This is a genomic window from Embleya sp. NPDC001921 (assembly GCF_053594475.1).
In genome coordinates this window covers 1-57,671 of record NZ_JBSFEO010000031.1, presented here as the reverse complement: position 1 = coordinate 57,671, position 57,671 = coordinate 1, and the positions used below count along the sequence as shown (strand labels likewise).

The window sequence follows — 57,671 nt, the reverse complement described above, 5'->3', positions numbered from 1 at the left end:
GCGTGGTCGGCCCGCACCGCGAGCGGCTGGTCGGCAGCACCGACCGCCAGGCCGAGGCCGACGGCGTGCGTCCCGGTCGCCGGGCGACCGTGCCCAGTTGGGACGAGATCGTGTTCGGCAGCAGGCGCAAACGCCGGGAGTGATCGACGGATACGACCGGAGCCGAGGGTCCGCACGGGGCCCTCGGCTCTTCTCGTGCGCTCGACGCCGTGCGCCGCGGTCCGGGCCCGCTACTCGCCGGTGGCCACCGGGCGTTCCGGGTCGGTGATCCAGTCGCTCCAGGAACCGGCGTACAGCGCGGCCGGCACGCCGGCCAGCGACAGCGCGAGCACCTCGTGCGCGGCGGTCGCGCCGGAGCCGCAGTACGCGGCGACCCGGGCACCGTGCACCGCGCCGCGGGCCGCGAAGTACTCCTTGAGCTCGGCGGGTTCGTGGAAGCGGCCGTCGGCGTGCGTGTACTCGGTCGCGGGCGCGCTGACCGCGCCGGGGATGTGGCCGGCCTTCGCGTCGATCGGCTCGGTCTCGCCCCGGAAGCGCTCGGCGGCGCGCGCGTCCAGCAGCACCCCGCCCGCGGCCACCAGAGCCGCGGTCTCGTCCGCGTCCAGGCGCGTCATCCCGCCCGGGCGCGGGACGAACGCGCCGGGTGCGGCGGGTTCCGGCACCACGTCGGTGACCAGGTGCCGCTCCGCCGTCCAGGCCGCGAAGCCGCCGTCGAGCACGCGCACCCGGTCGTGGCCGAAGTAGCGCAGCAGCCACCACGCCCGCGCCGCGGCGACGCTGGGCCCACCGTCGTAGACGACCACGTCGGTGGTCGGGCCGATCCCCAGCCGGCGCATGCTCGCGCCGAACGCGGCCGGCTCGGGCATCGGATGCCGGCCGCCGGCCCCGCCGGGGGTGTGCGGCCCGGACAACTCCGCGGCGAGGTCGACGAAGCGGGCGCCGGGGATGTGGGCGACCCGGTACGCCTCGATGCCGGGCGGGCCGCCGAGTTGCCACGTGACGTCGAGCACCAGCGGCGGCGACGAACTGTCCAGGGCGGCGGCCAGGTCGGCCGCCTTGATCAGGGAACTCATACCGGCATCCTGCCGCGTGCGGCGGCCATCGACGAGCACATGTCCGATCCGGGTGGCAGCATCGATGGCGGATCGTCCCGAATTGTCGGCATCTGTCGAGGAGGCATCGATGAGCGAGTGGACCTCGCGATATCCCACCGGCGTGCCCTGCTGGGTGGACCTGGGCGTCCCCGACGTCGAGGCCGGACTGGCCTTCTACCGCGGCCTGTTCGGCTGGGAGGGGGAGGTCGGGCCGGCCGGGATGGGCCGATACACCACCTGCACGCTCGGCGGTCGCCCGGTCGCCGGCCTGATGGGCCGCGTGCCCGGACAGGAGGGCCCGGTCGCGTGGACCACCCATCTGGCGGCGGACGACGCGGACGCGGTGATGCGACGGGTCGGCGCGGCCGGCGGCACGGTGGTCGCGCCGCCGACGGACGTGTCGACGTCGGGCCGTACGGCGGTCGCCGCCGACCCCACCGGCGCCGTGTTCGGCGTGTGGCAGGCGGGCGACCACAACGGCGCGGGCGTGGTCAACGAGCCCGGCGCGGTGGTGTGGAACGAGTTGTACACACCGGACAGCGCGCGGGCCAAGAAGTTCTACACGGCGGTCTTCGACTTCACCTACGAGGACATGTCCGACGCCGACTTCGACTACGCGACGTTCCACGTCGGCGGTGTCCTGCGCGGCGGCATGGCGGGCGCGCGGAACGGCCCGCCGGCGCACTGGGCCGCGTACTTCGCGGTGCGCGACGCGGACGAGACCGTCGACCGGGTGGACAGCCTGGGCGGCAAGGTGCTGCGCGGCCCGGAGGAGTCGCCGTACGGCCGACTGGCCGCGGTGCGGGATCCGCAGGGCGCGGTGTTCAACGTGATCGCGGTGGCCTCGAATCCGAATGATCCGCAATAGTCCGTCCGGCCCGAATCCGCCTGCGGGAGTGCCGGGTTCGACCCGCCACTCCGACCGAAACCACTCCACCCTTGAATCAAACGGGTGACGTAGAGTCGAGCGTGACGGGCTCCCGTCCGGAAACGGGGTCCGGGATCGGCGGGACCCGTGCGCCTACGTACACACGGATCACGTCGCCCGCGGCCTTCCTCGGCCGGGAGACGCATCTTCTTCGTCCCGACCATCGAGGGGGTCCATTTCCATGGGCAAGCTGTTCAAGATCGTCCTGTTGCTCGCCGCCGCCGCGGGCGTCGCCACGCTCGTCGCGTCGAAGCGGCGCAACCAGGCCTGAACCGGCCCGGGTTCATCGAAGGGACGGCCTCCATCCGGAGGCCGTCCCTTCGGCGTGAGCGGGAAGCCCGACGGGGGATGGAAGACACGCCCTAGGCGCGCGCCTCCAGCAGCGGCACCAGTTGCTCCGCCGACGTCATCGAGCCGTGCACGCCGGTGAGGCGGGATTCGCCCGGTTCACGGCGGGAGGCGACCACCGCGATGTCGCCGAAGGCCGCCGCGACGATGTCGCCGACGCGGGCACGGACCCGGTCCTCGACGACCGGGCCGAACCAGCCGGACTCGATCGCCTCCTCGCCGGTGACCACCCACATCTGGTCGCCGAGCATGTCGTCCCAGATCGCGTGCACGTCCCGGGCCGCACCGGGGCGCGTATAGACGTGCCGCGCGCGGGACTCGCCGCCCAGGAGGGCGACGCCGGCGGACAGGGCGGGATCGGTGTCCACGTCGATCCGCTGCTCGGGCGCCACGTCGACCATGCCGTGATCGGCGGTCACGTACAGGACCGAGTCGGCGGGCAGCCCCTCGGCCATCGCCCGCGCGACGTCGTCGATCCGGCGCAGCTCGGCGCGCCACTCGGGTGAGTCGACGCCCATGCCGTGGCCGCAGCGGTCGAGTTCGCTCGCGTAGGTGTACACCAGCACGGGTCCCGGTTGGGCGAGTTGTTTGTGCACGCCCTTGACCCTGGGCGCGCCGAACTCGGCGCCGATGTAGCGACCGCCGCCCAGCACCGCCCTGGTCAGCGGCGTGTGTTCGAACATGCCGTCGTTGACCTGCGCGACGGTGATCCCGGCGGCGGCGGCCCGCTCGAGCAGGCTCGGGTACGGCTGCCAGTCCCGCGGGCGGATGTCGCCCACCCAACGCAGTTGGTTCATCAGCCGGTTCTCGCCGGGCACCGCCACCGAGTAGCCGACCAGGCCGTGCACGCCCGGGGTGAGCCCGGTGCCGAACGACGCGAGGCTGGTCGCGGTGGTCGCCGGGAAGCCGGCCGTCAGCGGCCGGCCGCTGCCCGCGAACGACGTCTCCAGGAGCGAGTACAGGTACGGCGCCTCGACCGGATGCCCGCGCAGCAGGTCCCAGCCCAGGCCGTCGATCAGGAACACACACGCGGCGCGCGCGGGCGCGAGGCCGAGCGTGTTCTCCTCTCCGGGCATGCCGAGGGAGGCGGCTATCGAGGGCATCAGGTCGGACAACGCCCCGGTCCCGTAGCGAGGCAACGGGACCGGGGGTTGTTCGTCGAGCCAGACGGAGGCACTCACTGGTTGATGCCGGCCACTGCCTCGGACAGCGCGCGGGCGAAGGTGAGGGTGCGCTCCACCGCTTCGGGGCCGTCGGCGGCCTCGCTGACCCGCAGCGAGAGGTCGTCGGCGGTCAACGAGCCGGTGTAGCCGTGGTCGACCTCACAGTTCGGGTCGGCACACCCGGCCGGTTCGAGGTCGATCCGGCCGACCGCGCCCCACCCGATGGTGAGCACGGCCTCGCGGGGTGGAGCTCCCGGGACGTATTCGGCGGGGTTGCCCACGACGCGACTGACCACGACCGACTCGAGGCGGTCGATCCGCACGGTCTCGGTGGACGTCGTCGCGTAGGGAGTGGGCGACGTGTCGTCGGGTGCGTGTTCGTCGGTGTGGCTGACCAGGAAGCGGCCTGGCGTGAGCACCAGAACGGTGATGTGGCGGCGGACCTCATTGGAATCGAACGTGGTCTCCTGGTGCACCAGGAAAGCGTCGACCGGCTCGGTGCCGATCGTGGACTCGACCGCGTCGGCAACGAGGCTCGGGTAGTAACCGCTGCGCTCGATGGCCGTGCGCAGCCCCTGGGTCGAGGTGGTGGTCTTAGCCATACCCCCATCCTGGCACCTCCAAGGGCACACGTGCGCCATCCGCCCCGTCCGAAGGTGGGGTTGCGCACCTGCCGTTGCCAAATGGTGACGGTTTGTCGATGTAATGACAGGACCGAACGGGTGAGGTGGATGCGCACTGTTGGTGCGGTATCCACGGATCGCCACCGTGCGCCTTCCGTGCGCCCTCCCGGTGGACGCCTCGGCGGGGTTGACTCGTCTCCTGAGAGGACCGCCGGGGCAACAGGGACGCGCCGTCGACACGGTGGCACCGACGGAACTCTCGCGACACTCGCGCCCTCGAGGGAGGGAACGAGTGACACCGCCTCACCGCCGGGGACACTCGGGGAAACGACCGGCGCGGGGCGGCCTGGTCCGGACAGCGTCGAACGGCATGAATTGCGCGGCCATGTGGAGGGCAGGCGCGGAGGGGCATGCCGCGGGGCGGATCCGGCCTGGAGCCGCCGCCGTACGTAGGTGCCACAGCTCGGGGTGGCATGTGGGTACGGCGGCGGTTCCGCGTGTCCGGACGACTTCCGCCGGGATCCGCCGGGATCGGTGCGCCGCTGACCGCGCCGCGGGGCCGGCTACGGGCGGGACAACGACCTGGGGCCGAGGTCGGTGCGGGCCGGTGGGCGGGACAGTCGGATCTGCGCGCCGAGCACGTGCGCGCCCTCCGCCGCCACGATCACCGGGTTCAGTTCGATGGACGTGACCTGGGGCAGGTCGTCGGCCAGCCGGGACAACCGGGACAGCACGTCCTCCAGGGCCGGCACGTCCACCGGGCGCGCGCCCCGGTAGCCGAACAACATCGGCGCCGCCCGCACCTCGCGGACCAGATCCGCCACGTCCTGATCGGTGGCGGGCACCAGTCGGTGGGCGACGTCGCCCAGCAGTTCGGTGGCCGGGCCGGCCAGGCCGAAGGACAACACCGCGCCGAACGACTCGTCGTAGGTGAGCCCGAGCACGGTGGCGATGCCGTGCGGCGCCATCGGCTGCACCACCAGCCGGGCCTGGTCCGGGCCGCCCAGGCGGGTGGTCATCTCCCGGAACACCCGGCGCAGCCCCGCCTCCGCGCCGATGTCCAGGCGTACCCCGTCCACGTCCACGCGGTGCCGCAGATGTTCGGCGATGGTCTTGAGCGCGACCGGATAGCCCAGTTCGGTCGCCGCGCGGACCGCCGCGTCCTCGCTGTCCACCCGCACCGCGGGCAGCAGTTCGACGCCGTAGCAGGCCAGCAGGTCGGCGGCGTCCGCCGGGGACAGGCCCACCGCGTCCGCGGCCCCGAGGCGGGCGCGGACCAGCGCCCGGGCCTGATCGGTGCGTACCTCGGGGTGTTCGGGCACCGATCCGGTGGGCCGCCGGCGCCACGCGGCGTAGCGCACCACCTCGGCGAGCGCGCGGACCGCGTTCTCCGGGGCCGGATAGGAGGGCACCGAGCCGAGCGCGGGCACGCCGTCCGCGTCCAGCCGGCGCAGTTGTGTGGGCAGCCCCTCGTGCGCGAGGTAGGTGGTCAGCAGCGGCTTGCCGATCTGTGCCGCGTGCCCGGCCATCTCCGCGATCGCGCTCGCCACCTCGTCGCCGGAGGTGGTCAGCGGCGGGATGAACACGGTGATCACCGCGTCCGTCTCGGCGCAGGCCAGCGCGTCGGCGAGCGCGTCGCGGAAGTCGTCGGCGGTCGCGGAGGTGGTCAGGTCGACCGGGCGCCGGGGCCGCAGGCCCGCGCTCGCGCACGCGTCCTGGGTGAGCAGGCCCAGCGAGTCGGAGTTGCCGATGATCGCGATCCGGTCGCCGGCGGGCAGCGGTTGGTAGGCGAGCAGTTGGCCCACGTCGAAGAGTTCGGCGACGGTGGGCACCCGGATCACGCCCGCCTGGCGAAACAGCGCGTCGACCGCCGAGTCGGGCAGTGTCAGCGCGCGGGTGACGTGCCCGAGTGGGACGCCCTGGCTGTGCCGCCCGGACTTGACCGCGACCACCGGCTTGGCCCGGGAGACCCGGCGGGCGAGCCGGGTGAACTTGCGCGGGTTGCCGATCGATTCCAGGTGCAGGAGCACCACGTCGGTGGCCGGGTCGTCCTCCCAGTACTGCAACAGGTCGTTGCCGGAGACGTCGGCGCGGTTGCCCGCCGACACGAACGTGGAGAGCCCGATCCCGCGGCTCACCGTGGACTCCAGGATCGCGATGCCCAGCGCGCCCGACTGGGCGAACATGCCCACCCGGCCGCGGCGCGGCATCCGCGGCGACAGGCTCGCGTTGACCCGCAGGTCCGGGTCGGTGTTCAGCACGCCGAGGCAGTTGGGTCCGATCACCCGCATCCCGCGCCGGCGCGCGGCGCGGACCAGGCGCCGCTGCCGCTCGCGGCCCTCGGGACCGGTCTCGGCGAAACCGGAGGACACCACGACCAGACCGTGCACCCCCTTGCGTCCGCACTGTTCGACCACCTGCTGCACCGCGTCCGCCGGGACCGCCACCAGCGCCAGGTCCACTCCCCCGGGAATGTCCAGCACCGAGGCGTAGGTCGGCACGCCGTCGATCGGCTCGCTGCCCGCCTTCGGGTTGACCGCGTACACCTCGCCGGTGAACTCGCCCGAGCACAGGTTGGCCAGGAGCGTGTTGCCGACCGTGCCCTCGTGCCGGCTGGCGCCGATCACCGCGACCGAGCGCGGGGTGAGCAGCCGGGCGATCGAGCGCGCCTCGGCGCGGTGTTCGCGCCCGAGCATGACCCCGAGCGAGGTCTCGGTGGGCGCGAGTTCCAGGGTGAGCCGGACCACGCCGTCCTCGAACGCGGACTGCTGGGTGTAGCCGGCCTCGGTGAACACCGTGACCATGCGACGGTTGGAGGGCAGCACGTCGGCCACGAAGCGCCGGATGCCGCGCTCGCGGGCCACCGCGGCGATGTGTTCGAGCAGGACCGACGCGACGCCCCGGCCCTGCTGGTCGTCCTGGACCAGGAAGGCCACCTCGGCGGTGGAGGAGCGGCCCTGCGGGCCGGTGCGCACCGCGCGTCCGTCCGGGCCGATCCGGTCGTAGCGCACGATCGCGACCATCTCGTCGCCGACGAACAGGCCCAGGCCGACCCGGTCGACCCAGTCGTGCGTGGTGAAGTGCCGCACGTCGCGGTCGGACAGCCGGGGGTAGGGCGTGAAGAAGCGCAGGTACTTCGACTCGGCGGAGACGCGCGCGTAGAAGTCGACGAGGCGACCGGCGTCGTCCGGGCCGACGGGACGCACGTGGGCGGTGGCGCCGTCGCGCAGGACGACGTCGGCCTCCCAATGCTCGGGCGGCTTCGGCGGCGGACCTGCGGTGTCGGTGGGCTCCACGTTTGCGAGGCTAGCCCCTGCGACGCGTCGCCGGCGGATTCGGGGCGCCCCGACTCGGTGGGTGTCCGTCGCGCCTGATAGACCATCAGATACCGTGCCCGGTCTCGCCGCAGGAGGTAACCCATGTCCGCCAAGGGCCTGTCCGCCGCTTTCCCCGTCGCCGACATGGCCGCGGCGGTGCGCTTCATGACCGCGGTGCTCGGTACGGAACCGACCTTCGTCGACGGCGAGCGCTGGGCGCAGTTCGACGTGAACGGCGGCCGGCTGGCGCTGGCCGGCACCGACCGCGAGGGCGAGTCGGCCTCGGTGATGGTCAAGGTGGCCGACCTCGAGGCGGCCCTGGCGCCGCTGCGCGAGGGCGGTTTCACCGTGGGCGAGTCGGTCGAGGGACCGCACGAGGTGCGGGTACAGGTGACCGGGCCCGACGGCTGGGCCGCCGTGTTGTACCAGCCCCGACGCTGACCACCGGTCGCGACGGGACGGCGGATTGCCATGATCATCGGAGTGTCCGAGCGCCGGGGCGAGGCCGAACCGGCGCGGCCCGGCGCGTATGCCCTGCCGCTGCCGCTCGCGCCCGGTAGCGTCCTACCGGTGAACGGCTTGCGGATCCTGCCGGAGGTCGCGGACGCGCTCGCCGCGGGCCGACCCGTGGTCGCCCTGGAGAGCACGATCATCGCGCACGGGCTGCCGCGCCCGGACAATCTGCGGATCGCCCGCGAGATCGAGGGGCGGGTCCGGGCCGCGGGCGCGGTCCCGGCGACGATCGCGCTCGTGCACGGCCGACCGTCGATCGGGTTGGACGCCGAGACGCTCGAGTTCGTCGCCACGTCCCCGGACGTGCTCAAGGCCGGGATGCGCGATCTGGCCCTGGTCGCCGCCCGGGGCGGGCACGCCGCGACCACCGTGGGCGCGACCGCGCACCTGGCGCATCAGGCGGGCATCCGGGTGTTCGCCACCGGCGGCCTGGGCGGGGTGCACCGCGAGGCGCGGGAGAGTTGGGACGAGTCGGCGGATCTGATCGCGCTGACCCGCTGCGGGCTCACCGTGGTGTGCTCGGGGGTCAAGTCGATCCTGGACGTGGGCGCGACGCTGGAGCGGCTGGAGTCGCTGAACGTGCCGGTGATGGGGTTCGGCACGCACGCGTTCCCGGGGTTCTACCTGGCCGACTCCGGCCACCGGCTGGAGTGGCGGGTGGACACCGCGGACGAGGTCGCCGACGTCGTGCGCGCGCACGAGGCGCTCGGGCTGGGACGCAACGCCCTCGTGGTGGCGAATCCGGTGCCGCGCTCCGACCAGGTCGACCCGGACCTGCACGATCGGGTGTTGCGTCGGGCGCTGGCCGCGCTGGCCGACAGCGGCGTCCGCGGCAAGGCGGTCACCCCGTTCCTCCTGGACGTCTTCCACCGCGAGACCGGCGGCGCGAGCCTGAACGCGAACATCGCCCTCATCCTCAACAACGCCGACTTGGCCGCCCGCATCGCCCAGGCCCTGACCATCGCCTGAGCGGCCGACCGGGCGCCGGCGCCGCGGCCTCCGGGCCGATGCCGGCCGGGCGGGGCGGCCGTCGCGGAGTGCGTGTCCTACCACCGTCCCGCGTCGATCTGGGACGTCGTGACCGCCGCCGGCGAGGCCGTCCGGACGGTGGAGCTCATCCGCAGGTGCAACACGCAGGCCACCGCCGCGTGCGGGTCTCCCACCGAGCCGCCCTTCGCGGCGAACGGCAGCCCGTCGTACGGCCCGCCGACCAGTCGTCCGGCCGGCACCAGCGGTTGCACCTCGGTCTCCACCGCGAGCCCGTCCGCGCCGAGCGCGATGCACACCGCGCCCGCGATGTCCCCGCCCGTCGCGTACACCCCCGCGAACGGCGCGGCGGCCAACGCGCGCCCGACCGCCTCACCGAGCAGCACCGGAAGCCGGGCGGCGACCACCGGATCCGCCCGGTCCGGGACGAGCGTGCGGATCCCGGCCAGGGGTGTGCCGGTGCGGGCCAGCGCCACCAGGTCGGCGGCGACCCGGACCGGATCGGGCGCGTCGCCCACCTCCAGCCACCGCGCGCCCAGTCGGCGCCGGGTCCAGGCGATCTGCTCGCGGCCGAGCGGGCTCAGGCTGCCCGCGACGCCGAGCACGGGTCGACCGGTGGGCACCGTGCCCAGCGCGCTCGCCAGCGCCGCGCCGAACGGCCCGGGATCCACCGGCAGCCAGCGCGACTCGCCCGCGAGCGCGCCGGCCGCCGCGGCCAGCGCGAGCGCCTGCACATCGGCGTCGGTGATCGCGTCGCAGACCAGCACCCGGGCGTTCGGATCGCACAGGGCCCGGACCAGGCCGGGCGGGTCGCCGCGCACGACGTCGAGCGGGACGTGCGCGATCGACCGATCGATCGTGTCGAACGCCTCGATCACGGCCGCGGACGTCACCGGGCCGAACGCGTCGCGGGCGACCTCGCCGTCCGCGACCGGGACGCCGTGCGTGTGCTCGACGCCGGCCGCGACGGGCGGGCCGGCATCGGGACGGGCCGGCACCACCAGCGCGCGCACCGGCGGCCCGGGACGGGCGTCGAGCACGTGCAGCAGCGCGCCGGTCTCCGCACCGGGATTGCCGCGCAGCGTGCCGTCCACGCGCTTGCCCACCAGCGGCGCGTCCGGGAACACCGACGCCCCCGCGACCACCCGCCGCGCGGCCTGCACACCGGGCAGGTGCCGGGTGGCCAGATCGAGCACGAGTACATCCGGCGCGCCGGCGCACGCCCGAGGCGGACCGCCGGTGACCAGCGTGCGCATCCCCCGCCGGGCGAAGCGCACCGCGGTGGCGTTGGCGCCCGTGAGGTCGTCGGCGAGGACGAGCACGCGCGGGCCGGATCGCCCCGTACTGTCTGTCAATTACCGTCCCGAATGTCGGATCAAGATCATCTTTGTGCGCTTGTTTCCGTAGCCTCCCGGAGTCTTGCGGGCCGGCGCCGCGACGGTCAACGTGAGGGGCCCGGAGCCGGTCGTTGACCGCTCGAACGGGTGATGCGAGGGTGCGTTCCTGCACCGATGCAGCGGTGCTGCGGTAAGGCGACACCGCACGACAGACGGAGGAATTCGGCGATGACGGGTGCGACCGAGGCGTTTCGCGCAGCGCGCGACTTCCTGCTCGAACACCGTGAGGACCAGCCCACCGCGTGCCGGGACTTCCCGCGTCCCGAACCGGCCGAATTCAACTGGGCGCTCGACTGGTTCGATCCGAACGCGCGCGGCAACGACGCCACCGCGCTGTGGATCGTGGCCGAGGACGACACCGACGCCAAGGTCTCCTTCGACGAACTGGCCCGGCGCTCCGACCGGGTCGCGTCGTGGTTGCGGGCGCGCGGGGTGCGGCGCGGCGACCGGGTGTTGCTGGTCCTGGGCAACCGGGTCGAGTTGTGGGAGGCGATGCTGGCCGCGATGAAGCTCGGCGCGGTGATCATTCCGGCCACCACGATGCTCGCGCCCGCCGATCTGACCGACCGGGTCACCCGCGGCGACGTCGCGCACGTGATCGCCGAGTCGGCGGTGACCCCGGGCTTCGCCGAGGTGCCCGGCGACTGGACCCGGATCGCGGTGGGCGAACCGACGCCCGGCTGGCTCGCGTTCGCCGACGCGCACGACGCGCACGAGGCGGCGGAGGAGGCGTTCGTGCCGGACGGGCCGACCGCCGCGACCGACCCGCTGCTGCTGTACTTCACCTCCGGCACCACCGCGCAGCCCAAGCTGGTGGGCCACACCCAGGCGAGCTATCCGATCGGGCACCTGTCCACGATGTACTGGCTGGGCCTGCGGCCGGGCGACGTGCACCTGAACATCTCCTCGCCCGGCTGGGCCAAGCACGCCTGGAGCAATTTCTTCGCTCCCTGGAATGCCGGCGCCACGATCCTGATCGTGCGTCAGGAGCGGTTCGCCGCACGCCCGTTGCTGGACACCATGGTGCGCTGTGGGGCGACCTCGTTCTGCGCGCCGCCGACCGTGTGGCGGATGCTGGTCCAAGAAGACCTCGGCGCGTGGCACACCGCGCTGCGCGAGGTGATCGGCGCGGGCGAGCCGCTCAACCCGGAGGTCATCGAACAGGTACGGACCGCCTGGGGGTTGACCATCCGGGACGGCTTCGGCCAGACCGAGACCACCGCGCAGATCGGCAACGCGCCCGGACAGCAGGTCCGGCCGGGCTCGATGGGTCGGCCGCTGCCCGGGTACACCGTGGCCCTGGTCGACCCGATCTCCGGCGAGGTGGTCGCCGGCGAGGGCGCGGAGGGCGAGATCTGCCTCGACCTCGCGGCGCGCCCGCTGGGTCTGATGACCGGTTACCTCGACGACCCGGAGCGCACGGCCGAGTCGATGCGCGACGGTTTCTACCACACGGGCGACGTCGGCACCCGGGACGCGGACGGCTACATCACCTATGTGGGCCGCTCCGACGACGTGTTCAAGGCGTCCGACTACCGCATCTCGCCGTTCGAGTTGGAGAGCGTGCTGATCGAGCACGACGCGGTGGCCGAGGCCGCGGTGGTGCCCTCGCCGGATCCGGTGCGGCTCGCGGTGCCGAAGGCGTACGTGGTGCTCGCCGCCGGGCACGAGCCCACCCGCGAGACCGCGCTGTCCGTGCTGCGGCACGCGCGCGAGGTGCTCTCGCCGTACAAGCGGATCCGCCGGATCGAGTTCGCGGAGCTGCCCAAGACCATCTCGGGCAAGATCCGCCGGGTCGAACTGCGGGGTCGTGAGCGCGAGTTGCACGAGGGCGACCTGGCCGGACGGGGCGCGCTGGAGTGGTTCGAGGAGGACTTCCCGGAGCTCAAGGGCTGACCGGACCGGGGCCGGGCCGCCACAGGCCCGGCCCCGGAACGCGCTCAGATCTTGCCGGCGACGATCTTGGCGATCGCGATGTGCTGCGTGCGCGGGAGGCCCTTCGCGGCGGGCGCGAGGGACACGTGCACCTCGACCAGCAGGTCGGTGCCGCGCGGCTTGACGAAGTAGACCTCGGGGACCGCGGGCGCCGGATAGGCGCCGTCCCCGGCCACGTACAGCGTCGGGAACGCGCCGAGATCGGTGATCGGCTTCCCGTACTTGGAGGCGTCGTTCTTGGCCGCCACGCTCTCCGCGGTGCCCGAGAGCCTGCTGCTCTGGGTGAAGTACTGCACGGTCAGCAGCGACGAGTCGCCCGGGCCGTAGTAGCGGCAGCTGTGCAGCGTGGGGTCGTTCTTGGTGCGCGGAACCTCGCTGCCCAGCACGCCCTTGAGTTCGGCGGGCGTGAGCAGGTTGCAGAAGTCCTTGGCGCCGACATCGACGGTGCCGCCGGGCTTGCCGGTGTCCGGCGCCGTGGCGGGCGCGGTGCCCTTGCCCCCGCCGGGCTGCGTGGCCGGCGCGCCGCTCGCTCCTCCGGTCGCTCCTCCGGTCGAGCCGCCGCCCGCCTGGGGCGCGGCCGTGGCCGGGTCCTTCTTCTTGTCGTCGTCGCCCTTGACCTTGTCGACCAGGCCGCATCCGCTGGACAGCGCGATGACGGATGCGGCGATCAACAGGCCCGGTACGGCAGGCTTGCGCAGGTACAACGTGGTTCTCCATCCCCGTGGGGCGACCGGCGCCTCCTCCACCCCCGTGGATGCGTGACGGAACGTCACGACGGCGCAGATCGCTCGATGTTGCCGGTGCGTGTGTGCGGCAGAGCGAGGCTAATGCACGAAATGGATGACCGCTGAAGTGTCGCGGGAGCGATACCGTGACAGCCGTGACGACTACGCCGAGTGAATCCGACGGACTCGTACGCGCCGCGACGTTCGGTTGGGGCGGGGCCCGGGCCGCGCTGGGTGTGGTCGCGCTGCTCGACCCGGTGCGGGTGTCCCGACCGTGGATCGGCGACGACGCGGACCGCACCGGCGCGCTGGTCTTCGCCCGCGCACTCGGCGGACGCGACCTCGCACTCGGCGCCGGCGCGATGTTCGCGGCCGGCCGCGGCGAACCGATCCGCGCCTGGGCGCTGGCGGCCTCCGCCGCCGACCTCGGCGACACGCTCATCACCTACGCGTACCGCGGGCGGCTCCCGCGCGGACGGCGGGCCTTCATCGCGGGCCTGGCCGGGGGCTCGGCCGTGATCGGCGTGGCCCTGGCCCTCGCCGAGCGGGGCCGGGCCCGCCGGGGTTCGTCCTAGGGAGACGCGGCCGGGCCCACTCCCCGGGCGTGGGCCGGGCCGCTGCCCGACCCGCGCCCGAGGCGCCTACGCGGCCACCTCGCTCGCCAGGCGGCGCTTGTTCCAGTACGCGACGATCTCCAGAAGCACTCCGGCGGCCGCCGCGAGGCCGACCGCGGTCCACGGCATCTGCGTACCGACCAGCTTGAGTTCGAAGAAGTCCTGGAGCCATGGCACCGAGATCACCGTGGCGAACCCGGCCCCCATCACCAGCACCAGCCCTATCCGCCACCACGTGTACGGGCGGGCGATGATCGCGAGCACCCACAGGCCGACCAGGAACAGCGTCAGCGTCGCGATCGACGTCTCGGCCGTACGCGTGGCGTCCGTCGCGCCGTAGTGCGAGCGGGCCAGCAGGTACGCGGTGAAGGTCGCCGTGCCGGCGATCACCCCGGAAGGGCCCGAGTAGCGCAGCACCCGCTTGACGAAGCCGGGACGGGCGCGTTCCTTGTTCGGCGCCAGGGCCAGGAAGAACGCCGGGGTGCCGATGGTGAACCAGGCCAGCAGGGTCAGGTGCCGAGGCAGGAACGGGTAGGGCACGTTGGCGATCACGACCAGGATGGCCAGCAGCACCGAGTAGGCGGTCTTGGTCAGGAACAGGTTGGAGACCCGCTCGATGTTGCCGATCACCCGGCGGCCCTCGCCGACCACCGACGGCAGCGTCGCGAAGCTGTTGTCCAGCAGCACGATCTGCGCGACGCCCTTGGTGGCCTCGCTGCCCGAGCCCATCGACACGCCGATGTCGGCGTCCTTGAGCGCGAGTACGTCGTTGACGCCGTCGCCGGTCATCGCCACGTTGTGCCCGCGCGACTGGAGGGCGGCGACCATGTCCCGCTTCTGCTGCGGGGTGACCCGGCCGAAGACCGTGTTGGCCTCCAGCACGTCCGCCAGCTCGTTTTGATCGGTGGGCAGCGTGCGCGCGTCCACCGGGTGGTCGGCGCCCTTGATGCCGAGCTTGGCGGCCACCGCGCCGACCGAGATCGCGTTGTCGCCGGAGATCACCTTGGCCGCCACGCCCTGATCGGCGAAGTAGTCCAGGGTCGCGCCCGCGTCGTGCCGCAGCCGCTGCTCCAGCACCACCAGTGCGGCGGGCGTCACCTCGGCGCCGTCCGGGCCGCCGACGAGCGCGTCGACGGTGTCCGCGAGCGAGGCGTCGGTGCGGACCAGCAGCAGTACCCGCAGGCCCTGCGCGCCCAGGCGTTCGGCGTCGGCGAGCAGTTCGCCGTGCGCCCGCGTGGTCACCAGCACCTCGGGGGCGCCGATCAACCACGTGGTGCGGGAGCCTGCCACCTCGAACGTCGCGCCGCTGTACTTGCGCGCGGACGAGAACGGCACGCTCTCCACCGAGGTCCAGCCGTGCTCGGCCGGGCACTCGTCGATGATCGCGGCCAGGCTCGCGTTCGGGCGCGGCTCGGTGGTGCCGAGCGCGCCGAGCGCGGAGCGCACCGGCAGGCCCTCGGCCAGCTCGCGCACCTCGGCGACGTTCATGCCGCCCTCGGTGAGCGTGCCGGTCTTGTCCAGGCAGACCACGTCGACCCGGGCCAGGCCCTCGATCGCGGGCAACTCCTGGACCAGGCACTGCTTGCGACCCAGACGCACCACACCGACCGCGAACGCCAGCGAGGTGAGCAGCACCAGGCCCTCGGGGACCATCGGCACGATGCCCGCGATCATCCGGGTGACGGCCTCGCGCCAGGTGGTGTCCTCCAGCCGGTACTGGCTGATGATCAGCGCGATCGAGGCCGGGAACAGGATCCAGGTGACGTACTTGAGGATCGTGCTGATCCCGTTGCGCAGTTCCGAGGCCACCAGCGTGAACTTGCTGGCCTCCTCCATGAGCTGCGCGGCGTACGCCTCGCGACCCACCCGGGTCGCGGTGAACGCGCCGTTGCCGGCCACCACGAAGCTGCCGGACATCACCGGGTCGCCCGGGCGCTTGATCACCGGGTCGGCCTCGCCGGTGAGCAGCGACTCGTCGATCTCGAGGTTGTCGGCCTCCACGACCACGCCGTCCACCGCGGCCTTGTCGCCCGCGCCCAGCTCGATCACGTCGTCGAGCACGAGGTCCGAGGGGGACAGCGCAACGGCCTGCCCGTCCCGGCGCACCACCGGCTTGGACTCGCCGATCACCGCGAGCCGGTCCAGGGTGCGCTTGGCGCGCATCTCCTGGATGATCCCGATCCCGGTGTTGGCGATGATCACGAAGCCGAACAGGCCGTCCTTGACCGACCCGACGGACAGGATGATCAGCCACAACACGCCGATGACGGCGTTGAACCGGGTGAAGACGTTCGCCTTGACGATCTCGGACGTCGATCGACTGGAGCGCACGGGGACGTCGTTGACGTCGCCTCTGGCGACCCGTTCCGCGACGTCCGCGGCGGTCAGTCCGACGCCGAGCGGCGCGGGGGGATCGCCTTCCTTCCCGTCGGGTCTGTCGACCGGCGGGATGGCTGTCGTCTCTCCGGGCCCGGCGCCCGGCAACGGCTGAGTCATGGGTCTACGTTAAGTGCCCCGGGAGATCGCGGTTGGCGGTGGGCCGCCCGTTGTGGTCCGCCCACCGCCGCACGCGCCTATTCGACGACCGTGACCGGTCCGATTTCGAGTGCTTCCAGCGGCTCGCGGATCTTGTCCGCGTCGCCCACCAGGACCACCACGAGGTGCTCGGGGTCGAACGCGGCGGACACCGACGCGGCGGCGTCCTTGGTGGCCACGTCGGCCAGCCGCAGGTAGAGCTCCGGCAGGTAGTCGTCCGGGAGCCGCTCGGCGGCCATGTCCGCGAGCGAGTCGCACACCGCGCGCGGCGTCACGTACTTCAGCGGCGCGACGCCCACGATGCTCTGCACCGCCGCGTCCCGCTCGACGTCCTCCAGGCCCTCGGCGGCCAGCGTGCGCAGCACGGTGACCAGGTCCGCGACGGCCGGCCCTGTGACATCGGTCTCCACCGAGCCGTGGATCGCCAGCAGCGAGCCCACCGGCAACGACTGGTTGCCCGCGCGCACGCCGTAGGTGTAGCCCTTCTCCTCGCGCAGCACCCGGTCCAGGCGCGAGGTGAGCGTGCCGCCCAGGCAGTACGTACCGATGGTCAGGGCCGGCCACGAGGCGTCCTCGCGGCCCGGTCCGGTGCGCCCGACCAGCAGTTGCGTCTGCACGCTGCCCGGCCGGTGCACGATCAGCACCCGGGCGTGGTCGTCGGCGAGCACGGGGGCCGGTCGCGAGGGCTCGGCCGGCTCCGCGTGCCAGGTGCCGATCGTGCGCTCCAGCACACCGGTGACGTCCACGCCCTCGAAGTCGCCGACCACGACCAGGGTGGCGGTCTGCGGACGCACGTGCGCCGTGAAGAAGTCCCACACGGCCGCGCGGTCCACCCGTGCGACGCTCTCCGAGGTGCCGGCCCGCGGCCGGGACAGCCGCACCGAGGCGTCGAACAGCGTCGCGCTCAGCGCGAGCGCCGCGCGCCGGGGCGGACTGGCCAGCTCGTGCACGATCTCGTCCAGCCGCTGGCGCACCAGCCGGTCCACCTCGTCCGCCGGGAAGGCCGGCGCCCGTACCGCGTCCGCGAGCAGCCCCAGCGCCCGCTCCAGGCGCGAGGCCGGCACGTCCAGCGCGACCCGCACGCCCGGGTGATCGGCGTCACTGTCGATCGTCGCACCGCAGCGCTCCAACTCCGCGGCGAACTCCTCGGCGCCCATCTTGTCGGTGCCCTCGGTGAGCGCGCGCGCCATGATCGTCGCGACGCCCTCGCGCTCGGTCGGCTCGGCGGCCAGCGGCGAGTCGAGCACCAGCTCGACCGCCACCACCTTCTGGCCGGGTCGGTCCACGCGCAGCACCGCGAGGCCGTTGCCCAGCACCGAGCGCTCGGGCGCGGGGAAGGTCCACTCGCGGGCCGGGCCCGCGCCGGGGCGCGGGTGGAACACCATCTCGCCGGTCTGGGTCACGCGACCTGCTCCTCGTTCTCGTCCGCGTCGTCGGTCGGTTCGTACACGAGCACCGCACGGTTGTCCGGCACCAGGCGCTCGGCGGCCACCGCCCGCACCTCCTCGGCCGTGATGTCCAGCAGCCGGTCCAGCGCGGTGAACGCCAGGTTCGCGTCGCCGAACAACGTCTCGTAGCGGCACAGTTCGTCCGCCCGGCCGCCCGCCGTGGCCATCGTGTCCAGGTAGGCCCGCTCCAACTGGGCCTGCGCGCGTTCGAGTTCGGCCGGGGTCGGACCCTCGGCCGCGAACCGCGCGAACTCCTCGGCCAGCGCCGCGTCGATCGCCCCGACCGCGCCCGAACCGGACGCCTTGACGTCCAGCATCGCCACCGACGCGGTGCCGGACAGCCGCATCAGGCCCACCCCGGCGTAGATCGCCAGCTCGTCGTGCCGCACCAGCCGGGTGTTCAGCCGCGAGCTCTCCCCCTCGCCCAGCACGGTCAGCGCGATGTCCGCCGCGTCCGCGCCCCGGGTGCCGTCGGCCGGCATCCGGTAGGCGGCCATCAGGGCCGGCGAGGGCACCTCCTCGTGCACCGTCTCGCGCACCTCGGCGCCCAGGACCGGCGGCAGCGTGCCGTCCGCGGGCACCGGCTTGCCGTCGTGCGCGGGAATGCTGCCGAAGTACTTCTCCACCCAGGCCAGGGTCTGCTCGGGATCCACGTCGCCGACGATCGCGAGCACCGCGTTGTTGGGCGCGTAGTAGGTCCGGAAGAACGCCTGGCAGTCCGCGAGCGAGGTGGCGTCCAGGTCGGCCATCGAGCCGATCGGCATGTGGTGGTACGGGTGGCCCTCGGGGAAGGCCATCGCCACCAGCCGCTCCCACGCGGTGCCGTAGGGCACGTTGTCGTAGCGCTGCCGGCGCTCGTTCTTGACCACGTCGCGCTGGTTGTCCAGGCTCTCCTCGGTCAGCGCCTTCAGCAGCCCGCCCATGCGGTCCGCCTCCAGCCACAGCGCGAGTTCCAACTGGTGCGCGGGCATCGTCTCGTAGTAGTTCGTGCGCTCGAAGCTCGTGGTGCCGTTGAGCGAACCGCCCGCGGACTGCACGAACTCGAAGTGCTCGTTGCCGTGCACGTTGGCCGAACCCTGGAACATCAGGTGCTCGAAGAGGTGCGCGAGGCCGGTCCGCCCGGGCCGTTCATGCCGTGAGCCCACGTCGTACCAGAGGCAGACGGCGGCCACGGGGTCGACGTGGTCCTCCGAGAGCACCACGCGGAGCCCGTTGCCGAGGGTGTGCGTGGTCGCGGTGAACCCCAACGATGCAGTCGCCGGTCCTGCCATATGCCCAACCGTCCTCTCCTGGAGAGTGACCGCCGCACCGGCGGCCACCCTCACCCTAACGACGCGCGGTGCCCGTTCGACTCCCGCTTTCGGGCTGTTCGCGATCGGCGAAGCCGCCCGCCGGCGACTACTGCTGGTAGCCCTCCACCTCGCGCGTCGGCCGCGCCGCGGCCGTCGCCGGGTCCCCGCCGGCGTCCCGCAACGCCTGACGCTGCCTCAGCAGGTCCCAGCACTGGTCGAGTTCGGCCTCCACCTCGGCCAGCCGGGCATGCTCCTCACCCGACGAGATCACGCCTTGCGCAAGTTGGTCGCGCAGGGCACGCTCCTGCTCGACCATGTCGGTGATGCGTTCGCGGATCTGCTTGTCGTCCATCGCGGAACCCTTCGTTCTTCCTGCTCGGACGGCGGCCGGAGACTGCGGCGCAACCGTGGGCCAAAGGGCTGTCCTTCCCTCCTCGCACGGCCCTCAAGCACGCTGTCACCCGGGTCGATGCACTCACATGTCGCACCGGCGCGTCACAATGGGCACGCCGTGCGGGCCGTCCCCGGCCGCGCCGCCCTCGGGCGGACACGGGAGACTCGGCCCGGCGCCGGCCCGAAGAAGCAAAGGAGCAACGCCGCGCATGGCCCGCCGTAGTACGAAAACCTCCGGTCCGCAGCCACCGGACGACTTCGAGGAACGCATCCTCGACATCGATGTCGTCGACGAGATGCAGGGCTCCTTCCTGGAGTACGCCTACTCGGTCATCTACTCGCGGGCACTGCCGGACGCCCGCGACGGGCTCAAGCCCGTGCATCGCCGCATCCTGTACCAAGCCGCCGAGATGGGCCTGCGCCCGGACCGGGGGTACGTCAAGTGCGCCCGTGTCGTGGGCGAGGTGATGGGCAAGCTGCACCCGCACGGTGACGGCCCCATCTACGACACCCTGGTGCGCATGGCGCAGCCGTTCTCGATGCGCCTGCCGCTGATCGACGGCCACGGGAACTTCGGCTCGCTCGGCGGCGACGACCCGCCCGCCGCGATGCGATACACCGAGTCCCGGCTGTCCTCGGCCGCGATGCTGATGGTCGACTCGATCGACGAGGACGTCGTCGACTTCGGCCCCAACTACGACGGCCAGGAACAGGAACCGGGCGTCCTGCCCGCCGCGTTCCCGAACCTGCTCGTCAACGGGGCGTCCGGGATCGCGGTCGGCATGGCGACCAACATGCCGCCGCACAACCTGGTCGAGGTGGTCGCCGCCGCGCGTCACCTGATCCGACACCCCACCGCCACACTCGACGACCTGATGCGCCACGTCCCCGGCCCCGACCTGCCCACCGGCGGCCGGATCGTGGGCCTGGGCGGGGTCCGCGACGCGTACGAGAAGGGCCGCGGCACCTTCAAGATCCGCGCCACCGCGACGGTCGAGTCGGTCACCGCGCGCCGCAAGGGCATCGTGGTCACCGAATTGCCGTACAACGTCGGCCCGGAGCGGGTGATCGCCAAGATCAAGGAGTTGGTGCAGGCCAAGAAGGTCCAGGGCATCGCGGACCTGAAGGACCTCACCGACCGCTCGCACGGCCTGCGTCTGGTCATCGAGATCAAGAACGGGTTCAACCCCGAGGCGATCCTCCAGCAGCTCTACAAGCTGACGCCGATGGAGGAGACCTTCGGCATCAACAACGTCGCGCTGGTCGACGGCCAGCCGCTCACGCTGGGCCTGAAGGAACTGCTCCAGGTCTACGTGGACCACCGCTTCGAGGTGGTCCGCAGGCGCAGCGAGTTCCGGCGCCGCAAGCGCCAGGAGCGCCTGCACCTGGTCGACGGCCTGCTCGTCGCGCTGATCGACATCGACCGCGTGATCGAGCTGATCCGCTCGAGCGACAACTCGGCGCAGGCCAAGGAACGTCTGATGGAGACGTTCTCGCTGTCCGACATCCAGGCGTCCTACATCCTGGACACCCCGCTGCGCCGGCTCACCCGGTTCGACCGGATCGAACTGGAGGCCGAGCAGGAGCGGTTGCGCGCCGAGATCGCCGAACTGACCACCATCCTCGAGGACGACAAGCTGCTCCGGAAGGTGGTCTCGGACGAATTGGCCGCGGTGTCCAAGAAGTACGGCACACCGCGCCGCACGGTCCTGCTGGAGTCGGCGGACGTGCCGGCCGCGGCGGTCCCGCTCCAGGTCACCGACGCGCCGTGCACCGTGCTGCTGTCCTCGACCGGCCTGCTCGCCCGCACCTCGACCGGCGGCCCGCTGCCGCCCGAGGGGGGCAGATCCAAACACGATCTGGTCGTGTCCTCGGTCGCGGCCACCGTGCGCGGCGAGGTCGGCGCGGTCACCAGCACCGGCCGGCTGCTCCGGATCAACGTGGTCGACCTGCCTGCGCTGCCGGAGACCGCGACCGCGCCCAACCTGGCCGGCGGCGCACCGCTGTCCGAGTTCGTCTCGCTGGAGTCGAACGAGCGACTGGTGTGCCTGACCACCCTGTCCGCCGACTCCCCCGGGCTCGCGCTCGGCACCGCGCAGGGGGTGGTCAAGCGGGTCGTGCCGGACTATCCGGCGAACAAGGACGACCTGGAGGTGATCACGCTGCGCGAGGGCGACGCCATCGTCGGCGCGGTCGAGTTGCGCACCGGCGAGGAGGACCTGGTCTTCATCACCGACGACGCCCAGTTGTTGCGCTTCCAGGCCTCGATGGTGCGCCCGCAGGGCCGCCCGGCGGGCGGCATGGCCGGGATCAAGCTGGGCACCGGACAGTCCGTGCTCTCGTTCACCGCGGTGGATCCGGGCGCCGACGCGATGGTGGTCACGGTCGCCGCCTACAGCGGGGACGCGCTGTTCGGCTCGGAGTACGGCACCTGCAAGGTCACCCCGTTCGCCGAGTATCCGCGCAAGGGTCGGGCCACCGGCGGGGTGCGCTGCCAGCGCTTCCTCAAGGGCGAGACCACGCTGCGCCTGGCCTGGGCGGGCCGGGCGCCGGTCCGCGGCTCCGACGCGAAGGGAGCGCCGGTCGAACTGCCCGCCGCGGATCCGCGCCGGGACGGCTCCGGCACGCCGCTGGTCAAGCATGTCGAGGTGGTCGGCGGCCCCACGGGCACCGTCTGATCCGGCCCCACACACCGAGGCCCCCGCGGCGTCCCTCGCCGCGGGGGCCTCTCCCGTTCGATCGCCGGCCGAGCCTGCCTCGTTCGTCAGCGTGCGGCGAACTCCTCCAGGAGTTCGATCGAGCGCGCGTACTTGCGCCGCAACCGCACCTGCGTCGCCGCGTCGAGTTGCCCGAGTCGGGCCTCGGAGCGGTTGTCCGCGATGTCGGCCCGCTTGACCACGAGCGCGATCGGGTCCGCCGCCGCGCGCTCGATGCTGACCTCCAGCGGTTCGCCGGGCAGCTTGGACAGCGCGATCACCGCGGCCACCACCCGCTCCGGCACACCGGCCGCGCGCAGGTCTTCCGCGCCCACCGGTGTGTCCTCGATCACGTCGTGCAGGACCGCCGCCATCTGCGTGTACGTGCCCTCGACCTGCCGCATCACCCGCAGCGGGTGCGTGATGTACGGGTGACCACCCTTGTCCAACTGACCGTCGTGCGCGGCCCTGGCGAGCGCCACCGCGTCGTCCAACGTGAAGCCGGCTATCGCCGCTCTCCCGTCGGGCCGTCCCTGGGGCATGGCCGCCTCCCATCGTTACCGTGTGCAACAACCGTACCGGGATCATCGGATCCGGGCGCTCGGGGCGGGGCCGATCGGGCCGATCGGCAAGTGAACGCTATACGGTGCACAGTCGTGGAAACCTGCGTCTTTCTTTCGCACGAACTCGCCGAGCCGATGGCGGGCACCGCTCCGACCACGCGCGGTTGGCTGCTGGTCGAACACCCCGGGCCGTGGGCCGCGAAGGCCCTGACCGGCAGTCGCGGGCTCGACGACGGGGTGGGCCGGGAGCTGGACGAGCGCGCCGGCAGGGCCGGTTTCCGCGCCGCCCTGATCCGCAGGCCGGACCAGGCGGGTCGGCGACCGGAGGAGGCGAACCCCCGGGCCGACGACGCGGGCGGCCCGGCCGACGCGGGCACCTCCCCCCACGGCCCGCGGACCGTCTTCCTGGCCTGGACCGAGCCCGGCGGCACCTGGCTGCGCCGGTTGCGCGTGGCCGGCGCCGCCGACCTGCTCGCGCTCGACCTCGCCGCGCTGGCCGGACCGGCCGAGCCCGCGCTGGGCGAGCCGGTCGCCGAGCCGCTGATCCTGGTCTGCACGAACGGCAAGCGCGACCGGTGCTGCGCGGTCGAGGGCCGCCCGCTCGCCGCCGCGCTCGCCGCGAGCCTCCCGGAGGCCGCCTGGGAGGTCACCCACCTGGGTGGGCACCGATTCGCCCCGACCGCCATCGTGCTGCCCCAGGGCTACCTGTACGGCCGCCTGGACCCCACCTCGGCCCGCGCCGTGATCGCCGCCGCGCGCCGCGGCGAGATGTTGCCGGACCGGTGCCGGGGCCGGGCCACCTACTCACGGGCCGGTCAGGCCGCCGAGCTCGCGGTCCGCACGGACTGTGGCGAGCTCCGGGCCGACGCGCTGTCGGTGTACGACGAGCGGGCCGAGGACGACGGGGGGTGGACCGTGCGGGTCGACCACACCGACGGCCGCACCTGGACCGTCGCGGTGGACGCGCGCCGGGAGGCCCCCGCCCGGCCGGAGAGTTGCGGCAAGGACGAGGGCCTCCCGACCAGCATGCGGGCCCGGCTGTTGACGCACCGTCAGTAGGCGCCCGCCCCGGTCAGCGAACGGACCTCCATCTCGGCGTACTTGGCGGCGTCCGCCTCCTCGTCCGAGCGCAGCGTGCCGATCCAGCCGCACAGGAAGCCGATCGGGATCGACACGATGCCCGGGTTCTCCAACGGGAACCAGTGGAAGTCGATCCCGGTCACCAGCGGCGTCTTGCCGCCGGAGACCACCGGCGAGAACAGCACGAGCACCAGCGCCGAGCCGAGCCCGCCGTAGATCGCCCACACCGTGCCGTTGGTGTTGAACCGCCGCCAGAACAGCGTGTACAGCAGCGTGGGCAGGTTCGCCGACGCGGCGACCGCGAAGGCGAGCGCGACCAGGAACGCGACGTTGAGCTTCTGCGCGGACAGGCTCAGCCCGATCGCGATCCCGCCGATCACGATCGCCGAGATCCGGGCGGCCCGCAGTTCGCTCTTCTCGTCGGTCGCCTCCTTGCGGATCACGTTCGTGTACAGGTCGTGCGCGAAGGACGCCGAGGAGGCCAGGGTCAGTCCGGCCACCACGGCCAGGATGGTCGCGAACGCGACCGCCGCGATCACCGCGAGCAGCACCACGCCGCCGAACGTGTCCGGTCCGCCGCCGAGTTCCTCCGCGAGCAGCGGCAGCGCGGTGTTGCCCGCCGCGTTCGACTTGCGGATCTTGTCCGAGCCGAGCACCGCCGCGGCGCCGAACCCGAGCACGATGGTGAGCAGGTAGAACGTGCCGATCAGCGCGATCGCCCACATCACCGAGTGCCGCGCGGCCCGCGCGGTGGGCACCGTGTAGAAGCGCACCAGGATGTGCGGAAGCCCCGCGGTGCCCAGCACCAGCGCGATGGCCAGGCTGATGAAGTCCAGCCGACTGGTCAGGTTCCTGCCGTACTTCAGACCCGGTTCCAGGAACTGCTGTCCGTGGCCGCTGGTATGCGCGGCGGTGTCCAGCAACTCGTCGAGGTCGAAGTGGAAGCGCAGCAGGACCAGGAACGTCATCAGGATCGCGCCGCCGAGCAGCAGCACCGCCTTGACGATCTGGATCCAGGTGGTGCCCTTCATCCCGCCGAAGGTCACGTAGACCACCATCAGCGCGCCCACGCCCACGATCGTCCAGGTCTGCGCCGAGCCGCCGCTGTCCCCGAGCAACAGCGCGACCAGCGTGCCCGCGCCGACCATCTGCGCGATCAGGTAGAAGATCGAGACCACGATCGTCGCGGCCCCCGCCGCGGTCCGCACCGGCTTGCGGCTCATCCGGAACGCGACCACGTCGGCCATCGTGAACCGCCCGCAGTTGCGCACGAGTTCGGCCACCAGCATGAGCACGACCAGCCACGCGACCAGGAAGCCGATCGAGTACAGGAAGCCGTCGTAGCCGAACAGCGCGATCAGTCCGGCGATGCCCAGGAACGACGCCGCCGACATGTAGTCGCCCGCGATCGCCAGCCCGTTCTGGGAGGCGGAGAACTCCCGCCCGCCGGCGTAGAAGTCGTTGGCCGTGCGGTTGTTCCGGCTGGCCCACACGGTGATGCCCAGCGTGATCACCACGAATACCACGAACAACAGGCCGGTCAGGCCGCGGTGGCCGCCGGCCACCGCGAGGTACACACCGTTCACCGGAACATCTCCTGGGTCTCCCAGCGCAGGTTGAGCGCCGCCCGGTCACGCTTGTCGCGCGCGTTGCGGGCGTACGACCACGTGATCAGGAAGGTGCTCGCGAACTGGAGCAGGCCGAAGGCCAGCGCGACGTTGAACGCGCCGAGGATCCGGTGCGCCATGAAGTCGCGCGCGAACGTGGACGCGAACACGTAGAGCAGGTACCACCCGAGGAACGCGAGCGACATCGGGAAGACGAAGTCGCGATAGCGCCGCCGGATCTCCTGGAACTCGGGGCTCGCCTGCACGCGCAGGTAGATGTCCGCGCGCGGATCCGGCCCCGGGTCGCCGATCGGCACACCCTGGGTGGGTGTGGGTCGGTACGAACTGGTCGTCACCGTAGCTCTCCTCGTCGATCGCCGAACCGCGCGGCCGCGTCCCGACTCCGAGCGCCCTGGACAGGCGTTCGACGGGACCGATTTTCAGCATGGTCAGCGGGCGCGGGCCGCACGGCCAGGTTCTGCACAATTCACCTGTACGGATGAATCGCCGGCACGGCCGCACACCTGGCCCCGCCATGCGTCGTGGAATCGCTTGGCCAACGAGGTTCCGCGCCCCGCCGATACGGGAAACCGGTCGGTCACACGCCAATGAGTGACATTCGTCCTTCTATCGCAGATATACGGACTGTTTGGCCCGGATGTCCTGATCATGAAAAAGCGCCGGGCCGGAGGGACGAATCCCTCCGGCCCGGCGCGTGCCCGGGTGTCCGGTTCGCTCAGACGTCGATCCGCGAGCGGTCGAGCAGCGACGCGGAGTTGGTGATGAACTCCTTGCGCGGCGCCACCTCGTTGCCCATCAGCAGGTCGAACACGCGCTCGGCCGCCTCGAGGTCGCCGAGGTTGATCCGGCGCAGCGTGCGGTGCCGGGGATCGACCGTGGTCTCCGCGAGCTGATCGGCGTCCATCTCGCCCAGACCCTTGTACCGCTGGATCGGGTCCTTCCAGGCGATGCCCTTGCGCTGGTACTCCAGCAGCGTGCGCTTCAGCTCGGAGTCCGAGTACGTGTAGACGTACTTCTCCTGGCCCTTCTTGGGCCGGGACAGCTCGATCCGGTGCAGCGGCGGAACCGCGGCGAAGACCCGGCCGGACTCGACCATCGGGCGCATGTAGCGCTGGAAGAGGGTGAGCAGCAGGCAGCGGATGTGCGAGCCGTCGACGTCGGCGTCCGCCATGAAGATGATCTTGCCGTAGCGGGCCTGGTCGATGTCGAAGGTGCGCCCCGAGCCCGCACCTATCACCTGGATGATCGCGGCGCACTCGGCGTTCTTGAGCATGTCCGAGACGGACGCCTTCTGCACGTTCAGGATCTTGCCGCGGATCGGCAGCAGGGCCTGGAACTCCGAGTTGCGGGCGAGCTTGGCGGTGCCGAGCGCGGAGTCGCCCTCGACGATGAACAACTCGCTGCGGTCGACGTCGTCGCTGCGGCAGTCGGCCAGCTTGGCCGGCAGCGCCGAGGTCTCCAGGGCCGTCTTGCGCCGCTGGGCCTCCTTGTGCTGACGCGCGGCGATCCGGGTGCGGGCCGCCGAGACGACCTTCTCCAGGACGGCGCGCGACTGCGCCTTGTGGTCGCGCGCGGTGGAGGTCAGGAACGCCTTGAGTTCCTTGGCCACCACGTTCTGCACGATCCGCGCGGCGGCCGAGGTGCCCAGCACCTCCTTGGTCTGGCCCTCGAACTGCGGCTCGGCCAACCGCACGGTGACCACGACGGTCAGGCCCTCGGTCGCGTCGTCCTTGGTGATGTCGTCCTCGGCCACGCGCAGCAGCTTGGTCGAGCGCAGCACGTCGTTGACCGTGCGCCGGAGCGCCTGGTCGAACCCGGCGACGTGGGTACCGCCCTTGGGCGTGGCGATGATGTTGACGAAGGAGCGCAGGGTCGAGTCGTAACCCGTGCCCCAGCGCAGCGCCACGTCCACACCCAGCTCGCGCTGCACCTCGGTGGGCACCATGTGGCCCTGCTCGTCGAGCACCGGCACGGTTTCCTTGAACGTGCCGGAGCCGGTGAAGCGCAACACGTCGCAGAGCGCGCGGTCGGGAGCGAGGTATTCACAGAACTCGCTGATCCCGCCGGAGTAGTGAAATACCTGTTCGTCCGCTTCGCCCGGATTCGCACCATTACGCTCGTCGCGAACAACGATCGTGAGTCCGGGCACCAAAAACGCGGTCTGCCGGGCTCGCGAGTGGAGCTGTTCCAGGTCGAGCGCGGCGTCCTTGAGGAAGATCTGCCGGTCCGCCCAGTAGCGGACCCGGGTTCCGGACTTGGCCTTGGAGATCTTCTTGATCTTGCGCAGTCCGTTACCGGCGCTGAACGGAGCGTCCGCACCGAGGGTGGCGAACTCGCCGGGCACGCCGCGGCGGAACGAGATGGCGTGGGTGTGCCCGCTCCGGTCCACCTCGACGTCGAGTCGGGCGGACAGGGCGTTGACCACGGAGGCGCCGACGCCGTGCAGGCCGCCGGACGCGGCGTAGGAACCGCCGCCGAACTTGCCGCCTGCGTGCAGCTTGGTCATGACGACCTCGACACCGGACAGGCCGGTCTTGGGCTCCACGTCGACGGGGATACCGCGACCGTTGTCCCGAACCTCCACCGAGCCGTCCGCGTGCAGGAGCACCTCGATCCGGTCGCCGAAGCCCCCGAGGGCCTCGTCCACCGAGTTGTCGATGATCTCCCACAGACAGTGCATCAGGCCCCGACTGTCGGTGGAGCCGATGTACATGCCGGGCCGCTTGCGGACCGCGTCAAGACCCTCGAGAACGAGGAGATGCCGCGCGGTGTAGTTCGAGTGGTCGGGCTCGCCCGCCAGGAGCGCGGTGGACTGCGCGGTCGTCTGGGCGGTCACGCGGTGCAACTCCTCGCATGTAGTCGCGTAGTCGGATCGCCGCGAACGCGTCGATCCGTGCGGCGCGTTCGCGGTGTCCGAGCCCACGAGAACGGGCCCGGTGATCACCTTCGTCGCGCCGGAGAGCAAGGCTACCGGGGCCGGAAGACAGCCCGGCGACGGCTCGCCGCCGCATCCTAGCCGGCATCCGAACACATCTTCGACCACCCGATCGGGTGGCCGGCATGAACCGTACGCGCACAGGGCACGTCCTATGCACAAGGAATGAGTTGCAGAAGGGGTGTGCCGAGAAGCTGTTGAACATGACACGATCACCCCGGGAACGTTCGAGGCTGATTTGATGTTGGACATCGATGAAGGCTTCGTCGAGTAGAGAAGAGGCGACGTGAATTCGGTTCTGACACCCGCCAGTCCGTTGACGGCCGCCGACCGTTGTGATCGGTGCGGCGCCCAGGCATACCTTCGGGTAGTCCTTTCCAGCGGCGGCGAACTGCTGTTCTGTGCGCACCACGCCCGTAAGTTCGAGCCTGAGCTTCGGAAGGTGGCCGTGGAGATACAGGACGAGACCGACCGCCTCACGGCGGTCCCCGTTACCGCACCGGACGACGACAACTGACCAGACAGCCGACCCTCTGAGATCCCGACGAGCAGACATCGCGCCGATGGCGGCCACCGCGAGGTGGCCGCCATCGGCGTCTGTCGTCGTCACCCGCGAGGGCGGTCGGCGCCCTCGCGGTCCGTGATATCCCTCACAATCCGGCGGCATCCCGGATGTCCCGGGCGAACGCGGCGACCCGGGTGTACACGCCCGGTTTACCCGGCAGGGCGCATCCGTCACCCCACGAGACGATCCCGGCGACGCGACCCGCCACCAGGAGCGGCCCGCCGCTGTCGGCGCTGCACGCGTCCTTGCCGCCCAGGCGCTCGCCGGCGCACACCATCGCGGAGGCGTCGTAGGTCCCCGATTGCCCGCCGGGGTACGCCGTGCGGCAGGTCGCGTCGGACACCAGCGGCACGGTGACCTGGCGCAGTGCCGAGGAGTAGTCGCCTCGCCCCGTGGTGTCACCCCAGCCGACCACGGTCGACGCGGTCCCGCTCGCGTAGACGTCCGCGTCCTGTTCCACCATCGACGCGACGCCCGCGCCGAGCGGCTCGTCGAGGGTGAGCACCGCCCAGTCGCCGGAGATCACGCTCGGATCGAAGCCCGGATTCACGTACACCTCGCCGACCACCACCTCGCGGCCCTGCGTGGTGCGCAGGTCGGTCCGCCCCTGGATCACCTTCAGATCCGCGCGGTCGTCCCGCTTGCCGTTCGCGTCGTACATGCAGTGCGCGGCCGTCAGCACCTTGGTCGGCGCGATCAGCGTGCCGCCGCAGAACTGCCCCGAGCGCGCGGAGCCGTACTCGGCGCGGCTGGAGAGGGCCACGGCGAACGGATAGGTCGCGGTGTCCGCGGGGGTCCCGCCGACCACCACGCGTGGGGGCCCCGAGGGCGTGGCCCCGGTCAGGACCGCCGCCAGTGCGACCGCGACGAGCGCGGCCATCGATCCTCGTGTGTACCGCCGGAAACTGCTGCGTCTGTTCCGCTCGGGCGCTCGCACCATCATGGGGAACCTCTCGCCGGCTACCGTCAGGTAGAAGCCGGTGCCCCAGCGTGGCTCCCCGGAATCCTCGCGCCGCGCGAACGGGTGATTTCACTCGCGAACGCACACACGAAGGCCCCGGATGGTGTATCCGGGGCCGGTGACCTCCCTGCGCGGTGCGACGATCCCCGCTCAGTCGAGGTAGTCGCGCAGTACCTGGGAGCGGGACGGGTGGCGCAGCTTCGACATGGTCTTCGACTCGATCTGGCGGATCCGCTCACGGGTGACCCCGTAGACCTTGCCGATCTCGTCGAGCGTCTTGGGCTGGCCGTCGGTGAGCCCGAAGCGCATCGACACCACGCCCGCCTCACGCTCGGAGAGGGTGTCGAGCACCGAGTGGAGCTGTTCCTGGAGCAGCGTGAAGCTGACCGCGTCGGCCGGCACCACGGCCTCGGAGTCCTCGATCAGGTCGCCGAACTCGCTGTCGCCGTCCTCGCCCAGGGGGGTGTGCAGGGAGATCGGCTCGCGGCCGTACTTCTGCACCTCGATGACCTTCTCCGGGGTCATGTCGAGTTCCTTGGCCAGCTCCTCGGGGGTGGGCTCGCGGCCCAGGTCCTGGAGCATCTGGCGCTGCACGCGGGCCAGCTTGTTGATCACCTCGACCATGTGGACCGGGATGCGGATGGTCCGCGCCTGGTCGGCCATGGCCCGGGTGATCGCCTGGCGAATCCACCAGGTGGCGTACGTGGAGAACTTGTAGCCCTTGGTGTAGTCGAACTTCTCCACCGCGCGGATCAGACCCAGGTTGCCCTCCTGGATCAGGTCCAGGAAGAGCATGCCGCGACCGGTGTAGCGCTTGGCCAGCGAGACCACCAGGCGCAGGTTCGCCTCGAGGAGGTGGTTCTTGGCCCGGCGGCCGTCCTCGGCGATGATCTCCAGTTCCATCCGGAGCTTGGGGGGCAACTTGTCGCCGGAGCCCAGCTTGTCCTCGGCGAACAGGCCGGCCTCGATCCGCTTGGCGAGGTTGACCTCCTGCTCGGCGTTGAGCAGCGGGACCTTGCCGATCTGCTTGAGGTAGTCCTTGACCGGGTCCGCGGTGGCGCCCGCCGCGGCGACCTGCTGCGCGGGGGCGTCGTCCTCGTCGTCGGAGAGGATGAAGCCCTTGCTCTCCGGCTCGTCGGGCACCGCGTCCTCGACCACGACCTCGGACTCGTCGGGCAACTCCTCGGCGTCCGCGTCGGGTTCACCGGCCTTGCCGGCCGTCTTCTTCGCGGCGGCCTTCTTCGGCGCGGCCTTCTTGGCGGCGCCGGCGGCGGCGGTCTTCTTCGCGGCGCTCTTGCGCGGCGCGGCGGGCGCCGCCGGGGCGGCCTGGGCGACGGCGGTCGGCGCGGGGCTCTCGTCGGGCGTGACCGGTTCGGCCTCCGCCGTCACGGTGACCGCGGTGGAGGCGCGGTTGGAGACGACGGTCTTGGTCGCGGTGCGCTTGGCGGCGCTCTTGGCCGCCACGCTCTTGCGGGTGCGCTTGGGCGCCGCCGAGTCCGCGGCACTGACCATGATGGTCACACCCTCCTGGTCGAGGACCTGGTTGAGGCTGCGCAGGACGTTCTTCCACTGGGTGGCCGGAATCTGGTCGGCCTCGAACGCCTGGCGCACCTCGTCGCTGGCGATGTACCCCTGGGCCTCACCCCGCTCGATCAACGACTTCACGTTGACGAATTCGGCGATCTCGGGCGGGAGCGAACGGGATGTGCTGGCCGACACAAACAACCTCTCGACGATCTGGACGGCGTCACGGCCTGGTGAACAGGCAGGCGCCGCCAAGCGAACGACACTCGGGCGGACAGCGTGGTTCCGGCAAACCGGTTGCACTCGAAGTCAGCGCATCGGCTTGTTTTGCTATTCCCGAACGGCTGCCACCTTCGTACTCATCGGGCCAGGCGGAGAAGTGTTACGCACCCGTTCGGTGGCGCAGCTCACACGATTCCCTCTTGCGGCACGCGCCACACCCTGTGTGAGGGATCCCTCTCACACGTCCCCGGTGATCCGCACCCCCAGGATGGTCACGTCGTCGTCCCGGTCCCGGTCGCCGAGCAGTCCGTCGAGGATGCTCGTCAACAGCGCCTCCAGGCCCCCGTTGGCCCCCCGGGCGACCTCCACGAGGTCGTCCAGACCCTCGTCGATGCCGCGCCCCCGGGTCTCCACGAGGCCGTCCGAGAAGCCGATCAGGATGTCTCCCGGATCCAGTCGGATGGTGTGCTGCGTCCGGTGTTCGGCGACTCCCAGCGGCGTCGACTCCTCGCCGATCTCGACGAGTTTGGCCTTGCCGTCGGCGGAGACGACCACCACCGGCAGGTGCCCCGCGTCGGCGAGGACGAGCAGCCCGGTCGCCGGGTCGATCACGGCGTACACCAGCGTGGTGAGCGACTCGTCGTCCTCGGTCGCGGTGAACAGCCGGTCCAGGCCGGTGAGTACGGCGGCGGGCTCGGGGTCGGTGAAGGCGAGCGCGCGCAGCGCCGAGCGGACCCGGCCCATGCCGGCCGCCGCGGTCAGGCCCTTGCCGATCACGTCGCCGACCACGATCGCCACCCGCTTGTCGGGCAGTTGGAACACGTCGTACCAGTCGCCGCCGACCTCGAAGTCGGGCGCCCCGGGCAGATAGCGGTAGCCGAACTCGACACCGCGCACCGCGGGTAACCGCTCGGGCAGCAGGCTGCGCTGCAGGGCGACGGCGGTGCGGTGCTCGCGTTCGTAGAGCCGGGAGCGCTCGATGGCGAGCGCGCACTGCCCGGCGAACGCCTCCAGGAAGATCCGGTCGTCCGGGTCGAACACGCGTCCGTCGTCGAAGGTGTAGCGCAACACGCCCAGCGGTGCGCCGGAGCCGACCAGCGGCAGGATCACCCGCGAGGCGCCGGGACCGTCGTGGGAGACGTACCGGGCGATCCCGTCGGTCACCGCGGTGACCAGGTCCGCCGACCAGTGCGCGGGCAGGCCGCGCCGGCGGGTGACGGTGCGCTGCGCGGGCACGTTCGGCCACGGGTACACCGGCGCCGTCTCGTCGAGCAGATACGCCTCCGAGCGGGCCGCCGCGATGCCGACGCCGAGTTCGCCGACCGCCTCCTCCACCTCGGGCACCCTGAGCGTGCCGGCGATCCGCGCGGTCATCGCCTGGAGTCTGGCGGTGCGCCACTGGCTGGAGCGCAGCAGGTCCTCGCAGCGCCGCTGCTCGGTGATGTCGCGCACCACCAAAAGCACGCCGATCACCGGTCCGGTGTCCTCGTCCGGGTCGCGCACCGGCAACCACTGCGACTCGTACGCCCGTTCGCGCGCGTCCCCGCGGCTCGAACCGACCCGGTCGGCGGGATCCCCGTGGTCGCGGCTCACGTGTGTCTCGACGTACGGTTCGCCGCGGGTGAGCACCCGGGTCATCGTCGCCTCGATCCGGCGGGCGCGGGCCGGCGGGTAGACCTCGCCGGGACGTCGGCCGAGCAGGTCCTCGACCGAGCGCCGAGCCAGCCGGGCGAGCGCGTCGCTGACCCGACGACAGTGCAACCGCCGGTCGTAGAACGCGAATGCCGTCGATCCCTGGCTGGTCAAGGTGGCCAGCAGCGCCGCGTCGAGCACAGCGGGCCGCTCGCATCCGACCTTGTCGTCGTTCATTGCCTCACAACCCCACCTGTTGGCAACTCCGGGCCGGCGAGTCAGATATCGAGAGTACGCACGCGAACCCCCTCCCCGGGAGGATTGGCCCGAACTCTCCGTACGTCGCGAAATCGGGCGGGTCGGACATACACGCGCCCCTTCGTCGACCCGTGCGACGGGCCGGCGAAGGGGCGATGCGTGCGTGTCCTCGGCTTCGGGTACCACTGGTCCCTCGGCCGCCGATCAGCCCTCGCGGGGAGCGGGGAACTGGCGATCCACTTCGGGGTGTACGGCGAGCAGCGAGCGCATGGCGGCCTCGGCGCTCTCGCCGTCGCCGGCGGCGACCGCGTCGACCAGGCGCGCGTGCAGCGCGACGGACGCCTCGGACAGGTGCTCACAGCCGGCCACGTGGCCACCGGACACCTGGAGCGCGGCGGCCAGGATGCCGGCGAGGTGGTCGAGCATGCGGTTGCCCGCGACCTGGAGCAGCAGGCCGTGGAACTCCGCGTCGGCGCGGCTGAAGGTCAACGGGTCGGGCTGGGCGACCGCCCGCTGCATGATCTCCACGACGTCGGCGAGCCGGCGGACGATCTCGGGATGGTTGCGACACGCGGCCATGTGCGCGGCCAGCGGCTCGATGCCCCAGCGCAGTTCGAACAGTTCGCGGCGCTGCGAGTCGCGTTGCGGGCCGCACGCGCGCCACTCGATCACGTCGGGGTCGAGCAGGTTCCAGTCGCTCACCGGGCGCACCCGGGTGCCGACGTTGGGCCGGGCGCTGACCAGGCCCTTGGCCTCCAGGACCCGGAGCGATTCGCGCACCACGGTCCGGGAGACCTCGAAGCGCTGGCCGATCTCCTCGGGCACCAGCGGGCGTTCGGCGCCCACCTCGCCCGCGACGATCATCTGGCCGAGTTGCTGGACGAGTTGGCCGTGCAGGCCGCGGCCTCGACCGACGCCGGGTTTGCGCACGGCGCGGGCCGGTTCGAGGTCGGGTCCGTCCCACACGTACGGCCGGCGGGACATCGGGTCGGTGCCGGCGGCGCCCGGCTCGCCGGCGCGGAACGCGTCGGCCGAGCCGCTCGCCGGGGCGTGGGTCATTGTCTGATGGGCAGCGATACTCACGCTCTCCATCTCGGCCTCGAACGGGTCGGGCTTGAGCAGCAAACCCGCTCTCGGCTGAAAAACACACGAAAGGGTGATCTACCTTGCGGGTCGATCGTCCGAAAGTGTGACGTCCGTCGGCATCGCTCAGGCCCGGCGGCGAACGAAGGTGATCATCGCGAGCACGGTGAGTACGAGGGTGACGCCGGCCAGCACCGCGCCGCCCGTCACCGGCGACAGGCCGCCGCCGTCGGAGACCACGAGCATGCGGTCGGCGGCGCGGAACGGGAGGTAGCGCACGAGGTCCCGATGCGCCTCCGGGACACCCGCCTCGATCGCCGCCGCGATCAGTCGTTCGGCCCCGGCGGGCAGCGCCGCGGCGGCGACCGCGACCAGCGCGGTGCCGCGCGAGAGGGTGCCGATCGCCAGGCCCAGCACGGCGGCGAGCAGCACGTAGGTCGCGAATCCGGCCAGGATCCGGGGCGCGGGGGCCTCGATCGCCGCGCGGTCGGGGAAGGTGGGGCCGAACACGGCGCGGGCGGTGCCCACGCTCGCACCCACCGCCAGGGCCGCGAGCACCACGGCCGCGAGCGCGGTGCCGACGACCTTGGCCAGGAACACCCGACCGCGCCGGGGCAACGCGAGCAGCAACGTCGGCAGCGCGTCCCGCCGTTGCTCGCGCGCGCAGGCCAGAGCCGTCATCAGCATGATCGCCGGGACCAGCACCGGCGTTCGACCCGGACCCGCGGTGACCAGGTGGGCCACCTCGCCGGAGCCGATCGGGACGGCGCCGGCCTGGCGGGCCGCCACCCAGGTCGCGCCCGCGCCGAGCGCGAGCAGGCCCAGCACGCCCCACCAGGTCGCGCGCAGGCTGCGGGCCCGCCTGAGTTCGTATCGGATCGCGCTCATGCGCTTCTCACCTCGTCGGTCTGCTCGGCGCGCCCGGCGGAGCGCCAGGTGCGGGCGAATCTGCGCCTCGGCGGCAGTGCGGCGGGGGGCTCGCCCGGATCCGGCTCGATCCCGACGCCGACCCCGGCGCCGGCACCGACGCCGCCATCGGCGCCGACCCCGTCGGCGATCGTGTCGACTCGGCGCGGGTGTGCCGCGCCGGAGGGCGCGGCGTGCGGGTCGGCGCGACGGTGGATGTCGTGGTCGGTGCCCTGGGCGATGCCGCGGTCGAGGCCTTGGTGCGGCTCGGTCGAGGCGGCGCGCGCGGAGCCGAGTCCGACCTCCGGCGCGGCGTGCGCTCGCGGGTCGGCGAGCCGGGGTTCGGCCGCGGGCGGTGCCTGGGCCTGGCGCGTCGGCGTCGGCCGGGGTTCCGGGTGTCCCGGCAGGCCCGGGTAGGGCTCGGCCGGTGACGGTTGTGTCGGTCCGAGCCGGGTCGGTCCGGGGCGGGTCGATCCCGGCTCGGCGGTGAAGTCGACGCGGCCGTCGACGAGGGGTGCCGGGTCGAGCCGGGTCGGGGCTTCCAGGAGTGCCGTCGCGGTGGGCGTCGCCGGGTCCACCCCCGCCACGCGGGCGGGGTCGGTGCCGGGGACGGCGAGTTCCTCGGTGGGCCGGGCCGCCGAGAGGGGCTCGGCGGGCGACTCGGTGCCCGTGCCGTCGGCGTCGGCCCGGGCGCTCTCGTGCCGCCTGGCGATCGCCTCGATGAACGCGTCGCCCACCCCGGGCTCGCGTTCGGCCAACTCGTGCAGCAGGATCCCGCCGCGGAAGGCGATCTCGCCGACCCTGGCCCGGTCGGCGCCGAGCACGGTGAGCGTGGTGCCGCCGGGGCGGGTGGTGTGCACGCCCTCGGCCCGCAGCAGCGCGGACAACCGGGCGACCTGCGGAGTGCGCACGGACACGCCCGCCCGCACGCCCCGGCGCAGGAAGTCGGTCGCCGACTCGTCCGCGACCAGGCGACCTCGACTGATCACCAGGACCCGGTCGGCGCACCGCGCGGTCTCGGCCAGGATGTGCCCCGCGACCAGGACCGTACGGCCCTCCGCCGCGTAGGCGCGCAGGAAGTCGCGCAACCAGCGCACCCCCTGCGGATCCAGACCGGTCGCGGGTTCGTCCAGGATCAGCGTGCCCGGGTCGCCGAGCAGGGCCGAGGCCAGCGCGAGTCGGCCGAGCGCGCCCGCCGAGAGCACCCTGGTCCGGGCACCGGCCACCGGGGTCAGCCCGACCAGGTCGAGCACCTCGCCCACCCGGCGGGACGGGATCCGGCCGGCCGCCGCGAGCATCGCCAGGTGCGCGCGCACCCGCCGGCCCGGGTGTGCGCCGCCGGGCCCCACACACGCGCCGACCTCGGCGCCGGGTCGGCGCAGGCGGCGGTAGCGCCGACCGTCGTACCGGGTCTCGCCCCCGCCGCGTTCGAGATCGAGCATCAGCCGCAGCGCGGTCGACTTGCCCGCGCCGTTGGGCCCGAGCAGTGCCGTGACCTTGCCGGGGAGTACGTCGAAGGACAGGTCGTCGACGGCCACGATGCCGCCGTATCTCTTGGTCAGCGCACGTGCCTGGATCATCGCCATCGCCATCGCTCCTCGTCACCCCGGCTGTGGGAGATCTATGGATTTTTGGCAACATACCGGCAAAACCATAATTTTCCCGGCATTTACTCCGGTACCGGCGAGCTGCGGAAAAGTCCGCCGAACCTGGACAGGCCGCCGGGTCCTGGAGGACCATCGAGATACCGCCGAGTCCCGCCCCTGGAGGTCGGCATGTCTCTTCCCGATCCGGGCGTCCTGGACGCCGTCCGCCGCAGGCGGGGCGACCTCGACGACGCGCTGTTGATCGTCCGTGACGGTCTGGTCGCCGACAGGGCGGGCCCGCGCCGGGTGGCCGCGTTGTGCGCGGGGCTGCGGCAGTTGCGGGCCGATCTGTACGAACACGTCGCGGCCACCGAGGGCCCCGGCGGTCTCTACGAGGAGGTGCGCCACGCGGATCCCCGGTTCGAACCCGCGGTGTGGCGACTGCGGGGTGAACACGCCCGGCTGGGCGTGCTCCTCGACGACCTGGTCGCGGGGATCACCCAGGGCGCGCAGGGCGCCGCGGGCTGGCCGGCGCTGCGCCCGCGGGTGGTGGAGCTGCTCGCGCTGCTCGGTCGACACCGCAGCCGCGACGCGCAACTCGCCTACGACGCGGGCGGGCTCGACCTGGGCGGCCAGGGCTGAACGAACGGGCGCCGAACGAACGGGGACGAACGAACGGGGGCCGAACGAATCGGTGGCGCGAGGTCGGGTCGGGCCCGCCCGGTCAGGCCTCGGGGCGCAACATCGGCGGGTTGAGCTTCTCCGCGGAGCCGCGGCGGAACAGTTGGGCGGGCCGGCCGCCCTGGCGGGTGGTGGTGCCGCCCGTCGGCACCAGGAAGTCGGGGGTGCCGGTGACCTTGCGGTGGAAGTTGCGCGGATCCAGGGCGACGCCCCACACCGCCTCGTAGACCCGGCGCAGCTCGCCGACGGTGAACTCCTCCGGGCAGAACGCGGCCGCCAGCGACGAGTATTCGATCTTCGAGCGGGCCCGCTCCACGCCGTCCTCCAGGATTTGTCCGTGGTCGAACGCGAGCCGGCTGCCGTCGCCGAGCAGTTCGCCGACCGAGGACCAGCGCGCGCCGGCCGCGTCGCCGCCGGGGCGCGGGGCGGGCAGATCCGGGGCCAGCACCAGGTAGGCGACGCTGACCACGCGCATCCGGGGGTCGCGGCCGGGTTCGCCGAAGGTGGCGAGCTGCTCCAGGTGCACCGGCAGTCGGTCCAGGCCGGTCTCCTCGGCGAGTTCGCGTGCCGCGGCGGCCTCCAGGCCCTCGCCCTCGCGCACGAAGCCGCCCGGCAGTGCCCACGCGCCCTGGAACGGCGGCTCGCCCCGGCGGATGGTCAAGGCACTCAGGGCGTGCTCGCGCACCGTGAGGACGACGAGATCCACGGTGACTCCGAAGGGCGGAAAGAGCGAGGTCTCGGAGCGCGGCATGGGGCGATCCTAGTGCCCGGAGGGCACTAGCTGTCTGGCTGACGATAAAACGGATTCGGGAAGATCGGCATACCGCGCGCAGGCGGGTGGTGGCGTCGCGTCACCGGGCGGTCCGGTTCAGATCGCCAGTTGCATGCCCGCCGCGGCCTCCTCCACGATCGCCTGCCCGGCCCGGTTGACCCGGACCGTGAACGGCTCGCCGCCGACCCGCAGATCGCGCAGTTCCAGTTCGCCGACGTCCAGCGCGCCGGCGGGCCGCACGGTGATCCGGCCCGCCGGCGCGTCCGGGCGGATCCCGGCGAAGGCCACCAGGACCGGCAGGATCGCTCCGGCGGTGCGCGCCAGCGGGCGACACGCCAGCGGGTGGGCCACCGGGGCGTGGCCGTCCACGCGCTGTTCGCCCGCGTGCATCTCCGGCAGTCGGTACTGGAACCACGGCGCGGCGTGCAGCAGGCCGGCGAACAACCGTTGCGCGGCGTCGAGATGGCCCGCCTCGGCCAGCCCCGCGGCGGCCACGCAGGTGTCGTGGGCGCGCACCACGCCGCCCAGGGCGCCGAGCGGGTGGTAGCCCGGGGTCCGGGCCGAGGTGGCCCGCAGCCCCCACCCGCAGTCCAGGTCGGGCGCGGTCAGCCGGTGGGCCACCGCCCGATTCCCGGTGTCGTCCAGGATGCCGCTGCCGGGCAGGTGGGCCATCGCGGACGAGGCCACGCTGATCGGTCGGCCGGCGGGATCCAGCGCCGCGGCATAGAACTCCCCCGCCGCGTCCTCGGCCCGGAACGCCTTGCGGAAGGCAACGCCCAGGTGCTCGGCCCGCTCGCGCAGCGCCTCGCCGCCCGGCAGGTCGTACGCGTCCAGCACAGCCGCGCCGTGCCGAGCGGCCTGGTAGGTCTGGGCCTGGAGTTCGCACGGCGCGGGCCCCCCGGGACCGAGGCGCACGAAATCGCCGGGTCGCTCGCCCAGCGTGCGGGACAGGTGCCCGAGCGCGCGGACGAGCGCGGGCAACAGCGCGGTGGTCTCGGCGGCCGGCAGCCCCCAGCGCCAGGCCTCGCCGAACAGCGTGACGAACAGCGCGGTCGAGCCCGCGCAGTCGTAGCGGGGCCGCTCGCCGACCCGGCCCAGGGAGTGCGGGATCCGCCCGGGCTCCTCGCCGTCGCGCGATTGCGAGCGCACCCCCTGGCGCGCGGCCAGCAACCGCAGCACGCCGCTCGCGAAGCGGGTCCCCAGCGGCAGCAACATCCGGGCGGTCCACAGCGCGTCGCGCCCGGTGGGGGCCAGTTGCCACGGCGCGCCGGCGGTGGGCAGCGGCGCGGTCGGCAGATCGGGATCGGGAACCACGAGCAGCGCCCGCAGGTCGCGCAGCCCCTGCTCGACCCAGGCCGCGACCCGCACGTCGTCGCAGCGCACCCGGGGTTCGGTCCACGGCGGTTGGCCCACGAAGGCGCGCGGACCGGGTCGGCCGGGTGCCGGCTCGGCGACCACCCGCAGTTCGACCGCCCACGAGCGGGCCGGCTCCAGGTCGACCTCCCAGCGCAGCGTCGCGGTGGCGGCCAGCGCGGTGTCCGGCGCGGGCTCGGCGCTCGCCCGCACGGTCATCCCGTCCGGCGCGCTCCACCCCAGGCCGGCCGCGGCCACCCGGGCGGGCAATTCGACCGGTCGGTGTCCGGCCCGCAGCGCGGCGAGTGGGATCAGGTCGGTGCCCAGGGCCAGTTCGACCGGAAAGCACAACGCTCGACGGCCGGTGTTGCGCACCACGAGCCGCTCGCGACCGTCGGCGTACCGGGTGCGCTCGACCACCAGCGCGGGGTCGGGTGTGCCGTCCGCGGCGAACCGGCGCATCGCGAGGTAGCGCACCGCGCCCGCCGCGACCACGTGCCCGGACAGCGGTTCGGGTTCGGTGCCGCCGATGGTGAGCACGTTGCGCGAGAGCGTGCGCCGCCCGTCGTGGTAGACGCCCAACACGCCGTGCCCGCGCAGTTGTCCGTCGCGCCCACTGATCGCCATGCCGGGCGCGTCCACACAGACGAGTGCGTCGTGCGCGACGGGGTGTGGCATCGTGCTCACGGTCACCGCTCTCGTCTCCCGCTTCTGTCGTGAGGTCTCGCGCGGGGCCGGGAACCGGACCCACCCGCACCGGAGTCGGCGGCACGCCGGGCGGCCCGTCGCTCCCGACGTCCACCGGCCGGTCGACACGTTGCCCCCCGGACCCCCAACGGTCACGGCGCCCGGTTGGTCACGGCATCGCGGAAGATCCTTCGGCGCACCTCGGCGGCGCTCAGCGGACTGTTGATCGCCGAGTGCAGCAGCCGCGCCATCGTGTATCCGGTGTCCGCCCGCAACGCCCCGGCCACCGCGACCCGGGCCAGTACGCCGTCGCCGATCGTCCAGGCCGCCCAGGCGGCGAGGGTGAGCGGCGGAGCGGAGGCGGGTGCGAAGGCCCGGCGGGCCAGCGCGGTCCACAGCGCGAGGAGCGCCGCGTCGTCGGCGTCGCCCGGCTGTTCGCCGTGCCAGGCCATCGCCTCGTCGCGCACCCGCGCGTCGCCCAACCCGAGCACCAGCCGCGCCGCCTCGGCCGGTTCGATCGTGGTGTCGCCGGCCCGGAACCGGGCCCGGTGACCGGTCAGCGCGGTCAACGTGCGCTCCACCGCGTATGCCTTCGGATCGCTTTTCGCACTCGTGTACGCCCGCATCATCAACTCGCGCATCGCGTACTCCGGCGGGCGGAAGCGGCGCACCAGTTCGGCCAACGAGACCGGCTCGGGCAGCCCCGCCCAGACCGCCGTCGCGGCCACCGTCGAGTCGCGCCCGGTCCGCAGCGGGGTGCCCTCGGGCGGGCAGCAGCCGGCGTCCGTACAGCCGTACGACCACCAGCGCTCGGCGGTCACGCACACCGCCTCGCGCACCTCGATCGTGTGGTCGGCGCAGGCGCGGGCGATCGCCGTGTGCAGTGGCCGCAGCCGCTCGACGGCCGGCGCCGGTCCGGCCGCGCCCGCTGCCGCCGACCCGGCCGGCTCCGCGCCGTCCGCGTACATCGCCACGGCCACGCCCCGCGCGCCGGTGCGCGCCAGCAGCCGCGCGAAGTGGTCCGCGGCCTGCTCGAAGTCGGCGGGCGGTGGCAGGTCGTGCCGCAGTACCGGGCCGACCCGACTGCGCTCCCCCGGCAGGATGCCGAGCAGCACCACGCTGTCGGTGGGCCGCACCCCGATCAGATAGGGCACGGCCTCCACCAGATCGGCGGGCGAGCGCACCCGCAGGACGGACTGCGGGGACATCACCACGAAGGGCGTGCGATCGAAACCATCGGTGTCGTTCATGCGGCGAGCCTGCGGCGGTCCCCGACCGGATTCCGGCACACACCGATTGCCTGTGCATAAATCGGCCACTGTGCATACCGACCTTGACAAAACAGGCCATCGAAGATCGACCGGCCCCACCGCCAAGGACGGAGATCGGCACACGCCGCACGGCACGCGACGGTCCGATCCGACGACGGCGCGCCGCCCTGCCGTTCCCTACCGTGCCCGCGCCCCGCCCCGAACCCGCCCACGCATCGCCGCCGGCCCCCGCAACGGCGCGAAGACCTCCGCCTGCGCGGTCAGCGCCCGGTACTCCTCCTCGCCCAGGTCGATCTCCGCCGCCGCCACGTTGTGCTCCAACTGCTCGATCGTGGACGCCCCCGGAATGGCCACCACCGGCCCCCGATGCAGCGTCCACGCCAGCGCGATCTGCGCGGGCGTGGCGTCGTGCCCGACCGCCACCTCGCGCAGCAGTTCCAGCAGCGGGCCGGCCCGACGCAGGTTCTCCGGCCGAAACAGCGTGCTGTGCGCGCGGAACCCGGTCGGCCGGTTGTACTCGTCGTACCGCGACCCGAGCAGGCCCCGGGCCAGCGGGGTGTGCGCGATCACCAGGCGTCGATTGCGCTCGGCCCACGGCACCAGATCGCGCAGCGCTCCGGGCGCCGCGAGGCTGAACTCGACCTGGTCGGAGAGCACCCGCCGGCCCAACGCGTGCTCCGCCCGGCGCCACCGGGCGAGGTCGTGATTGCTCACCCCGACCTCGTCGACCACCTTCTCGTCCTGCAACGCGCCCAGCGCGCCCATGACCGTGTCCATCGGCACCAGCGGATTGGCGACGTGGACCTGATAGAGCGGGATCCGGTCCAGGCCCAACCGGGCCATGCTGCGATACGCGCGGCCGCGCACCACCGGGGTCACCGGCAACACGGGCACGAACTTGGTGGCGACCACGACCCGGTCCGCGTCCGCTCCCAGCGCCTCGCCCAGGATGCGTTCGCCGCGCCCGAGCCCGTAGATCTCGGCCGTGTCGAACAGGGTCACCCCCAGTTCGAGGGCCCGGCCGACCAGCGCGTGGGCGGTCACCGACGCGTACGCGTCGCCGTAGCCCCACACCCGGGAGCCGAACTGCCACGTGCCCAGTCCGATCCGACTCACCCGCGGAAATCCGTCCACTTCGAGGTAGCGCACGTCGCGCCTCCGTCGCCGTAGGGGTTTCGGTCCCTTCCACCATCGCGCGCCGAACACGCCCGGCCAAGGTCCCCGCCCGGGCTCCGCCGCCGGCGGTAGCCGATACGTTTTTGCACAAACCGTCTCCGCTGTCTTTTCGCGATGTCGCCGATGGCGGCTACAAAGGGAGGCATGACCGAGGACCGCTCCACCGCCCCCGACGCCCGCCCCGACGCCACGACGGACCTGCGCGCCCGTGCCGACGCCGTGCTGCGGGACCTGGCCGGCGGCGACGCGCGGCTGCGCGAGGACCAGTGGCGCGCGGTCGAGGCGCTGGTCGCGCACCACCGCCGCGTGTTGGTGGTGCAGCGCACCGGCTGGGGCAAGTCCGCGGTCTACTTCGTGGCCACCGCGCTGCTGCGCGAGCGCGGCGCGGGACCGACCGTGATCGTCTCGCCGCTGCTGGCGCTGATGCGCAACCAGGTCGACGCCGCCGCCCGCGCCGGGATCCGGGCCCGCACCATCAACTCGGCCAACGTCGACGACTGGGACGCGGTGCAGGCCGAGGTGGCCGAGGGCAGCGTGGACGTGCTCCTGGTCAGCCCCGAGCGGCTGAACAACCCCGACTTCAGGGACACCGTGCTGCCCAAGCTGGCCGCCACGACCGGCCTGCTCGTGGTGGACGAGGCGCACTGCGTGTCCGACTGGGGGCACGACTTCCGCCCCGACTACCGCCGGCTGCGCACCCTCCTGGAGGAGCTGCCCACCGGCGTCCCGGTCCTGGCCACCACCGCGACCGCCAACGCGCGGGTGAGCGCCGACGTGGCGGAGCAGCTCGACCCCGCGGGTGACGCGCTGGTGCTGCGCGGCACCCTCGACCGGGAGAGCCTCTCGCTCGGCGTGCTGCGGCTGCCCGACCCGGCCGACCGGCTGGCCTGGCTGGACACCCATCTGCCCGAGCTGCCGGGCTCGGGCATCGTCTACACGCTCACCGTCGCGGCGGCCGAGGAGGTCACCGCGTTCCTGCGCTCGCGCGGACACGCCGTCGCGTCCTACTCGGGCCGCACCGAGGACGCCGAGCGCCGGGTCGCCGAGGCCGACCTGCTGGCCAACCGGGTCAAGGCGCTGGTGGCCACCTCCGCGCTCGGCATGGGCTTCGACAAGGGCGACCTGGGCTTCGTCGTGCACCTGGGCGCCCCGCAGTCGCCGATCGCCTACTACCAGCAGATCGGCCGCGCCGGGCGCGCCGTCGACCGGGCCGACGTGCTGCTGCTGCCCGGGCGCGAGGACGAGGCGATCTGGCGCTACTTCGGCTCGCTCGGCTTCCCGGCCCGCGAGCAGGTCGAACGCACCATCGCCGCGCTGACCGGGGCCGGCCGCCCGCTGTCCACGCAGGCCCTGGAGCCGCTCGTGGACCTGCGCCGCAACCGCCTGGAGCTGATGCTCAAGGTGCTCGACGTGGACGGCGCGGTCCAACGCGTACGCGGCGGCTGGATCGCGACCGGCCGCCCGTGGGAGTACGACGCCGAGCGCTACGCGCGGGTGGCCGCGGCCCGCGAGCACGAACAGCAGTCCATGCGCGACTACCAGGCCGACGGCACCTGTCGGATGGAGTTCCTGCGCCGCTGCCTGGACGATCCGGGCGCCGCCCCGTGCGGGCGCTGCGACGCGTGCGCGGGGCCGCGGCACGACGCGCGGGTGGATCCCGCCTCGCTGGACGCGGCCCGCGCGGCGCTCGGCCGGCCGGGCGTCGAGGTGGAGGCGCGCCGGATGTGGCCCACCGGCATGGCGGTCGCCGGCGTCGAGCTCAAGGGCCGCATCCCCGACGGCGAACAAGCCGCGGCCGGCCGGGCGCTGGGCCGCTCCTCGGACATCGGCTGGGGCAACCGGCTGCGCCCGATCCTGGCCCCCGGCGCCCCCGACGGGCCGATCCCGGACGCGGCGTTCGACGCCGTCGTGCAGGTGCTCGCCGCGTGGGGCTGGCAGCGCCGGCCCGGCGGCGTGGTGACCATCGCCTCGCACACCCGCGGCGCGCTGATCGACAGCCTCGGCGAACGCCTGGCCGCGGTCGGCCGGCTGCCCTGGCTCGGCCGGGTCGAATACGCCCCCGGGGCGGGCGGCCCGGCGCCGCGCAGCAACAGCGCGCAGCGCCTGCGCTCGATCGCGGACGCGTTCGTGCTGCCCGACGGGCTCGCCGAGCGGGTGGCCGCGCTCGAGGCCCCGGTCCTGCTGGTGGACGACCGCACCGACACCGGGTGGACGCTCACCGTGGTGGCCCGGCTGCTGCGCCGGGCCGGTGCCGTCCAGGTGTTGCCCCTGGTGCTCACGATGGAGGGGTGACTTCGCGCGAACGGACCCCGCGCGGTCACACGGACGTACCGAATGATCACATGTACGTGTTGCCGAGTTCGCGGGCGTCACGCAAGAATCGACAAGGCGTTCTCTTCACAATCCCGTGCGGGCCCGTCGGCGCCGCTCCGCCGCGAGCAACCGTAGTCGGAGCGTGCGCCCGCTCTCCGTTCCGGACGGAAGGAGGACCGTGCACATCGCCACCACCACCTCCGCCGCGCCCACTCGCACCGGCGCCCCGACCGCCAGTCCCTCCCGCTGGCTGGACCCCGAATCCTGGCGCGCGCGCGGGATCCCGCTGCTGCGCGACCCCCGGACGCTGATCAAACGGTTGTACGACCTGCACCGGCCGGTCGCCCGCACGGCGGTGGTCGCCGTCCTGGATCGGTCCGAACGCCCGGTGGCCAGCGCCTCCTTCGCCTTCGGCGAGGGGCGCACCGACGGCTGGCGGTGCCGCAACATGATCCTGGCGAACCTGCGCCTGATCGTCCCGGACGACCTGCGCCGGGGCACCCCGACACACACGACGGTGTTGGCGATCCACCGCGAGGGCGCGCGCGAGTGGGAGGCGGACGACGGCCGCTGGATGTGGGGGCTGCACGACGCGTGCGTGCTGCACGGTCTGCGCTGCGGCGCGTTCGCGGTGGTCGCGCGGGACGGCTGGCAGGTGGTGGCCGACGGGCGTTCCGGGCGCACCCCGGCGCTGCGCGCGGGCCGCGACGGCGGTCCCGGCGGCAGTACGCCGATCAGGGCAGCGGGCATCGCCCCGGCCCGCCCCGCGGCTGGACTGCCGCACGTGCGTTACCTGCCGGAGGCGGGGCCCGCTCCCCTGGTCCGACCTTCCGCGTCCTGACGGACGCGTCCGATCAGGCGGTGAGACCGCGCGCCGCGAGCCAGTCGACCAGATCGGTCGTGACCGTCAACGCGTGGTCCTGGACGAGCTCCGGGCTCTGCAGCCGAGTGCGCAGATGTTGCGCGTGGAACGGCTTGATCCCGGCGATCAACTTGCGCACCCCGAACACGTTGCAGAACGCCCGGTCGTCACCGGCCGAGAAGGCGCGGTCCCATTCCTGGCGTTCGGCCCCGATCAGGGTGATGTAGGCGTACCGATTGAGATAGCCCGACAACATGTCGATGACGGTGCTACAGGCCCGGTACTGCTGTATTTTCAGCCGGTCCTCCTGGTCGCTGAGGAACCGGTCAAGGAGCTGCGCGATCGACGGCGATTCCGACATGGCAACGAACCGTAGCCGACCTTGGCGATTCGCGGGGCAGGGGGCCCGAGTTCGACCGGACCGGATACGGACGGGCCCCCTACGTGCTACGACGTGCTACGCGACACCGGTGAGCGCCCGCACGCGCTCGATGTCGCCGCAGACCGTCACCGACGCCCCGGCGGTGAGCGCCGCGGTCAGGATCTTCGCGGCGTCGCCCTGGTCGGCGAATCCGTTGACCACGACGACGACCGCGGCCCGGCGCAGCGGACGCGAGGCGGGCAGCGACGCGTAGAAGACGTCCTTGCCCTCGTCGTACTGGCGCCAGTACTGCGCCGCGCCGAAGGTCTCCTCGTGCTGCTGCCACGGGTGCGGTCCACCCGTGGTCAGCACCAGGATCGACCCCGGCTCGGTACCGGCCTCCAGGAGCGCGTCCACCGCGTCGTCGGCGGCGTCGAAGACGTTCTCCTCGGTCGCGGGGACCAGCGTGACGCGCGGCGCGGCCGGGGCGGGCCTCGCGGGCTTGCCGGGCTTCGCCGGTCCGGGTGCCGCGGTCGCGGTCGCCTGACGCGGCACGGCGGGCTTGGGCGGGCCCGGCTTCGGGCCCGGCCGAGGTCCGGGCTTGGGCACCGCGCCGGACGGGCGCGGCACGGACGGGGTTTCGGGTGCGGACTTGGCGTCCGCGGTGTTTTCGGCAGTCACCGGATTCACAGTCATGTCTGGGGAAGGCTCGGTTCGTTCGTGGCGGTACCGGGATGCCCGGCGGTGAGGAGACGCGGGGAGGGATCGGTGGAGTCCCGTTCCCCGGAGAACACGCGCGGCATGGTGGCAGTCCTATCAAAGCCGCGCGGGGCGTGCCCACCCAGGGTGCTCCTGGGGTGTGGCCCGGGCGTACGACGGCGCATCCTACGATGCCCCGTCAGCTCGGCCGGATCAATCGTCCACCACCACCCCGTGCTCGATCACCAAAGCTGCCAGGCCCTCCGCGTAGCCCTGGCCGACCGAGCGCAGGCGCCAGGAGTCGCCGCGCCGATAGACCTCGGCCAGGATCATGACGGTCTCATCGCCTCCGCTCAACCGGAATTCGGCGAGTCGGCGGCAGGTCACAGGGTCGACGATACCGACGGTCACGGGTACCTGGGCGAAGGTGGTGCCACTCGTGGCGTCCAGCGCGAGCGCGACCAGGACCCGACTGCGGCCCGGAGGCAGCGTGGTGACGTCGATCTCGACCGAATCGGAGCCCGGTTCCACGTCGTTGGCGGTCCCGGTCTGCAACTTGCCGGCCAACCGCACGGCGCCGCTGGCGTGCACCGGTTGGTTGAAGAACACCAGGTCGCCGTCGTCACCCACTCGGCGGTCGTCGTCCAACACCAGGGCCACCGTGTCGCCGTCCGCCTGACCGGGCGCCCACCACGCCGCCTCGATCCGCACCGTACCCGCGAACGGGCCCAGGTCCTCGATCGTGACGGCCTGGCCCCGGGTCAGCGCGCGCGGCGGCGCGTCGGCAGGCCGGGGCGGCACGACGGGCCGCCGCGGAACCGGTTCGGGCGACGACGCGGCGGCGGCCGGCGGCCGGTCCGGGGTCGGCGGCACCGTCGGCATCGGCTGTGGCGGCGTCTCCGGGCCCGGCACCGGCGGCGGCGTGGTCGGCTGGGTGTCGTGCGTCGCCGGCACCTCGGGCGGCGGCGGGAGCACGTCCGGGACGGTGGCCTGGAGCACCTCGGCGGCCGAGGACCCGGGCGCCACCGGCAGATCGGCCGCGGTCGGCGGCGGCGGGATGCTCGGCAGCGTGGCCCCGGTGCCCGGCACCGGCGCGGGCGTGGTGGCGGACGCGGACCCGGACACCGGCGTGGCCGGCGTGGCCGGCGCGGCCGGCGCGGCCTGCGCCTCGGTGACCTCGAACGCCTCGGTCGGCACGAACGCCTCCGTGGGCGTGAACGCCTCGGTCGGCGCGGCGGCTTCGCCCGCCGTGAACGCCTCGGTCGGCGCGAAGGCCTCGGTCGGCAGCACATCCGAGACGCCGTCCACGGGCGTGTCGTAGGGCCGGTAGGGGCTCGGCGCGAAGGATGCGGCGGCGGCCGGCGGCGCGGCGCCCGGCCGGGGCAGCAGGAAGCCGCTGGTGGTGCGCGGCGCCCTGGGCACGGCGTGCGCGAGCGAGGCGGCGGCCACCTGGGAGGCCGCGTCGGCCGCGCTGCTGCGCCCACGCTCGAGGTCGGCGAGCAGCGCCAGGAACACCGGCTCGATCAGCACCCGGATGCCGCGCTGGCGCGCCCAGTAGGTCCGGTCCGCGGATTCGTCCGGGTCGGCCACCACGAGCACGTCCACCCGATCGTGGATGCCGGACGCCACGGACAGGTCGGCGCGGGCCATCCGGCGTTCCAACTCGCCTCGGGTGACCGCGAGGTAGCCGTGGAAGAGCACTTGCAGACCCGACTCCAGCGGGCGCCCCCGGGCCAGGATGCGCGGCCCGCCGCGGCCCTGCTCGACCGTGGATCGGGCCATCCCGACGATCTCGTCCAGCGCGATGCGCGGGATGCCCAACTGCGCGGCGACCCGGGTCAGGTCGGCCCGCTCCTCGCGGTCGACCGGTCCGGCCGCGACCATGGAAGCGGCCAGCGCGGTCACGTACAGCCGGTCCAGGTCCTTGCGCTGTTCCTCGGAAATGCCCAGGGACACCGCGAGTTCGGCCAGGTCGATGGCCTCCTGCGGGGTGATCACCCGGTCCTCCAGGGCCGCGTCGAGCACCGCGAGGTAGCTGTCCGGGCCCTCGCCCACACCGGTCGGCGGGCCGTACGCGCGGGCCTTCTCCAGGTACGACACCGCGTCCCGGCGGCGCACCTGCTCGGCCTCCTCGCGCGCCCGACGGGCCGTGTGCGCGTCGTCGCGGGTGAACACCCGCGGCGGATCGGCGCCGCGGCGCGGCCAGTTCAGCGAGGCCGCCACGGTTCGGGCCTGCTGCCAGTGCCGGGCCTCACCCGCGCCCTGGCGCAGGTAGTGCTCCAGCAGCCGCGCGGTACCCATCGCCTTGGCCGCGGCGCCGTGCCCGCCGTCCACCGGCACCTCGGCCGCCTCACAACACGCGAGCAGCGTGAAGCGCGGCGCCTCGGGCAGGTGGTGCGGCGCCTCGCGCATCGTGCACAGGGTGGTCAGCGGCGGCACGGTGGGCCGGCCGCGACGCTGGAACTCGCGCTCGACGAAGCCGATGTCGAAACGCGCGTTGTGCGCGACCACGACCCGTTGCCGGAACAGGTTCACCAACCATGGCGCGACCTCGGCGAACGTCGGGGCGCTGACCACGTCGTCGTCGAAGAGACCGTGCGCCTGGAAGTCGCCGGCCGGACCCTGCGGGTCGAGCAGGGTCGTGAAGAACTCGGTCACGCGTCCGTCGAGATCGCATTGCGCGACCGCGATCTCGATGATGCGATGTCGATGCGGGGACAAACCCGTCGTCTCCACGGCCACCACCGAGTAGCCGGGGCATGCGAGGCGATCACCGATGCGCACAGTCACCCCCCAATGATGATGTGCCCGATGCGGCGTCCTTCAGTCGCATCCCGGCAAGCCCGACCTGCGGCGCGCGCGTCCACGGTACGCGCTCGCGACCGGTGCGGGGTACGGCGCGACCGATCGGGCGTACCGTACCGCTGGTGACGTCTCATCAGATATGACGCAGGGTCAGGACGTACTCTCCGAGGGCTGCGGCGTGCCGACCTTGATGCCCTTGAGCACGGTGTCGAGCGTGGCCTTGTCCGGTGCCGAGGCGGAGATCTCCATCTTGAGCAGCACGCACGGGTATTCGCCGTCCGCGTTCTTCTCGTCGATCACCACCGCCTGTGCCCAGGCGGTGTCGGAGTCCAGGTTCAGGTCCTCGGGTTTGCCGCTGACCTTGGCCCGCAGCACGTAGCCCGGGTGGCCGTCCACGGTGATCGGTTTGTCCAGCTCCATGGCCTCCACCTTGATCCCGCCCTTGCCCCCGGTCACCTCCTTCTTCAGGTCGGCGATCACCTCCTCCAGGGAGTCGGCCTTGTGCGTCACCAGTTCCAGGCCGGCCCGATAGCACTTGCGCTCGGCCTGCGGCTTCGTCTCGGCTCCGGATCCGCTGCGGCGGGTCGCCGACTTGCTCGGGCAGGGGCGCTCCACCGCCTGGTCCGCGGGCGCGTCGTCGGGGTCGGGGGCGACCCAGCCCTTGAACCTGGGCACGGTGAGTCCGGTGGTGGGGTCGGTGACCGTGCCGTCGGTGGCCGCCGACTTGCCGCCGGAGCCGCCGTCGTCCCCGCCCAGGACCACGATCAGCGCGGCGATGATGCCGCCCACCACGACCAGCGCCAGCGCGGTCAGCCCGATCGCCTTGCCGCGACCGGGCCGAGCGGCGCCCGGCGGCGGGCCCACCGGCTGATAGCCGCCGGGGTACCCGCCCTGGGGGTAGCCCGCCGGCATCGCGCCGGGCGGGGCACCGGCCGGCGGCGGCGGGATCTCGCCCTGCGCGCGGGCCCGGGTCGAGGCGGTCCACTGCGCGCCGTCCCACCAGCGCTCGGAGCCGGGCGCGGACGGGTCTTCGTACCAGCCGGGAGGAATCGAGGCAGTCACCCGCGTGACGCTACAACCGGCCCGCGCGGCGCACGAGCGTGCTTCGGCAAACGTGACCGTTCGGAAACCGACGCCGATCAGCCCAGGTCGAAGCCGAGTTGGCCGTCGTCGACGAGCTCGACCCGGGGTCGCTTGAGGTGTCGCCACGCGGGGAGGTCGTCCCAGTACGCCCAGGACATCCGGTGGTGCGGCGTGGGGCCGTACTCGGCCAGCGCGGCGCGGTGCACCGGCGCCGGATAGCCGGCGTTGCCGGCGAAGCCGTACGCGGGGTATCCCTCGCCGATCCCGGCCATCATGCCGTCGCGGTGCACCTTGGCGAGTACCGAGGCGGCCGCGACGCTGACGCACGACTGGTCGCCCTTGATCACGCAGCGCACCGACCACGGCGCGCCCAGGAAGTCGTGCTTGCCGTCGAGCACGATCGCGTCCGGGCGCACCGGCAGCGCGGTCAGCGCGCGCTCGGCGGCCAGCCGCAGCGCGGCGGTCATCCCGAGCGTGTCGATCTCCTCGGGGTCGGCGGTGCCGAACGCGTACGCGCGCACCCACGGGTCGACGGCGGCGGCCACCTCCTCGCGGCGGCGCGCGGTGAGCAGCTTGGAGTCGGTGAGGCCGGCCGGCGGCGCGGACAGGTCGGTGATCGCCGCCGCGACCAGTACCGGGCCGGCCCACGCGCCGCGCCCGACCTCGTCCACCCCGGCGATCACCTGCGCGCCCCGGGCGATCAGTTCGCGCTCGACGTCGTAGGTCGGCGGCGCGATCCGACCTGCGGGCTTGCGCGGCCCGACGACCTTCTTTCCGACGACCTTCTTTCCGGCAACCTTCTTCCCGCCAACCGTCTTCGCCCCGACCTTCTTGGCGGCAACCTTCCTCGCCACGACCGTCTTGGCGGCAACCGTCTCGACCGCGGCCTTCCTCGCCGCGAGCTTCCCGGTTGCCTCCGGCGTCCGCGGGGCCGCCGGCTCGCCGGCGGCGGTCCGCGCGGCGGCCTTCGCGTCGGCGGCCGTCCCCTCGACGACCCGCCGCGTGGTGGTCGTGTGCGCGGCGCCCGGATCGGCGTCGATCCCGGGTGCGTCCGCGTGCTCGGTGCTCGACTGGTTCACCCCACCACCGTAGGTCAACGATCAGCGCCTGCCGACCACCGTCTCCCGCTCGCCGGCCGCGATCGACACCGGCGGCCGGGGCTCGTAGTGGGTCGAGACGCCGGCCGCCGCCAACCGCTCGCGCAGCGCCCCGGCCCCGGCCGACCCGGCGAGCGCGGCCTCGGCCGAGGCGGTCAGGTCCAGTTCGGCGCCGAGGTGGTCGGTCACGGTGTCGCTGCCGGTCCAGGTCGGCCGCAGCCGGCCGCGCCCGGACTCGACCCACGCGCGGGCGAGCAGCGCGGCCAGCGCGTCGGCGGCACCCTCGCCGTGCCGGGCGATCAGTTCGTCGCCCCGGCCCTCGACCAGCAACCCCAGCACGCCGCCCAGGGTCACCGGGTACTCCACGCCCGCACGCCGCGCGGAGATCCCGAGCGCGGCCGCCCGGCGGGCCTGGGCGAAGCCGACCACGTGCTCCAGGTACGCCTCCTCGCCCAGCTTGACCATGCCGTCCAGAGCCGCGAACCCGCGCGGGCCCAGGTGCCCGTCGTCGTCGGTGACCAGCAGGTACGGGTGTACGTGCGCGAGCAGGCGGACCGGCTCGACCAGCAGTGTGCCGCCGGCCAGGTCGGTGCCGCCGGGAGTGCCCCGGCCGTCCGACGGTCGCGCGCGCAGCCGCTCGATCCGAGCCGCCGTCGCCGCGTCGGGCGTCGACTCGGCGTCGCCGCGGGCGGCCCGGAAGGCCCGGAAGCCGGCGATCGGATCCCCGGGCACACAGCCCGCCTCGATCCCCGGGGTCACCAGATCGTCCCGGAACCGGCCCCAGTCCGCCCGGACCGCCGCCAGTTCGCCCAGGGCGTCCGTCACCGCCGCGGTGCCGTACGCGCGGGCCGCGGCCTGGTCCGCCGCGCGCTCCTCGAAGCGCACCACGGGTGCGCACACCCGCTGGTAGAACGCCGCGTAGCCGGCCGCCGCGCGGCCCCGGCCGCCGCGCCCGTCGAGCGCCTCGGCCAGCCCGACCACCGCGTCCACCCCGTGGCACGCGATCCGGTCGGCGAGCGGCGGACGGCGCCGGCGACCGTGTCCGAGCGCGTGCGCGATCACCACCCGCAGCCGCCGGCCGGTCAGCACGTACGGCAGCGCGGTGCCCAGCACCAGATGACGGTTCAGCCAGGTCCCGGGGCGGCGGACCGCGCGCACCTCGCAGCCGGCGCCGCCGGTCAGCACGATCCCGTCCGGCACGGGCACCCGCAGATCGGCGGCCACGTCCCGAACCAGTTCCCACAACACCGGCTGCGCCTCGGCGTCCACCGCGAGCCCGGCCGGCAGCCGGCGCGGACCGGTGAGTTCGACCAGCAGCGCGACCAGCGCGACCGCGCCGAGCGCCCACAACACGGCGGCACCCGAGGTGAAGAACCGCCCTTGGTCGACGATCGCGCCGACCACGAACGTCACGAACAGGAGCGGCAGCGCGAGCACGACGTACAGCACGCCGAGGAGCACCACTCCGGCGAGTGCGCGAAGCCCCGTCCCTGCGCCCATGGATCCCCCTCGAAGCGACGACTCACCCGTTCGAGGACGACCCTAGGGCCTGACTCTCGGCAACCGCCGGATCCCGTCGGATCCGGCCGCACCGGCCGGGTCGCCGGATCCGGGCACCGGGTCCCGGTCACCGCGCCGCGGGCGCGAGGCCCCGCTCGTCGGGTCCGCTCGAGTCACCCGGTGCACGTCGTCGTCGACCCCGGATCGCCCGCTCAGGGCAGCAGCGGCTCCAGCAGCCGGTGCGGCACCCGCATCGCGCGGGTGACCGCGTCGTCGCGGTGCAGCAGGTCGGCGCCGGGGCCCGGGGCCACCTCGGTCTCGCCCGGGGTGACGGTCGCCGCGCAGAGCGCGCACACCCCGTTCGGGTCCACCGTGCCGCCGCAGCCTCGGTGCCGGAAGATCCGGCAGGCCACCCCGTTCTGCACGTGCTTCTCACCCCAGCGGGCCATCGTGCGGATGATCGGCCACAGGTCGACGCCGCGTTCGGTGAGCACGTACTCGTCCCGCGGCGGGGCGTCCTGGTAGCGGCGCTTGTCGAGCACGCCCGCGTCGACCAGCGTCTGCAACCGGCCCGAGAGCACCGCCCGCGGGATGTCCAGATGGGCGAGGAAATCGCTGTAGCGCCGGACGCCGTAGAACGCGTCCCGCACGATCAGCAGCGTCCAGCGCTCGCCGACGAGTTCCAGGGTGCGGGCGAGCGCACAGTCCTGCTGCCCGTAGTCCTTGCCCAAAGCCATACGAGCACTTTAACCCCGGGTCGGTTCATTCATCGAACCATCAAGTGCTACGTTCTCCGGGCAGCGTTGGTTCATTCAACGAACCGACTCGGCCAGGAGTCACGATCCGGGGAGCACCGCCATGTCCATCGCCACATCCACCGCCCCGCGCACCGCGCACCGCGCACCCGCACCCGCCGCCGGCGGCGGCTCGCCCGGCGCGACCGTCCCGGTGGTGGCCCTGGGCACGCTGTTGCTGCTGGCCACCTACACGATGCCGATCGCGATCGTGCCGGACACCGTGCGCGATCTGCACGCGGGCCCGGGCGGCCCGGCCTGGATCCTCAGCGCGATCGGCCTGGGCCTGTCCGCGGCCCTGCTGATCACCGGCAGCCTCGCCGACGACTTCGGTCGCCGCCGGGTCTTCACCGCGGGCGCGCTCGGCCTCGCGCTGGCCTCGGCGCTGACCGCGCAGGCCCCCTCGCTGCCGCTGTACGTGGTCGGACGCGCCCTCCAGGGCGTCGCCGGCGCGGCGATCATGTCCGCCGGGCTCGGCCTGCTGGCCCACAACCACCAGGGCGCCGCGCGCGGCCGGGCGATGGCCGCGTACGGCTCCTCGATCGGCGCGGGCATGGTGATCGGGCCGCTGCTCGGCGCCGGACTGGCACTGGCACACCGGTCCGCGCCCTACTGGTTCACCGTCGTCGCCGCCCTGGCGGTGGCCGCGGTCGCCCGCCGGATGCCCGAATCGCGCGCCGAGCACCCTCGCCGGCCGGACGTGTGGGGCACGCTGACCCTGGGTCCGGGTCTGATCGCGCTGACCGCCGCGCTGATCGAGGGCCGGCAGGGTTGGCAACGACCGGTCGTCGACGCGCTGATGGTGATCGCCGTACTCCTGCTCGCGGGCTACGTCGCGACCGCCCTGCGCGGCCGGGCGCCGATGCTGGACCTGCGCATGTTCGCCCGGCCCGCGTTCGCCGTCGCCACCTTCGGCGCGCTGATCACGGGCGTCGCGGTGATCGCCATCGCCGCCTTCCTGGGCACCGTCTTCCAGGGCACCCTGGGCCTGAGCGGCCTGGGCGCCGCGCTCCTGCTCGGCCTGTGGTCGGCCGCCGCCGCGCTCACCTCGTTCGCGGTCGGCCGGGTGCACGTGCTGCCCGACGCCCGGCACCGCTTCGCCGCCGGCCTGCTCGTCGCCGCCGTCGGCTTCCTGGGCCTGTACGGCCTCACCCCCGCCGACTCGTGGTCGCGCGCGGTGCCCGGCCTGCTGGTCGGCGGCTTCGGCGTGGGCCTGGTCAACACCGCGCTGGCCCGCCTCGCGGTGGAGAGCGTGCCGGCCGACCGGGCGAGCATGGGCTCCGGCGCCAACAGCACCGCGCGCTACATGGGCGCCTCGATCGGCGCGGCCCTGGTGGTCGCCCTGGTCGACGCGGGCGGCATGGACCTGGCGATCCTGGTCGCGGTCGGCCTGGCCGTACTCGGCGCCCTCGTCACCCTCACTCTTCGCCAAAGCGAATAAACCCACAAAAGTACTCATGCCGGACACCCACCGGCGACGTCGGGCGCCGCGTCTGGAAAACTCGGGTCATGTGACGAGCGATGTGCAGAGCCCAGCGACGGAACGACCCGCGGCACCGGCGGGTCGCCGTCGTTTTCGGGCACTCGGGAACGCGATAGTCGAACGTCCGTACCTGATCACCGCCGCCCTGATCGGCCTGATCATCGTCACCGGCGTGAACGGCCCCGACTGGCCGGCGCAGTACTTCCGGACCTGGCTGATCCGCGACCACGGCACCTACCTGTGGAACAACCAGTGGTACGGCGGCCACCTGCTGCCGGGCTACAGCATCCTCGCGCCGGTGATCGCCTCCAAGATCGGCACCGCGACGCTGACCGCGCTGTCCTGTGTGACGTCCGCGTGGGCCTGGGACAAGCTCCGGGTCGGCGCGAACGAGTTCGCCCGCCGGGTGGGAAGCTGCTGGTTCGCGGTGATGTGCAGCGTCGACTACCTGATCGGCCGCACGCCGTTCGCGCTCGGCGTCGCCGCGGGCATGCTCGCGATACTGGCCGCCCGCCGCCGGCACCCGCTCTGGGCCGGCTTCGCCGCCTTCCTGTGCGGCCTCTCCAGCCCGCTGTCCGGCGCGTTCCTGATGCTGGTCGCGCTCGCCTGGGTGCCCAGGGAGCGGGTCTGGCCGACCCGACTGTGCTTCTCCCCCGCCGCGATCGGCCTGGTCGCCGCGCTCGCGTTCCCCAACGAGGGGATGTTCCCCTTCCCGTGGTGGCGGTTCCTGCCGATCCTGGCGTTCGCCGCGGTCGGCCTGGTGATACTGCCCAAGGATCAGCAGAGCGCCCGGCGTTTCCTGTGGCTGTACGCGGCGACCGCGGTGATCTTCTTCTTCGTGCCGACCTCGCTCGGCGGCAACCTGGCCCGGCTCGGCGAGCTGACCGCGGGCCCCCTGATGGCGGTCGTACTGCTCTCGGTCGGCCGGCGTCGGCTGGTGGTGCTGCTGGCCCTGCCGCTGCTGGTCTGGCAGTTCCAGTCCGCCGCGCTGGCCATCACGCACGACATCAAGGACTCGCCCGGCGAGAAGCCGCAGTACTACGCGGGCATGCTCGAATTCCTGCAGAAGAACAACACCCACCCCGTGGGCCGGGTGGAGATCCCGTTCACGCGCGGGCACTGGGAGTCGGTGTTCGTCGCCGAGAAGATGCCCCTGGCCCGCGGCTGGGAGCGTCAACTGGACCGCAACTACAACGCGGTGCTCTACCAGAAGGATTTGACGCCCCAGGAGTACCGCGACTGGATCGACGACACGGGCGTGCGCTTCGTGGCGCTGCCGGACATCCCGATCGACCCGTCGGCGATTCCCGAGGCGGAGCTGATCCGCAAGGGCCTTCCGTGGCTCAAGCCGGTCTACACGGACGGACACTGGAAGATCTGGGAAGTGGAGAACGCGACGCCGATCGTGGTGGGGCCGGGCGAACTGACCGAGCTGACGCCCAGCCGATTCTCCTTCGACGCGCACTCGGCCGGCACCTTCGTGGTCAAGATCCACCCGACGTTCTGGGTGACCCCCGACCGACCCGAGATCGTGATCAAGGCGACCGAGGACGAGTGGAGCGAGATCACCGTCGATCGGCCGGGCCCGGTCACGGTGTCCGCGCGCGACGCCAAGCTCTTCAAGGGCATGGGCGGCAAACCCTGATCCCGCGCCACACCCGCGGGCCGGTCCCGGGGCCGGTCCGCGCGGACCGGCCCCGCCCGCTCACGGCCTCGGCGGTGCCGCCGGGTCCAGGCCGCCCATCCACATGGGGGTCGGGGCCCGCCACGCCATAGCCGGGCC

General features: G+C 72.9%; 45 protein-coding genes (1 of these 45 running past the window's edge). 14 read left to right on the top strand and 31 right to left on the bottom strand.

What is annotated here, in order from left to right:
- Positions 1-143, top strand: the end of a protein-coding gene (gene sepH / locus ACWCPW_RS31335; RefSeq protein ID WP_395859883.1) for a septation protein SepH. The gene continues 982 nt to the left of window position 1, outside the view; the window shows 143 of its 1,125 coding nt (coding positions 983-1,125); its start codon lies beyond the left edge, outside the window; the stop codon is at positions 141-143.
- A gap of 87 nt (positions 144-230) precedes the next feature.
- Here sepH and ACWCPW_RS31330 read toward each other — a convergent pair whose 3' ends face one another.
- Positions 231-1,073, bottom strand: coding sequence for a sulfurtransferase (locus ACWCPW_RS31330; protein ID WP_449764931.1), 843 nt, complete (start codon positions 1,071-1,073; stop codon positions 231-233).
- A 109-nt stretch (positions 1,074-1,182) separates the two neighbouring features.
- Between ACWCPW_RS31330 and ACWCPW_RS31325 the strand changes: the two genes are divergently transcribed.
- Complete coding sequence (locus ACWCPW_RS31325; RefSeq protein WP_449764930.1) at positions 1,183-1,962, top strand: VOC family protein; 780 nt, start codon at positions 1,183-1,185, stop codon at positions 1,960-1,962.
- Between the two features lie 422 nt (positions 1,963-2,384).
- Here ACWCPW_RS31325 and ACWCPW_RS31320 read toward each other — a convergent pair whose 3' ends face one another.
- The 3 genes from ACWCPW_RS31320 to ACWCPW_RS31310 all read right to left on the bottom strand — a co-directional run bounded on the left by ACWCPW_RS31320 (position 2,385) and on the right by ACWCPW_RS31310 (position 7,452).
- The gene (locus ACWCPW_RS31320; RefSeq protein ID WP_449764929.1) at positions 2,385-3,551 is read right to left on the bottom strand and encodes an alkaline phosphatase family protein; all 1,167 of its coding nucleotides are present in this window, start codon (positions 3,549-3,551) and stop codon (positions 2,385-2,387) included.
- Positions 3,548-4,135: a DUF5998 family protein gene (locus ACWCPW_RS31315; protein ID WP_161365428.1), complete on the bottom strand. Its 588-nt coding sequence runs from the start codon at positions 4,133-4,135 to the stop codon at positions 3,548-3,550. Before ACWCPW_RS31315 ends, ACWCPW_RS31320 begins: the two co-directional genes overlap by 4 nt.
- A gap of 584 nt (positions 4,136-4,719) precedes the next feature.
- Positions 4,720-7,452: a bifunctional acetate--CoA ligase family protein/GNAT family N-acetyltransferase gene (locus ACWCPW_RS31310; protein ID WP_449764928.1), complete on the bottom strand. Its 2,733-nt coding sequence runs from the start codon at positions 7,450-7,452 to the stop codon at positions 4,720-4,722.
- A 123-nt stretch (positions 7,453-7,575) separates the two neighbouring features.
- Here ACWCPW_RS31310 and ACWCPW_RS31305 point away from each other — a divergent pair, with 123 nt between their 5' ends.
- Positions 7,576-7,914, top strand: coding sequence for a VOC family protein (locus tag ACWCPW_RS31305; protein ID WP_449764927.1), 339 nt, complete (start codon positions 7,576-7,578; stop codon positions 7,912-7,914).
- A 30-nt stretch (positions 7,915-7,944) separates the two neighbouring features.
- Positions 7,945-8,955: a pseudouridine-5'-phosphate glycosidase gene (locus ACWCPW_RS31300; RefSeq protein ID WP_449764926.1), complete on the top strand. Its 1,011-nt coding sequence runs from the start codon at positions 7,945-7,947 to the stop codon at positions 8,953-8,955.
- Positions 8,956-9,032: 77 nt separating this feature from the next.
- On the opposite strand, the gene ACWCPW_RS31295 is transcribed toward ACWCPW_RS31300, so the two are convergent.
- Positions 9,033-10,328, bottom strand: a complete 1,296-nt coding sequence (locus ACWCPW_RS31295) for a four-carbon acid sugar kinase family protein (protein ID WP_449764925.1) — start codon at positions 10,326-10,328, stop codon at positions 9,033-9,035.
- 210 nt (positions 10,329-10,538) lie between these two features.
- Between ACWCPW_RS31295 and ACWCPW_RS31290 the strand changes: the two genes are divergently transcribed.
- Positions 10,539-12,266, top strand: coding sequence for an AMP-binding protein (locus tag ACWCPW_RS31290; protein WP_449764924.1), 1,728 nt, complete (start codon positions 10,539-10,541; stop codon positions 12,264-12,266).
- Between the two features lie 44 nt (positions 12,267-12,310).
- Here ACWCPW_RS31290 and ACWCPW_RS31285 read toward each other — a convergent pair whose 3' ends face one another.
- On the bottom strand, positions 12,311-13,009 hold the full coding sequence (locus ACWCPW_RS31285) for a hypothetical protein (protein ID WP_449764923.1): 699 nt from the start codon (positions 13,007-13,009) through the stop codon (positions 12,311-12,313).
- Positions 13,010-13,185: 176 nt separating this feature from the next.
- On the opposite strand from ACWCPW_RS31285, the gene ACWCPW_RS31280 reads away from it, so the two are divergent.
- On the top strand, positions 13,186-13,605 hold the full coding sequence (locus ACWCPW_RS31280) for a hypothetical protein (RefSeq protein ID WP_449764922.1): 420 nt from the start codon (positions 13,186-13,188) through the stop codon (positions 13,603-13,605).
- A 66-nt stretch (positions 13,606-13,671) separates the two neighbouring features.
- Here ACWCPW_RS31280 and ACWCPW_RS31275 read toward each other — a convergent pair whose 3' ends face one another.
- The 4 genes from ACWCPW_RS31275 to ACWCPW_RS31260 form a co-directional block, all read right to left on the bottom strand.
- Entirely contained in the window at positions 13,672-16,140 is a 2,469-nt protein-coding gene (locus tag ACWCPW_RS31275) for an HAD-IC family P-type ATPase (RefSeq protein WP_449764921.1), read from the bottom strand.
- 77 nt (positions 16,141-16,217) lie between these two features.
- Positions 16,218-17,582 (bottom strand): M16 family metallopeptidase, encoded by a 1,365-nt coding sequence (locus tag ACWCPW_RS31270; protein ID WP_449764920.1) that lies wholly within the window; start codon positions 17,580-17,582, stop codon positions 16,218-16,220.
- Positions 17,579-18,898 carry a M16 family metallopeptidase gene (locus ACWCPW_RS31265; RefSeq protein ID WP_449764919.1) on the bottom strand — a complete coding sequence of 440 codons (1,320 nt, stop codon included), beginning with the start codon at positions 18,896-18,898 and terminating at the stop codon, positions 17,579-17,581. Before ACWCPW_RS31265 ends, ACWCPW_RS31270 begins: the two co-directional genes overlap by 4 nt.
- A gap of 127 nt (positions 18,899-19,025) precedes the next feature.
- A complete protein-coding gene (locus tag ACWCPW_RS31260) occupies positions 19,026-19,271 on the bottom strand; it encodes a DUF2630 family protein (RefSeq protein ID WP_449764918.1) in 246 nt (81 codons plus the stop codon).
- A gap of 250 nt (positions 19,272-19,521) precedes the next feature.
- Here ACWCPW_RS31260 and ACWCPW_RS31255 point away from each other — a divergent pair, with 250 nt between their 5' ends.
- Positions 19,522-21,990, top strand: a complete 2,469-nt coding sequence (locus ACWCPW_RS31255) for a DNA gyrase/topoisomerase IV subunit A (RefSeq protein WP_449764917.1) — start codon at positions 19,522-19,524, stop codon at positions 21,988-21,990.
- Positions 21,991-22,076: 86 nt separating this feature from the next.
- Here the strand turns inward: ACWCPW_RS31255 and ACWCPW_RS31250 are convergent, their stop codons facing one another.
- Entirely contained in the window at positions 22,077-22,550 is a 474-nt protein-coding gene (locus tag ACWCPW_RS31250; protein WP_449764916.1) for an HD domain-containing protein, read from the bottom strand.
- 114 nt (positions 22,551-22,664) lie between these two features.
- On the opposite strand from ACWCPW_RS31250, the gene ACWCPW_RS31245 reads away from it, so the two are divergent.
- Positions 22,665-23,630 (top strand): sucrase ferredoxin, encoded by a 966-nt coding sequence (locus ACWCPW_RS31245; RefSeq protein ID WP_449764915.1) that lies wholly within the window; start codon positions 22,665-22,667, stop codon positions 23,628-23,630.
- Here the strand turns inward: ACWCPW_RS31245 and ACWCPW_RS31240 are convergent.
- The 3 genes from ACWCPW_RS31240 to ACWCPW_RS31230 form a co-directional block, all read right to left on the bottom strand.
- The gene (locus ACWCPW_RS31240; RefSeq protein ID WP_449765011.1) at positions 23,624-25,216 is read right to left on the bottom strand and encodes a solute symporter family protein; all 1,593 of its coding nucleotides are present in this window, start codon (positions 25,214-25,216) and stop codon (positions 23,624-23,626) included. The genes ACWCPW_RS31245 and ACWCPW_RS31240 overlap by 7 nt on opposite strands.
- A 17-nt stretch (positions 25,217-25,233) precedes the next feature.
- On the bottom strand, positions 25,234-25,614 hold the full coding sequence (locus ACWCPW_RS31235; protein ID WP_449764914.1) for a DUF485 domain-containing protein: 381 nt from the start codon (positions 25,612-25,614) through the stop codon (positions 25,234-25,236).
- A gap of 380 nt (positions 25,615-25,994) precedes the next feature.
- A complete protein-coding gene (locus tag ACWCPW_RS31230) occupies positions 25,995-28,115 on the bottom strand; it encodes a DNA gyrase/topoisomerase IV subunit B (protein WP_449764913.1) in 2,121 nt (706 codons plus the stop codon).
- Positions 28,116-28,500: 385 nt separating this feature from the next.
- On the opposite strand from ACWCPW_RS31230, the gene ACWCPW_RS31225 reads away from it, so the two are divergent.
- Complete coding sequence (locus tag ACWCPW_RS31225) at positions 28,501-28,731, top strand: DUF7455 domain-containing protein (protein ID WP_020555816.1); 231 nt, start codon at positions 28,501-28,503, stop codon at positions 28,729-28,731.
- Positions 28,732-28,864: 133 nt separating this feature from the next.
- On the opposite strand, the gene ACWCPW_RS31220 is transcribed toward ACWCPW_RS31225, so the two are convergent.
- From ACWCPW_RS31220 to ACWCPW_RS31195, 6 genes are all read right to left on the bottom strand, one after another.
- Complete coding sequence (locus ACWCPW_RS31220) at positions 28,865-29,659, bottom strand: S1 family peptidase (protein WP_449764912.1); 795 nt, start codon at positions 29,657-29,659, stop codon at positions 28,865-28,867.
- Between the two features lie 231 nt (positions 29,660-29,890).
- Complete coding sequence (locus ACWCPW_RS31215; RefSeq protein WP_449764911.1) at positions 29,891-31,465, bottom strand: RNA polymerase sigma factor; 1,575 nt, start codon at positions 31,463-31,465, stop codon at positions 29,891-29,893.
- A gap of 258 nt (positions 31,466-31,723) precedes the next feature.
- Positions 31,724-33,355: a SpoIIE family protein phosphatase gene (locus tag ACWCPW_RS31210; protein WP_449764910.1), complete on the bottom strand. Its 1,632-nt coding sequence runs from the start codon at positions 33,353-33,355 to the stop codon at positions 31,724-31,726.
- Positions 33,356-33,580: 225 nt separating this feature from the next.
- Positions 33,581-34,435 carry a FadR/GntR family transcriptional regulator gene (locus ACWCPW_RS31205; RefSeq protein WP_395869307.1) on the bottom strand — a complete coding sequence of 285 codons (855 nt, stop codon included), beginning with the start codon at positions 34,433-34,435 and terminating at the stop codon, positions 33,581-33,583.
- A 150-nt stretch (positions 34,436-34,585) separates the two neighbouring features.
- Entirely contained in the window at positions 34,586-35,347 is a 762-nt protein-coding gene (locus tag ACWCPW_RS31200; protein WP_449764909.1) for a hypothetical protein, read from the bottom strand.
- Positions 35,344-36,951 carry an ATP-binding cassette domain-containing protein gene (locus tag ACWCPW_RS31195; RefSeq protein ID WP_449764908.1) on the bottom strand — a complete coding sequence of 536 codons (1,608 nt, stop codon included), beginning with the start codon at positions 36,949-36,951 and terminating at the stop codon, positions 35,344-35,346. The genes ACWCPW_RS31200 and ACWCPW_RS31195 overlap by 4 nt, the downstream gene beginning before the upstream one ends.
- Before the next feature lie 189 nt (positions 36,952-37,140).
- Between ACWCPW_RS31195 and ACWCPW_RS31190 the strand changes: the two genes are divergently transcribed.
- Positions 37,141-37,593 carry a hypothetical protein gene (locus tag ACWCPW_RS31190; protein ID WP_449764907.1) on the top strand — a complete coding sequence of 151 codons (453 nt, stop codon included), beginning with the start codon at positions 37,141-37,143 and terminating at the stop codon, positions 37,591-37,593.
- A gap of 82 nt (positions 37,594-37,675) precedes the next feature.
- Here ACWCPW_RS31190 and ACWCPW_RS31185 read toward each other — a convergent pair whose 3' ends face one another.
- From ACWCPW_RS31185 to ACWCPW_RS31170, 4 genes are all read right to left on the bottom strand, one after another.
- Complete coding sequence (locus ACWCPW_RS31185; RefSeq protein WP_449764906.1) at positions 37,676-38,383, bottom strand: NUDIX hydrolase; 708 nt, start codon at positions 38,381-38,383, stop codon at positions 37,676-37,678.
- 117 nt (positions 38,384-38,500) lie between these two features.
- Positions 38,501-40,435, bottom strand: coding sequence for an amylo-alpha-1,6-glucosidase (locus tag ACWCPW_RS31180; RefSeq protein ID WP_449764905.1), 1,935 nt, complete (start codon positions 40,433-40,435; stop codon positions 38,501-38,503).
- 161 nt (positions 40,436-40,596) lie between these two features.
- On the bottom strand, positions 40,597-41,694 hold the full coding sequence (locus ACWCPW_RS31175; protein ID WP_449764904.1) for a DUF4192 domain-containing protein: 1,098 nt from the start codon (positions 41,692-41,694) through the stop codon (positions 40,597-40,599).
- Positions 41,695-41,892: 198 nt separating this feature from the next.
- Positions 41,893-42,864 (bottom strand): aldo/keto reductase, encoded by a 972-nt coding sequence (locus ACWCPW_RS31170; protein ID WP_449764903.1) that lies wholly within the window; start codon positions 42,862-42,864, stop codon positions 41,893-41,895.
- Positions 42,865-43,035: 171 nt separating this feature from the next.
- Here ACWCPW_RS31170 and ACWCPW_RS31165 point away from each other — a divergent pair, with 171 nt between their 5' ends.
- Complete coding sequence (locus ACWCPW_RS31165; RefSeq protein ID WP_449764902.1) at positions 43,036-45,183, top strand: RecQ family ATP-dependent DNA helicase; 2,148 nt, start codon at positions 43,036-43,038, stop codon at positions 45,181-45,183.
- A gap of 199 nt (positions 45,184-45,382) precedes the next feature.
- Positions 45,383-46,045: a hypothetical protein gene (locus tag ACWCPW_RS31160; protein ID WP_449764901.1), complete on the top strand. Its 663-nt coding sequence runs from the start codon at positions 45,383-45,385 to the stop codon at positions 46,043-46,045.
- Positions 46,046-46,058: 13 nt separating this feature from the next.
- On the opposite strand, the gene ACWCPW_RS31155 is transcribed toward ACWCPW_RS31160, so the two are convergent.
- From ACWCPW_RS31155 to ACWCPW_RS31125, 7 genes are all read right to left on the bottom strand, one after another.
- The gene (locus ACWCPW_RS31155) at positions 46,059-46,427 is read right to left on the bottom strand and encodes a hypothetical protein (RefSeq protein WP_395869326.1); all 369 of its coding nucleotides are present in this window, start codon (positions 46,425-46,427) and stop codon (positions 46,059-46,061) included.
- A gap of 96 nt (positions 46,428-46,523) precedes the next feature.
- Positions 46,524-47,108, bottom strand: coding sequence for a hypothetical protein (locus tag ACWCPW_RS31150; RefSeq protein ID WP_449764900.1), 585 nt, complete (start codon positions 47,106-47,108; stop codon positions 46,524-46,526).
- 231 nt (positions 47,109-47,339) lie between these two features.
- Positions 47,340-49,916: a TerD family protein gene (locus tag ACWCPW_RS31145; RefSeq protein WP_449764899.1), complete on the bottom strand. Its 2,577-nt coding sequence runs from the start codon at positions 49,914-49,916 to the stop codon at positions 47,340-47,342.
- Between the two features lie 165 nt (positions 49,917-50,081).
- Positions 50,082-50,993: a DUF2510 domain-containing protein gene (locus ACWCPW_RS31140; RefSeq protein ID WP_449764898.1), complete on the bottom strand. Its 912-nt coding sequence runs from the start codon at positions 50,991-50,993 to the stop codon at positions 50,082-50,084.
- Positions 50,994-51,070: 77 nt separating this feature from the next.
- Positions 51,071-51,751 carry a ribonuclease HII gene (locus tag ACWCPW_RS31135; RefSeq protein ID WP_449765010.1) on the bottom strand — a complete coding sequence of 227 codons (681 nt, stop codon included), beginning with the start codon at positions 51,749-51,751 and terminating at the stop codon, positions 51,071-51,073.
- A 363-nt stretch (positions 51,752-52,114) separates the two neighbouring features.
- Complete coding sequence (locus tag ACWCPW_RS31130; protein WP_449764897.1) at positions 52,115-53,611, bottom strand: hypothetical protein; 1,497 nt, start codon at positions 53,609-53,611, stop codon at positions 52,115-52,117.
- A gap of 212 nt (positions 53,612-53,823) precedes the next feature.
- Positions 53,824-54,348: a winged helix-turn-helix transcriptional regulator gene (locus ACWCPW_RS31125; protein ID WP_449764896.1), complete on the bottom strand. Its 525-nt coding sequence runs from the start codon at positions 54,346-54,348 to the stop codon at positions 53,824-53,826.
- A 121-nt stretch (positions 54,349-54,469) separates the two neighbouring features.
- On the opposite strand from ACWCPW_RS31125, the gene ACWCPW_RS31120 reads away from it, so the two are divergent.
- The gene (locus ACWCPW_RS31120; protein ID WP_449764895.1) at positions 54,470-55,846 is read left to right on the top strand and encodes an MFS transporter; all 1,377 of its coding nucleotides are present in this window, start codon (positions 54,470-54,472) and stop codon (positions 55,844-55,846) included.
- 70 nt (positions 55,847-55,916) lie between these two features.
- Entirely contained in the window at positions 55,917-57,533 is a 1,617-nt protein-coding gene (locus ACWCPW_RS31115) for a hypothetical protein (protein WP_449764894.1), read from the top strand.
- The last annotated feature ends 138 nt before the right edge of the window (positions 57,534-57,671 follow it).

Bases quoted from the DNA above. Each gene is read 5' to 3' on its own strand.
- ACWCPW_RS31330 (WP_449764931.1), bottom strand. From the start codon at position 1,073: ATGAGTTCCCTGATCAAGGCGGCCGACCTGGCCGCCGCCCTGGACAGT.
- ACWCPW_RS31325 (WP_449764930.1), top strand. From the start codon at position 1,183: ATGAGCGAGTGGACCTCGCGATATCCCACCGGCGTGCCCTGCTGGGTG.
- ACWCPW_RS31315 (WP_161365428.1), bottom strand. From the start codon at position 4,135: ATGGCTAAGACCACCACCTCGACCCAGGGGCTGCGCACGGCCATCGAG.
- ACWCPW_RS31305 (WP_449764927.1), top strand. From the start codon at position 7,576: ATGTCCGCCAAGGGCCTGTCCGCCGCTTTCCCCGTCGCCGACATGGCC.
- ACWCPW_RS31300 (WP_449764926.1), top strand. From the start codon at position 7,945: ATGATCATCGGAGTGTCCGAGCGCCGGGGCGAGGCCGAACCGGCGCGG.
- ACWCPW_RS31290 (WP_449764924.1), top strand. From the start codon at position 10,539: ATGACGGGTGCGACCGAGGCGTTTCGCGCAGCGCGCGACTTCCTGCTC.
- ACWCPW_RS31275 (WP_449764921.1), bottom strand. From the start codon at position 16,140: ATGACTCAGCCGTTGCCGGGCGCCGGGCCCGGAGAGACGACAGCCATC.
- ACWCPW_RS31265 (WP_449764919.1), bottom strand. From the start codon at position 18,898: ATGGCAGGACCGGCGACTGCATCGTTGGGGTTCACCGCGACCACGCAC.
- ACWCPW_RS31260 (WP_449764918.1), bottom strand. From the start codon at position 19,271: ATGGACGACAAGCAGATCCGCGAACGCATCACCGACATGGTCGAGCAG.
- ACWCPW_RS31255 (WP_449764917.1), top strand. From the start codon at position 19,522: ATGGCCCGCCGTAGTACGAAAACCTCCGGTCCGCAGCCACCGGACGAC.
- ACWCPW_RS31250 (WP_449764916.1), bottom strand. From the start codon at position 22,550: ATGCCCCAGGGACGGCCCGACGGGAGAGCGGCGATAGCCGGCTTCACG.
- ACWCPW_RS31220 (WP_449764912.1), bottom strand. From the start codon at position 29,659: ATGGCCGCGCTCGTCGCGGTCGCACTGGCGGCGGTCCTGACCGGGGCC.
- ACWCPW_RS31210 (WP_449764910.1), bottom strand. From the start codon at position 33,355: ATGAACGACGACAAGGTCGGATGCGAGCGGCCCGCTGTGCTCGACGCG.
- ACWCPW_RS31205 (WP_395869307.1), bottom strand. From the start codon at position 34,435: ATGACCCACGCCCCGGCGAGCGGCTCGGCCGACGCGTTCCGCGCCGGC.
- ACWCPW_RS31200 (WP_449764909.1), bottom strand. From the start codon at position 35,347: ATGAGCGCGATCCGATACGAACTCAGGCGGGCCCGCAGCCTGCGCGCG.
- ACWCPW_RS31195 (WP_449764908.1), bottom strand. From the start codon at position 36,951: ATGGCGATGATCCAGGCACGTGCGCTGACCAAGAGATACGGCGGCATC.
- ACWCPW_RS31190 (WP_449764907.1), top strand. From the start codon at position 37,141: ATGTCTCTTCCCGATCCGGGCGTCCTGGACGCCGTCCGCCGCAGGCGG.
- ACWCPW_RS31185 (WP_449764906.1), bottom strand. From the start codon at position 38,383: ATGCCGCGCTCCGAGACCTCGCTCTTTCCGCCCTTCGGAGTCACCGTG.
- ACWCPW_RS31180 (WP_449764905.1), bottom strand. From the start codon at position 40,435: ATGCCACACCCCGTCGCGCACGACGCACTCGTCTGTGTGGACGCGCCC.
- ACWCPW_RS31175 (WP_449764904.1), bottom strand. From the start codon at position 41,694: ATGAACGACACCGATGGTTTCGATCGCACGCCCTTCGTGGTGATGTCC.
- ACWCPW_RS31165 (WP_449764902.1), top strand. From the start codon at position 43,036: ATGACCGAGGACCGCTCCACCGCCCCCGACGCCCGCCCCGACGCCACG.
- ACWCPW_RS31155 (WP_395869326.1), bottom strand. From the start codon at position 46,427: ATGTCGGAATCGCCGTCGATCGCGCAGCTCCTTGACCGGTTCCTCAGC.
- ACWCPW_RS31130 (WP_449764897.1), bottom strand. From the start codon at position 53,611: ATGGGCGCAGGGACGGGGCTTCGCGCACTCGCCGGAGTGGTGCTCCTC.
- ACWCPW_RS31125 (WP_449764896.1), bottom strand. From the start codon at position 54,348: ATGGCTTTGGGCAAGGACTACGGGCAGCAGGACTGTGCGCTCGCCCGC.
- ACWCPW_RS31120 (WP_449764895.1), top strand. From the start codon at position 54,470: ATGTCCATCGCCACATCCACCGCCCCGCGCACCGCGCACCGCGCACCC.